Annotated in this window: 49 protein-coding genes (1 of these 49 running past the window's edge); 6 read left to right on the forward strand and 43 right to left on the reverse strand. The window is 40.4% G+C overall.

Going from position 1 to position 57,671, the window contains the following annotated elements; genetic code table 11:
- Positions 1 to 101: 101 nt before the first annotated feature.
- From ACYSNU_RS16975 to ACYSNU_RS17010, 8 genes are all read right to left on the reverse strand, one after another.
- Positions 102 to 1,007, reverse strand: a complete 906-nt coding sequence (locus ACYSNU_RS16975; protein ID WP_461738354.1) for a class C sortase — start codon at positions 1,005 to 1,007, stop codon at positions 102 to 104.
- A 324-nt stretch (positions 1,008 to 1,331) separates the two neighbouring features.
- Positions 1,332 to 2,957, reverse strand: a complete 1,626-nt coding sequence (locus tag ACYSNU_RS16980) for a SpaH/EbpB family LPXTG-anchored major pilin (protein WP_461738355.1) — start codon at positions 2,955 to 2,957, stop codon at positions 1,332 to 1,334.
- 106 nt (positions 2,958 to 3,063) lie between these two features.
- Entirely contained in the window at positions 3,064 to 4,338 is a 1,275-nt protein-coding gene (locus ACYSNU_RS16985) for a pilin N-terminal domain-containing protein (protein ID WP_461738356.1), read from the reverse strand.
- Positions 4,331 to 6,646 carry a SpaA isopeptide-forming pilin-related protein gene (locus ACYSNU_RS16990; RefSeq protein ID WP_461738401.1) on the reverse strand — a complete coding sequence of 772 codons (2,316 nt, stop codon included), beginning with the start codon at positions 6,644 to 6,646 and terminating at the stop codon, positions 4,331 to 4,333. The genes ACYSNU_RS16985 and ACYSNU_RS16990 overlap by 8 nt, the downstream gene beginning before the upstream one ends.
- Positions 6,589 to 8,700 carry a VWA domain-containing protein gene (locus ACYSNU_RS16995; RefSeq protein WP_461738357.1) on the reverse strand — a complete coding sequence of 704 codons (2,112 nt, stop codon included), beginning with the start codon at positions 8,698 to 8,700 and terminating at the stop codon, positions 6,589 to 6,591. Before ACYSNU_RS16995 ends, ACYSNU_RS16990 begins: the two co-directional genes overlap by 58 nt.
- A gap of 562 nt (positions 8,701 to 9,262) precedes the next feature.
- Complete coding sequence (locus ACYSNU_RS17000) at positions 9,263 to 10,402, reverse strand: class C sortase (RefSeq protein ID WP_461738358.1); 1,140 nt, start codon at positions 10,400 to 10,402, stop codon at positions 9,263 to 9,265.
- Positions 10,403 to 10,595: 193 nt separating this feature from the next.
- Entirely contained in the window at positions 10,596 to 12,173 is a 1,578-nt protein-coding gene (locus ACYSNU_RS17005; protein ID WP_461738359.1) for a peptide chain release factor 3, read from the reverse strand.
- A 454-nt stretch (positions 12,174 to 12,627) separates the two neighbouring features.
- Positions 12,628 to 13,644 (reverse strand): lipoate--protein ligase, encoded by a 1,017-nt coding sequence (locus ACYSNU_RS17010; protein WP_461738360.1) that lies wholly within the window; start codon positions 13,642 to 13,644, stop codon positions 12,628 to 12,630.
- Between the two features lie 294 nt (positions 13,645 to 13,938).
- Between ACYSNU_RS17010 and sdaAB the strand changes: the two genes are divergently transcribed.
- The gene (gene sdaAB, locus ACYSNU_RS17015; RefSeq protein WP_461738361.1) at positions 13,939 to 14,604 is read left to right on the forward strand and encodes an L-serine ammonia-lyase, iron-sulfur-dependent subunit beta; all 666 of its coding nucleotides are present in this window, start codon (positions 13,939 to 13,941) and stop codon (positions 14,602 to 14,604) included.
- 11 nt (positions 14,605 to 14,615) lie between these two features.
- Positions 14,616 to 15,485, forward strand: a complete 870-nt coding sequence (gene sdaAA, locus ACYSNU_RS17020) for an L-serine ammonia-lyase, iron-sulfur-dependent, subunit alpha (protein WP_461738362.1) — start codon at positions 14,616 to 14,618, stop codon at positions 15,483 to 15,485.
- 230 nt (positions 15,486 to 15,715) lie between these two features.
- Here the strand turns inward: sdaAA and ACYSNU_RS17025 are convergent, their stop codons facing one another.
- Both ACYSNU_RS17025 and ACYSNU_RS17030 read right to left on the reverse strand, forming a co-directional pair.
- Positions 15,716 to 17,092, reverse strand: a complete 1,377-nt coding sequence (locus ACYSNU_RS17025; protein WP_461738363.1) for a hemolysin family protein — start codon at positions 17,090 to 17,092, stop codon at positions 15,716 to 15,718.
- Between the two features lie 87 nt (positions 17,093 to 17,179).
- On the reverse strand, positions 17,180 to 18,292 hold the full coding sequence (locus tag ACYSNU_RS17030) for an AI-2E family transporter (RefSeq protein WP_461738364.1): 1,113 nt from the start codon (positions 18,290 to 18,292) through the stop codon (positions 17,180 to 17,182).
- Positions 18,293 to 18,464: 172 nt separating this feature from the next.
- Between ACYSNU_RS17030 and ACYSNU_RS17035 the strand changes: the two genes are divergently transcribed.
- Positions 18,465 to 18,908, forward strand: a complete 444-nt coding sequence (locus tag ACYSNU_RS17035) for a GNAT family N-acetyltransferase (protein ID WP_461738365.1) — start codon at positions 18,465 to 18,467, stop codon at positions 18,906 to 18,908.
- Positions 18,909 to 19,120: 212 nt separating this feature from the next.
- Here ACYSNU_RS17035 and ACYSNU_RS17040 read toward each other — a convergent pair whose 3' ends face one another.
- The 4 genes from ACYSNU_RS17040 to recX all read right to left on the reverse strand — a co-directional run bounded on the left by ACYSNU_RS17040 (position 19,121) and on the right by recX (position 22,935).
- The gene (locus ACYSNU_RS17040) at positions 19,121 to 20,137 is read right to left on the reverse strand and encodes an N-acetylmuramoyl-L-alanine amidase (protein WP_461738366.1); all 1,017 of its coding nucleotides are present in this window, start codon (positions 20,135 to 20,137) and stop codon (positions 19,121 to 19,123) included.
- Between the two features lie 160 nt (positions 20,138 to 20,297).
- Positions 20,298 to 20,831 (reverse strand): nucleoside tri-diphosphate phosphatase, encoded by a 534-nt coding sequence (gene ntdP, locus ACYSNU_RS17045; protein WP_265458833.1) that lies wholly within the window; start codon positions 20,829 to 20,831, stop codon positions 20,298 to 20,300.
- Between the two features lie 141 nt (positions 20,832 to 20,972).
- Entirely contained in the window at positions 20,973 to 22,145 is a 1,173-nt protein-coding gene (gene mutY / locus ACYSNU_RS17050; RefSeq protein ID WP_461738367.1) for an A/G-specific adenine glycosylase, read from the reverse strand.
- On the reverse strand, positions 22,129 to 22,935 hold the full coding sequence (recX, locus tag ACYSNU_RS17055) for a recombination regulator RecX (protein WP_461738368.1): 807 nt from the start codon (positions 22,933 to 22,935) through the stop codon (positions 22,129 to 22,131). Before recX ends, mutY begins: the two co-directional genes overlap by 17 nt.
- A 154-nt stretch (positions 22,936 to 23,089) precedes the next feature.
- Between recX and rlmD the strand changes: the two genes are divergently transcribed.
- Positions 23,090 to 24,469 (forward strand): 23S rRNA (uracil(1939)-C(5))-methyltransferase RlmD, encoded by a 1,380-nt coding sequence (gene rlmD / locus ACYSNU_RS17060; RefSeq protein ID WP_461738369.1) that lies wholly within the window; start codon positions 23,090 to 23,092, stop codon positions 24,467 to 24,469.
- 400 nt (positions 24,470 to 24,869) lie between these two features.
- Here the strand turns inward: rlmD and ACYSNU_RS17065 are convergent, their stop codons facing one another.
- From ACYSNU_RS17065 to ACYSNU_RS17125, 13 genes are all read right to left on the reverse strand, one after another.
- Positions 24,870 to 25,976 (reverse strand): LCP family glycopolymer transferase, encoded by a 1,107-nt coding sequence (locus tag ACYSNU_RS17065; protein WP_461738370.1) that lies wholly within the window; start codon positions 25,974 to 25,976, stop codon positions 24,870 to 24,872.
- A gap of 420 nt (positions 25,977 to 26,396) precedes the next feature.
- Entirely contained in the window at positions 26,397 to 26,597 is a 201-nt protein-coding gene (cspD, locus tag ACYSNU_RS17070; protein ID WP_265458821.1) for a cold-shock protein CspD, read from the reverse strand.
- Between the two features lie 94 nt (positions 26,598 to 26,691).
- Positions 26,692 to 27,663 (reverse strand): diaminopimelate epimerase, encoded by a 972-nt coding sequence (gene dapF / locus ACYSNU_RS17075; protein WP_461738371.1) that lies wholly within the window; start codon positions 27,661 to 27,663, stop codon positions 26,692 to 26,694.
- Between the two features lie 244 nt (positions 27,664 to 27,907).
- Positions 27,908 to 28,417, reverse strand: coding sequence for a pyridoxamine 5'-phosphate oxidase family protein (locus tag ACYSNU_RS17080; RefSeq protein ID WP_461738372.1), 510 nt, complete (start codon positions 28,415 to 28,417; stop codon positions 27,908 to 27,910).
- A gap of 319 nt (positions 28,418 to 28,736) precedes the next feature.
- Positions 28,737 to 29,585, reverse strand: coding sequence for an arginase family protein (locus tag ACYSNU_RS17085; RefSeq protein WP_461738373.1), 849 nt, complete (start codon positions 29,583 to 29,585; stop codon positions 28,737 to 28,739).
- Positions 29,586 to 29,723: 138 nt separating this feature from the next.
- On the reverse strand, positions 29,724 to 30,614 hold the full coding sequence (locus tag ACYSNU_RS17090; protein ID WP_461738374.1) for a MurR/RpiR family transcriptional regulator: 891 nt from the start codon (positions 30,612 to 30,614) through the stop codon (positions 29,724 to 29,726).
- Between the two features lie 484 nt (positions 30,615 to 31,098).
- Positions 31,099 to 31,797, reverse strand: coding sequence for an O-methyltransferase (locus ACYSNU_RS17095; protein WP_265458813.1), 699 nt, complete (start codon positions 31,795 to 31,797; stop codon positions 31,099 to 31,101).
- Between the two features lie 201 nt (positions 31,798 to 31,998).
- Positions 31,999 to 33,003, reverse strand: coding sequence for a lipoate--protein ligase (locus ACYSNU_RS17100; protein ID WP_461738375.1), 1,005 nt, complete (start codon positions 33,001 to 33,003; stop codon positions 31,999 to 32,001).
- A gap of 93 nt (positions 33,004 to 33,096) precedes the next feature.
- Positions 33,097 to 33,837, reverse strand: coding sequence for an MBL fold metallo-hydrolase (locus ACYSNU_RS17105; protein ID WP_461738376.1), 741 nt, complete (start codon positions 33,835 to 33,837; stop codon positions 33,097 to 33,099).
- 95 nt (positions 33,838 to 33,932) lie between these two features.
- Positions 33,933 to 34,733: a DUF975 family protein gene (locus tag ACYSNU_RS17110; RefSeq protein WP_461738377.1), complete on the reverse strand. Its 801-nt coding sequence runs from the start codon at positions 34,731 to 34,733 to the stop codon at positions 33,933 to 33,935.
- A 90-nt stretch (positions 34,734 to 34,823) separates the two neighbouring features.
- The gene (locus tag ACYSNU_RS17115; RefSeq protein WP_265458806.1) at positions 34,824 to 35,906 is read right to left on the reverse strand and encodes a M42 family metallopeptidase; all 1,083 of its coding nucleotides are present in this window, start codon (positions 35,904 to 35,906) and stop codon (positions 34,824 to 34,826) included.
- Between the two features lie 78 nt (positions 35,907 to 35,984).
- On the reverse strand, positions 35,985 to 38,015 hold the full coding sequence (locus ACYSNU_RS17120) for an FtsX-like permease family protein (RefSeq protein ID WP_461738378.1): 2,031 nt from the start codon (positions 38,013 to 38,015) through the stop codon (positions 35,985 to 35,987).
- A complete protein-coding gene (locus ACYSNU_RS17125; RefSeq protein ID WP_461738379.1) occupies positions 37,993 to 38,772 on the reverse strand; it encodes an ABC transporter ATP-binding protein in 780 nt (259 codons plus the stop codon). Before ACYSNU_RS17125 ends, ACYSNU_RS17120 begins: the two co-directional genes overlap by 23 nt.
- Before the next feature lie 212 nt (positions 38,773 to 38,984).
- Between ACYSNU_RS17125 and nrdD the strand changes: the two genes are divergently transcribed.
- Together nrdD and nrdG are read left to right on the forward strand one after the other, a co-directional pair.
- Positions 38,985 to 41,174, forward strand: a complete 2,190-nt coding sequence (gene nrdD, locus ACYSNU_RS17130) for an anaerobic ribonucleoside-triphosphate reductase (protein ID WP_461738402.1) — start codon at positions 38,985 to 38,987, stop codon at positions 41,172 to 41,174.
- Between the two features lie 165 nt (positions 41,175 to 41,339).
- Positions 41,340 to 41,906: an anaerobic ribonucleoside-triphosphate reductase activating protein gene (gene nrdG / locus ACYSNU_RS17135; RefSeq protein WP_461738380.1), complete on the forward strand. Its 567-nt coding sequence runs from the start codon at positions 41,340 to 41,342 to the stop codon at positions 41,904 to 41,906.
- Between the two features lie 129 nt (positions 41,907 to 42,035).
- Here the strand turns inward: nrdG and ACYSNU_RS17140 are convergent, their stop codons facing one another.
- From ACYSNU_RS17140 to recR, 16 genes are all read right to left on the reverse strand, one after another.
- Positions 42,036 to 44,735 (reverse strand): hypothetical protein, encoded by a 2,700-nt coding sequence (locus tag ACYSNU_RS17140; protein WP_461738381.1) that lies wholly within the window; start codon positions 44,733 to 44,735, stop codon positions 42,036 to 42,038.
- A 63-nt stretch (positions 44,736 to 44,798) separates the two neighbouring features.
- Complete coding sequence (locus tag ACYSNU_RS17145) at positions 44,799 to 45,932, reverse strand: DUF916 and DUF3324 domain-containing protein (RefSeq protein ID WP_461738382.1); 1,134 nt, start codon at positions 45,930 to 45,932, stop codon at positions 44,799 to 44,801.
- A gap of 23 nt (positions 45,933 to 45,955) precedes the next feature.
- A complete protein-coding gene (locus tag ACYSNU_RS17150; RefSeq protein WP_461738383.1) occupies positions 45,956 to 46,681 on the reverse strand; it encodes a WxL domain-containing protein in 726 nt (241 codons plus the stop codon).
- 44 nt (positions 46,682 to 46,725) lie between these two features.
- Positions 46,726 to 47,433, reverse strand: a complete 708-nt coding sequence (locus ACYSNU_RS17155) for a WxL domain-containing protein (protein ID WP_461738384.1) — start codon at positions 47,431 to 47,433, stop codon at positions 46,726 to 46,728.
- 630 nt (positions 47,434 to 48,063) lie between these two features.
- Positions 48,064 to 49,188 carry a DNA polymerase IV gene (dinB, locus tag ACYSNU_RS17160; protein WP_461738403.1) on the reverse strand — a complete coding sequence of 375 codons (1,125 nt, stop codon included), beginning with the start codon at positions 49,186 to 49,188 and terminating at the stop codon, positions 48,064 to 48,066.
- 193 nt (positions 49,189 to 49,381) lie between these two features.
- Positions 49,382 to 49,723 carry a P-II family nitrogen regulator gene (locus tag ACYSNU_RS17165; protein ID WP_461738385.1) on the reverse strand — a complete coding sequence of 114 codons (342 nt, stop codon included), beginning with the start codon at positions 49,721 to 49,723 and terminating at the stop codon, positions 49,382 to 49,384.
- Between the two features lie 18 nt (positions 49,724 to 49,741).
- Positions 49,742 to 50,956: an ammonium transporter gene (locus ACYSNU_RS17170; RefSeq protein WP_461738386.1), complete on the reverse strand. Its 1,215-nt coding sequence runs from the start codon at positions 50,954 to 50,956 to the stop codon at positions 49,742 to 49,744.
- A 166-nt stretch (positions 50,957 to 51,122) separates the two neighbouring features.
- A complete protein-coding gene (locus ACYSNU_RS17175; protein ID WP_461738387.1) occupies positions 51,123 to 51,233 on the reverse strand; it encodes a putative metal homeostasis protein in 111 nt (36 codons plus the stop codon).
- A gap of 36 nt (positions 51,234 to 51,269) precedes the next feature.
- A complete protein-coding gene (locus ACYSNU_RS17180; RefSeq protein ID WP_461738404.1) occupies positions 51,270 to 52,751 on the reverse strand; it encodes a zinc ABC transporter substrate-binding protein AdcA in 1,482 nt (493 codons plus the stop codon).
- 380 nt (positions 52,752 to 53,131) lie between these two features.
- Positions 53,132 to 54,001, reverse strand: a complete 870-nt coding sequence (gene rsmI, locus ACYSNU_RS17185) for a 16S rRNA (cytidine(1402)-2'-O)-methyltransferase (protein ID WP_461738388.1) — start codon at positions 53,999 to 54,001, stop codon at positions 53,132 to 53,134.
- 231 nt (positions 54,002 to 54,232) lie between these two features.
- On the reverse strand, positions 54,233 to 54,577 hold the full coding sequence (locus tag ACYSNU_RS17190) for a DNA replication initiation control protein YabA (protein ID WP_461738389.1): 345 nt from the start codon (positions 54,575 to 54,577) through the stop codon (positions 54,233 to 54,235).
- Positions 54,570 to 55,403 (reverse strand): PSP1 domain-containing protein, encoded by an 834-nt coding sequence (locus ACYSNU_RS17195; protein WP_461738390.1) that lies wholly within the window; start codon positions 55,401 to 55,403, stop codon positions 54,570 to 54,572. Before ACYSNU_RS17195 ends, ACYSNU_RS17190 begins: the two co-directional genes overlap by 8 nt.
- Before the next feature lie 17 nt (positions 55,404 to 55,420).
- Positions 55,421 to 56,380, reverse strand: coding sequence for a DNA polymerase III subunit delta' (gene holB / locus ACYSNU_RS17200; RefSeq protein ID WP_461738391.1), 960 nt, complete (start codon positions 56,378 to 56,380; stop codon positions 55,421 to 55,423).
- Positions 56,381 to 56,459: 79 nt separating this feature from the next.
- Entirely contained in the window at positions 56,460 to 56,789 is a 330-nt protein-coding gene (locus ACYSNU_RS17205; protein WP_265458790.1) for a cyclic-di-AMP receptor, read from the reverse strand.
- 17 nt (positions 56,790 to 56,806) lie between these two features.
- Positions 56,807 to 57,454, reverse strand: a complete 648-nt coding sequence (tmk, locus tag ACYSNU_RS17210) for a dTMP kinase (RefSeq protein ID WP_265458788.1) — start codon at positions 57,452 to 57,454, stop codon at positions 56,807 to 56,809.
- Between the two features lie 66 nt (positions 57,455 to 57,520).
- Positions 57,521 to 57,671, reverse strand: partial view of a recombination mediator RecR gene (gene recR, locus ACYSNU_RS17215; protein ID WP_265458787.1) — the 3' portion only. It continues 446 nt past the right edge of the window; 151 of the gene's 597 nt are visible here — the last part of the coding sequence; the start codon falls outside the window, past its right edge; it ends in the stop codon at positions 57,521 to 57,523.

The raw sequence follows: 57,671 nt of genomic DNA on the forward strand, positions 1-57,671 counted from the left end.
GAAATTAGCCACCTGGCTAAGTTAAAGGCAGAAGGCCTTTATTTTTTTGCCCAAATTTGAATGAGTAAAACAAAAAATAGGCTTTTAGAAGAATTTTACTTCTAAAAGTCTATTTGTCTACAGTCTGAATCCTGCTGGTTGACAGCAGGATTTTTTTGCTGCTGACGATATTTTTTAATTTTTCGAGACAACCAATAAGCAAAAATCACTAGAAAAATAGCCAAGCCCACAAGCAAACCAATCAAACGTTTGCTATGATAACTGCCGGCTTGTTTAATTTCTTGACTCATCGCCGCCTGATAAGGGATTCGTTTGCCCGTCACCAAAAGGCGATGACTGTTGATGCTATATGGCGTGCAGGTCAATAAAGTGACAATTTCTGCCCCTTCTCTGATTGCAAGCGATTCGATTTCTTCTGGCAACACCACCTGAATTTCAAAAATCTGATAGGCAAAGCGTTCCCCTAAAACGTCGATGTAAAATTTATCCTCTTTGTTCAGTTTATCTAAATCTGTAAAGAGCATTTTTTCAGGAATGCCGGTGTGCCCAGTAATTACCGCATGAGTATTGTTTCCTCCGACTGGAAAAGAAGTTCCCTGAAAATGAGTCGCGCCTTTTTCTAATAGCGCCTCGTTCGTTTCATCGAACAGCGGCAGACTTACATTAATCGCCGGTATATAAATTGCGCCAATCGTATGACTTTCAAAATATTCTCTAGTGGGATCAATCGTGTTGCTGACTGCCGCCTCAAAGGGGTCGACCACTTCGCCCATCCCCGGCACGTAACTTTTTTTTCCGCTGTCAGCATTTTGCTGCTTCATCTCAGCTAGCTTTTGCTGCTGCTTTTCATCAGTAGCAATCTCTTTTTGATAACTAGCGATGCGATATTGGTCGATCACATTATTGATTCCATCCACCACAAAAGGATAAGAAAAAACGGCTGCTCCTGCTAAAAACAAAAAAGCCATCAAGAGTTTTAAAATAAATTCAATTTTAAACCAGCGCATTTTCTCACCTTCTTTATGTATAAGATTCCCCTCGTTAGCTTGATATCAGCATGGCAATCTATTAGAAAAACTGCGGCAGCGGCTTTGGCAAAAGATAAACAACAAACCCGTCATCAAATGATTGCTCACTCTAGAAATTCCTAGAGATAAAATCATCAGGTCTATTTTTCTTGCAGGAAAAAGTGTAAGGACCAAAAACATTTCTCCTGAAAGCTTGCTTCTCAATTACTTTTATACCGCTGCCGCAGTTTCTTTCATCCTGTTTTAATTTAAAAGGATTGTTGCTGCAAGTCGAGCTATCTAAACTCTCTCAGCTGTTAAGTATTAAACCTCCAACTGATTTTTAGACTTGCGATACCAAACATATGCCCCAGACATCATGGCTGAGCCGGCTGCTAAGAAGAGGAGGATACCCATGCCGCCGGTTGCTGGTAAGAAACCTCTCTTGACGTTGAGGATTTCTTTGCTACCTTTTGTTTTAGTACTGGTGAAGGTCATATACCGCACTTCGAAGCTTGGCTTGGCTTGCTCCTCCGCAGGTAGTGCATAACCTGTTGGCGCTTCAAATTCGACTAGTTTGTATTCACCATAAGCTAAGCCACTGATGCCGAATACTTCATCTGTCGAGACGATAGCGGTTGCGTCAGCATCATCTTGGATCCAGTTTATATCCGCCGCATCGTTAGCATTATACTCTGTTAAAGAATTATTTTTTTTATCCATGAATTGAGCATATTTCCCTTTCTCATTCATCAGATAGAATTTTGCTCCTTTCAACAGCATATCCCTAGTAGTAGCATCAACTTTTTTGAAGTTGTAGCCGCCAGTTGCCACAACTTCAGCTGGGGAAACATCTTGTTCATAAGGTTTGCTATCTTTACCAGTGCCTTTAATCTCAATGCTGGCAGTATTCTCATAAAGATGATCAATCACGGTTTTTTCAGTTAGTTTCATAGAATAAGTAACCATCAGAGTTTTCGATGCAGCACCTTCTAGCTTATTGATTAATGTTAAGTTTGGCCTAACTGGACGACTCCCCTTCGTTAATTTAAGTTTTACTGTCCAACTATTAGCCCAATCGTTTTGTTCAATATCATAGTCGTCATCTATTACAAGAGAAGTTTCTCCCGCCTTCACCGTAATTGATTTTAAATCAAGCTCCAAACCAGTTTTGTTCATCGTATCAGTGATTTTATATTCATCAATTCTCAGTCTGTTATTCTTGTAAATATTCATCGGGATAGGAGAAGTGATTTGATACTCGACCTTTTCACCGATTTCAAAATCTAAAACCTGATATCCATCTACAGTATGTGGATTCTGATTGTTGAGAATCTTTTTTGTTGGTGTGTACTTCAAATTTTTCGGAAAGAGTTGAATATCTGTATCAATGTCATTTGTGTCACCCTTGTAAACCGGGAAGCCGACAATCATCGGTACAGCACCATCGATAATGTCATATGGCGAATCAGTTTCGACAAACATCAAAACTCGGTATTTGTTATTGTTAATCATATCTATATTGCTAAACTTTGCTTTCCCATCCTTATCTGTTGTTATCGAAGTCCCTTTGTTACCATCAATATAAGCTGACCAATTTTCTTGCATTTCTTTAATAGTAGCTTCCGCATCATTCTTTTTAGCAGCAAGCAATTTGTTGTACTCGGTAGTCACATCATACATGGTAAACTCAACGCCCGACAGTGCCGTACCGCCTTGATGCGGATTTGTATCCCCATCATTTTGCTCTTCTTCTGGTAATACATTGTCAAAAGCAAATTTATTCAAGGTGATGGTAACCTTGTTCGTGCCGCTACCTCCACCGCCGCCATGCCCACCATTTACAACATTATCCTCTGCCTGTCCCCGAATCGCCATGGCCCCGAATAACAATGGTATCAAAAGCATCAATGTAGCAACCCAACCGAAAATTTTTCGTGCTTTTCTCATTTTTTAGTCATCCTTTCTAGATGGTTTTCATTTTTTATTGACAAGAATCCTGTGCAAAATCAATTTCACTTGGAGGGAGTGGTCTGCACAGGAAACTGACACACACTTAGTCCCTTGCATTAGCTCGATTTTTTTTCCATAAAAACCAAGCTAACACTATTAAAAGCAATCCTAGAAACATGCAGGAACTCTGTACTTCCCCTGTCTGTAAAATTTTTCGCCGATTAAGCGACGTTTTTGTGGTATTCGTCGGCGTTGGTGTCGCAGTGGCTTTTTCGGAAGTCCGGTAATTGTAAACTCGCGGCTCTAATTTCTGATAGGCCGAGTCCGGCACCAATCCAGAAATTAATTCCTCCATCCGATACCCATTCACCGTCACATATTGCGGATTTCCTGCTTCATCCTCCCAAGATTCTGGAATAACGACCTCAATTCCCCGATCTTCATCTTCGATTGTGTATCCTTCAGCGGCCTGTAATTCTTCAAAATAGTAGGTGCCAGAGGGTAGAAAACGATTATTAGTAGTCACTAAGCCATCACTTCCTGAAGTAAATTTAGTAACATGCTCATCATTTAGCGGGTCGGTAGATTCCGACCAACCATTTTGCAAAGAATTCACTTCGCTTTGATCGAGATACAATTTTTTCCCATTGCTGTCATAGCGGTACAAAGCGAAAGTCACCCCTTGAATAGGTTCTCCTAATTCTTGACTACCAGCCTTTTTACCATACTTAAAGAAATACGGATCCCGCACATAGCCGATATTTTTGGTATACAGATGAATTTGCTGCAACTCATTGTTTTCCCTTAAAGGATTCATGATGGGTAAAAAGAGAATCATCGGTACAGAGCGCCGTTCGATATCTACGTTTAAACGCACATCCGGGTCCGGTGTTGTTTCGACAATCAGATAGACAGCATCCCTTTGCTGGCTATAGCGGGCTAAAGTCGTACGGCCAATGCCACCGCCAAAGACAGCATCTTCATCGGTATTGACCGGTCCCGCCACCAAAGAAAGATTTTTTTCTTTGATTAGTTCTGCTACCTGACTCATTGAAAACTGATTAAATTCTTCTAAAAAATCTTCTTGATTCTGCTTCGATTCAGCATAATAATCTGTTAAGTCATAGATTAAAAAATTGGCACCGTTAAAAGGCATAGCCATCTCAATGATGTCTTCCTGCCAATTTTCTTTGGGAACTTCAATACCGGTATTTTGGTAGTCCTCAATATCGGGCATCATCACATCTCGATAAATGCGCTTATGCAAAATCAATTCCACATTGTCAGCTGCTGCTGTGGCAGACTGCGGCAGACCAATGCCAATTGCTAATAGAAACACTAGGAGTGCCGAAACTAGATGAATGATTTTTTTAATCATGGAGTCCAGCCTCCCTTCCTTTGAGCCGCTTTGTCAGCCAGCCGACAAATAAAGATGCTGTTAGAAGTCCAGCCGCAATCAGAAACTGTCCTAATCGACCAATACCTCCTGTTGCTGGCAGTGGATTATATGGATTATTGCTGACAGTAAATTCTATTTGCAGCTTGCCTTTTTCTTCTTTTAGGCTGACTGTTTCTTTCTCACCAGATGGCTGGCTGTCAAGATAATATTGGACTTCTGCCATCAGAGAGCCCTTTTCAATCAGCTTTCCAGACGCATCGATAAAGTTTGCGTCAGCTTGACGAATTTCTAGTTCAAAATACCCTGATAGTCTTTGATATCCTGATGGCGCTGTAGTTTCTTCAATTTTGTAGGTCCCTAGTTCAAGCTTAGCCAGTTGATAGTTGCCTGAATCTTCAACTTCAATTAAGTTATCTGGCTCCAGCCATTTTCCATTCTCTTTTTTGGTTGCGGTGAACTCCGCACCAGAAAGCATTTTTTCTGAGTTGTATCTGTCATTTTTTTTGACAGTCAAATCAATTGGCAGCAATTGGTTTTCAACTGACACAACCCATGTCAATTTCCCAGAAATTTCTGTTTTTTCAATTTTGGCTCCTGAAGAATCTTCAGCAAGTATGACTTCACCTGATTCCTCGACTTCAATTTGCCAATCCTTCTGATTTTTTAGATAGCCTACCAGTGTTTCTTCTTCGGTCAGGGTGTACTGACCTTTTTCCAAGACAAAGGGTGCACTAAAATCTAAATCTTGATATTTGTCACCATTTAGCGCTTGAAAGAAATTTCCAGCTCCTGCTTCACTCCAGCTAAGGCCGCTTGATTCTTTAACACCTTGTAAACCACTGTATGCTTTGTAAGTAGATTTATTTGAAGTAAACCCAGTTTCATTCCTTGAAAGCTCAAAGCTGACCCCATTTAGAATCTGCTCACCTTGCTTTTTGACGATAACCAAGTCGGCAGCTTGTTGCTGATTTTCAATTTTCAACTGCAGAGGTAAAGTTTGACCTGCTTCAGTCGCAATCTTTTCAAACTGTGTTTCAACTTGACTTTGCTCTTCGCCATTTCTGTGATAGGTGATGTTTTGAGTCGCTGGATTAACTTCGATTTCCCAATAATCATCTTCACTAGGATCTTCGTAGTTTTCCGGTGCCTGTGTTTCATAAATCCGATATTTTTTTGATTCAGTTGAAATCTCAAGGGTTAATGGTTTTTTTTCACCAGTACTTGACCGATAGAAAGTCACCACACCAGCATCGTTAGAAACACCTTCGCCTAAGACTCTGGTAAATTTTCCATCTTTTCCTGCCTCCCGCAGCTGGAATTTTGCATTAGGTAAAGGCTTGTCGCCATCAACCTTAAGGACAGAAATTTCCAAAGGCTTAAACTGATTTTTCACCGTCAAATGGACAGTCGGTGGATTATTATTTTTTTTGGTTTGAGTAATAGAAAATACATGATTGGACCCTGAATATCCGAAGGGCCATGTGTCAGTTTTACTACCTGCTTTATTCCACCAATTAGGAAGGTCATTGTATAAAGTTTTGCTCCCGCTCGTTTCATTAGTCAATGAAAATTTACCGGAAGATTTACTCACTTGAAACGTCAAACTACCAGAGAGTTTTTGATATTGATTCGGTGCTTTGGTTTCTTGAATTTGATATTTCGGGCTAGATTTTCCATTGCTTGGAAAATCAAAGGCAAAACCAGCCTCGCCATTGGCACTAGTCTGAGAACTTCCTTCTACTTGTCTCTTTACTTTGGATAGTTCGAAGGTCACTCCCGGAATTGGGTTTCCAAAAATATCTTGCTTTTTAACAACAATATCCCGCTCCTGATTTAGATAGCGAATCGACGGCACCGGTAAATACATTTTTTTATTTGTATCTGTCGTTGGCCCATTCATCAGATAGGTTTCTTGACTGACAGTCTGAAATTCCCCATTTTGCGCATCCGACTTCAGTTTGATTTGATATTTCAGACGAACCATTTCTCCTTGACCTAAGGTGATATTTGAAAACTGAAAACCGCCTTCCTCCAGTGGTTGCGTTTGGACACTCGGTGTTTGATTGGTCCAACGTTGAGGTGTGCCATAATCACTCAAATTAGTTTGGACTTCAGGCAGCTTGTAATAAGAAGTTTCTACATCGTTGCTTGTTAGAGAAACATTGCTGCTTAATTTATCAATCAAACTGGCATTATTAAGCGTTTTTCCACCAGCACTAGTAATATCGATTAGTGCTGCCAGTAAGTCCTCCGTTGAATTTGCATCATAGTATTTTTCAGCGGAAATATTTTTAAAACGGTTTTTCCGGTGTTGTTAATGCCGATGCCGACACTATAGACAGAGGCGCTATTATATTTTGCTGCCAGCCAGCGATGATAGGCAACCGTGTTGATGGCATTATTCTTATCTTGCTTTGTGCTGCTAGTACCATCGCCATAGAAATAAGCACTTGTATTGCCAGACGCTATTTCTCCAAAATCAAAATAGCGATAGTTTGTGTCCTTTCCTTTCTCATATTTACCATCAGTTAACTCATTGCCTTTGCGAAATTCAGTCGGAACTTCATCATTCGCATCAAAGATAGCAGCATCGTAATTTTTTAAATATTGAAAATTGGTATTTTTTGACCAATAGTTTGATAAGTCAGAAAAATTGTTACTCCACTTACTAGAGCTAGCTGATGGTTTAGGTTCAGGATCATCGTTTTTACCATACTCAACTAATGCCCCTTTAATTCCGCTATATGATATGGTCGGCTGACCATCCCCAACGACAATTAAAATTTTTTCCCGCGAAGCATCACTGGTATCACCATACAAAACTTGATACCCTTTTTGCAGTCCAAGAGCCAGAGGAGTTCCCTGGTCCTGTCTAGCACTAGAATTTAAAACACTACTATTTAGGACCTCATTCAGCTTACTGCTTAGAGGAAAAATATTAGCAGTCATTCCTTCTTCTGTGTGCCCGTAAAAATCAACTAAGCCGACTTTCACATCTAGAGAATGATTGTTAAATAGCATCTTAACAGTTCTACTCACAGCGTCTTTTAAAGACTCATCTTTTTTTTCACCATGGATTGAGCCTCCCATACTGCCAGACTTATCTAAAACAAAAACAATATCTAGTTTTTGTTTGACAATTTCTTGATCAGCAGTTCCAACGACTTCCAGATAGACATTATAGGTAGCAGTTGAGTCAGTTGCGCTGCTTTCCTTAACGGGCTCCACCCATTTCTTAACATAGGCTCCGTTATAAGAGGTATAGCTATTGGCAAAATCCCGATCATTCCCCCATAATTGCATGGTTGGGCCGTGACCCGAAGCTCCTACCGCTACTGAATCGTCATCATTTTCAGCATAATTGTAATTGTGCCAATTTGCTTCTTGACTGCCATCAGTCACCGTTTGAAAATCAGTTGTATAATCACTGGTACTGTGCAGGAGTAATTTTTGTTCATCATAAAGAAATGGGTCGCTTTGAGCGAAAGGACCTAAAGCAATGCCGCTGCCGATCAAAGGGTTTCGCTGAATTTGTGCGTATAGAGGTAATGAGCCGGTAAAGGCATTGACCTCCTCTATGATTTCTTCGGAGTCTGAAATCGCTTCTGACGATTCGTTTGAAGCCTCAGCGTCTGAATTGTCAGTCGGATTTTCTGTAGGGTTTTCTGTCTCTTCGACAACGTTATTATCTTCAGTTGCAGCTGAAATCTCTTCTGAATTTTCTGGTTGCTCTGATTCTGACGTTTCAGGTTCTTGAGGGGTCCCAGCTGCTTCAGTATTTTCTGTCTCGCCATCTGATTCCTTAACAGGCTCTTCTGCTTCTGGCGGGACTGTCTCGTTTACTTCTGTTTCAGATACTTCTTCTAAAGTGTCCAAACTGACTACAACGGGAACCTGTCCAGCTGTCTCGCTTTTATCAGTTGAAAAATCAAGCGAGCCGCTTTGGACAGCTTCGGAATAATCCGGTGTGTAATACCAGTCATAATTATTTCCGTCATCTGTAACCTTCATTGTTGCAATGGCTCCATCACCAGACTGGCCTAAGCCTTGACCGCGAATATTATAGATTGTGCCAAAGCCGATGCTGCTGCGATCAATGGCAATGCGTAGTCGTTGTTTATCCGGCGTGGCTTTTTTTTGAAACTCAAGATGCCAATCATAAGTAGTTTCAGTTTCTGTATAGCTAGCCTCAACATAAACAGTCTGATCATTGACCAGCACTTGCGGTGCATCTGGACCAACCGCCTCAACCATAATTGGAAAAAGCCCAACTATTCCCCGAATAAGAGGCACTAAAATCACAAGCAACATCAGTGCTGATAGCCAACGTTTATTCTTCATCTAATCACCCACTTTCAATCTGAAAAAACCAGTGCTTGGCCAGAGCACTTTTCTTTTTCCAATACCTTGCAACCCCACGCTTTTTTAGCAAACCTGTGTCTGGTTTAAAAGCTTGCTTTTTTTGCAACGCATCCTGATTGCCCTCCCAACTTGCATAAAACCTTACCTCCACTCGGTTTCACAAAATCGATTTGTTCCACAAGCTAATAGTAAAATGAGAGCGCTAACTATACCATCTCCAAGAAAACGTAATATAATCGCTTTTTTTGACTTCCTCTGATGTTTATTGGTCAAAAAACTTAAAATATAACGACTTTTACAGTAACTCAGATTTGTCTAATTTAATTAACAAAAACGAGATTCATTACAATAACAAACACACAAAAATCAGAATAACTATTGATAAATATGTAATTATCAAATAATTAAACAACAAAAAAATACCTTCATATTTTTCATTAACAAAGAAAAATATGAAGGTATAATTTTGACAAAAATTACGATTTCAACTTTATATAAAAACAATTTCCAAAATTTTTCGTAGGTGTATGCCAGACAACTTTTATAAAATTAAAGCTGTCTGACCGTTGTCTTGGCGCACTATTTTACCTTTGGAGCGCTTACCCAGCTGCAATAAATAGTCAGCTTTCGTTTTGTTCTTTGGTTTAATCTTTATAAGGATTTGCGGGTCTTCTTCACTCTTTATTTGATAGAAATCTTTAGGTAGACCAATAAATGCAAGTTCGCCTTTTTGATTAGTTTTGCTGACGATTGGCTGGCCTTTTCGTTGCAGATGACGGCGGCCTTTTTTATCCCAGACACTAAAGCTGCGGTTTTCCAGCGGTTGACCGGAGGCATCCTCCAATGAAAAACTGATGAAGACTTCCTCTTTGCGTCGACGCCAAGCCCGAATAATTTTGAATAACAAAATCAAAATTCCCGCAACTAAACTAACCGATCCGCCGATAATCAACCATTGTCGCAGTAATCGGTTTTGGTTGCCGCTTGTCACAGTGGCGGCGACGGCTTCAGTATAAGGAACACGATGACCACGGACTAATAGCCGATGGGAGTTAACCATATAAGGTGTGCAGGTTAGCAGGGTAACCAAATCTTCTCCCGGCTGAGCCGCCAAAACTTCGATTTGATCCGGCAACACGACAGTAATTTGATCGACTTGATAGGCGAGCTTTTCACCGAAAATAGTCAGCACAAAAAGATCCCCCGCTTTTAAATCTGGTAAATCGGTAAATAGTTTTTTTTGCGGTAATCCTCGATGGGCCGCTAAAACAGAATGCGTGCCCTCACCACCGACCGGCATATCCGTTCCGCCGACAACTGTCGCCCCCATTTCTAAAAGTGTCTCGGCCGTCTGATCAAAAATTGGCATCTCCACCGATAGGGCAGGAATATTTAAGGTCCCCAGCAAATGATCTTCATAGACAGTTCCTTCAAGCTCATTGCTTAGCTGAGCGAAGGGGTCACTGGCTGTCTGCTGCTCCTTCGCCGCTTCTTTTAAGCGGGCGAGACGTTGGGCGGTTTCTTCTTTTGTGATTGCTTTTTGGTATTGGGAAATGCGGACCTGATCTAGCATATTGCTCAAGGCATCGCTATAAAAAGGATAGAGCATTACCAAGGCACCCACAAAAAATAGCAAGAGAATCGTAAACTGCTGGATAAATTTTCGTGTTGTTTTTTTCAAATTAATCCCCCATTTCGATTGGGATGAGCGGCGGGCTTTGTGAGAAATAAGAAGTATTATTGCGGCTGAGAGTGGTTATTTTACAGAAATTGATATCACCTATATTATACAAGCTTCCTCAAGGCAAAAAAAGAGTCCAAAGCTGTCGTGAAAAAAGCAGCTTTAGACTCTGTTATTTAATTTGAAAAAGTGATTACATCAAGCTTTTCAGTTCAACCTCGGGATATTTATCAGCAAACCAGCGTTCAGCAAATTGGTTTTCAAATAAAAATAGCGGTTGGTCGAAACGATCTTTTGCTAAAATATTACGACTGGAGCTCATTTTTTCATCTAAATCTTTTGGATCAATCCAGCGGGCGATTTTATTGCCCATCGGTGTCATAATAACTTCGGCATTGTATTCATTTAGCATCCGGTGTTGGAATACTTCAAATTGCAATTGGCCGACTGCCCCGATAATATATTCATCAGAAAGATAGGTTTTGTATAACTGAATCGCCCCTTCTTGTACCAACTGATTAATACCTTTATGGAAGGATTTTTGCTTCATAACATTTTTAGCTGTGACCTTCATGAAAAGCTCCGGCGTAAATGAAGGCAATTCTTCGTAGGCAACTTTCAATTTGCCTTCATACAGGGTATCACCGATTTGATAATTTCCGGTATCATAAATCCCGATAATATCACCAGCTACCGCCTCTTCAACATTTTCTCTAGCATCTGCCATAAATTGGGTGACGTTGCTGAGTTTTAATTTTTTGTTAGTTCTTTCCAAATTGACATCCATGCCCCGTTCAAAGGTGCCTGAACAAATTCGCAAAAAGGCAATCCGATCTCGGTGGGCTGGATTCATATTGGCTTGAATTTTAAAGACAAAGCCGGAAAATTCTTCTTCAAAGGGACTGACCTCTTCACCTTCCACCGTTTTATGGGCGTGGGGTTCTGGAGCGAATTGTAAAAAGGTTTCTAAAAAGGTCTGCACACCAAAATTGGTTAAGGCTGAGCCGAAGAAGACGGGTGTCTGGTCGCCTTTTGCAATTTTTTCCGGCGAGAATTCATCGCCCGCTTCCTGCAATAGTTCGATTTCTTCTAGAACCTGCTGATAAACACTGTCGGCGTGTAATGGATTGTCAGCGGGAATATCGCCGTCAACTAAAGGAATCAAGCGTTCGCCGCCATAATTTTCTGGGCGGTATAATTCAACGCGTTTGTTATACACATCATATAAACCAGCTAAACCTTTTCCCATGCCGATGGGCCAGTTCATTGGATACGATTCAATGTTTAACAATTCTTCTAGCTCTTCCAATAAATCCAACGGTTCACGGCCATCTCGGTCCAATTTATTTATAAAAGTAAAAATCGGAATGCCCCGACGTTTAACAACTTGAAAGAGTTTTTTCGTTTGGGCTTCAATCCCTTTGGCGCTATCAATCACCATCACGGCACTATCGACGGCCATTAAAGTCCGATAAGTATCCTCAGAAAAATCCTCGTGTCCTGGGGTGTCCAAAATATTAATCCGTTTGCCTTCGTAATCGAATTGCATCACCGAACTCGTTACGGAAATCCCCCGTTGTTTTTCGATATCCATCCAGTCAGATTTAGCAAAATTACCGGTCTTTTTTCCTTTGACGGTCCCTGCTTGGCGGATAGCCCCGCCAAAAAGCAGCAGCTGCTCAGTAATTGTTGTTTTCCCGGCATCCGGGTGAGAAATAATTGCAAAGGTCCGGCGGCGCTTGACCTCAGAAACTAAATTAGGGTTGTTCATTTTGTTCTCCTTTAAAATCGTAAATTTATCTTTTACCACAGGAAAATCCCTGTCAGTCAGTCTTTTTCAACTCACCTAGTATAGCATGATAGCAGGCGCAATTCAAAAAAATCCCCGTTAAATTTTACCAGCAGAAAACTTTTGGGAAAATTTAGGGAGATTTTGAATAACTCGTTAATTTGTGATAGAAATTTTTTGTCTGCATCTTAGCTAATTTTTGTGGAAGTGCTTTGTCTGTGCCAGAATAATTTGCAAATACGTGATGTGATGTACCGCTTTACTTTGCTAAAAAATCATGTTCACCGTAATTTGGCTTTACTGATAAATTATCAATTGCCGAGCTTACCTTCAGCTGATAGCTTTCCAATTTTTTTCTACCAAAATTTCTCAGTCTAGACAAATAAAATATTAGTTACCTCACTTAGCTAGTATTAATGCGAGCTTTCAACTAAGCTCACTGAAATAGTAAATTCAAAAAATCTTGATTGCTGAAATTAAAAATATATTCAGACACGGAATTTTTCTGTAAAAATTCCTTTAAGGTTGCTTCATTAAATTCCTGACCAATTAAGGCGCTGGTCAGCTCATGAATATCTTTTTCACCAAAGAAATCTCCCAGAATTTCAAAGGCGCTGATTTTGCCAGCTGCAATTGAAAAATGCAGCTCGACAATGCCAACTCCGGCTAAGCGGATTCTGCGGCTGACTTGGTAATCTGGAGCGGCTCCGTATACCCATTGGTCATTGGCATAGCGTTCAGCAAAAAGTTTTTCAATCGCTGCCTCATCTTTTGTTGTTAAGACGATTTGCTGCTGAGCAATCTCTGCTAAATCCCTGACTGAAAAAATTTGCCGCAATAATTCATCGCGAAAATCAGCCGTATCGGCAAATTGGAATTCGGGATTCAGATATGGTTTGATATTAGTGACATTTTTACGAACAGATTTGGTAGCTTTCGAGGCGATTTTTTCCGGATCAACTTTTAAAACATGGTCCAGCACTGATAAATCTACATCATACATTAAAGTGCCGTGGGAATAAGTTCGCTCCCCTTTTGAATACATGGCATTACCAGAGAATTTTAGGCCCTCAATATACAAGTCATTGCGTCCGCCAACTTCAGCTAGCTCAGCCCCCATCTGTTGCAAGGCCTGAATAATCGGTGCGGTTGCTCCGGCATAGTCACCGAAGTCGCGGCGATTTTTGGCGGTCACAAAGCTAAAGCTCAGGTTGCCCAAATCATCATAGACCGCACCGCCGCCAGAAGTTCTTCTAGTCAGAGTTATTCCCTGTTCCTTTAAATACTGAAAATCAATTTCAGCGTAAGCATTTTGATTGCGCCCAATGATAACACAGGGCTTTTGGATATATAATAGTAAGGTCGGCTCAGTAATCGGCAAGGTCTTCATCAAATATTCTTCTGTCGCCAAATTGTAGCGAATATCTTGGTGGGGCATTATAAAGTAACGCATTCTTGTATCAACCCTTTGAGTAAATTTTAGTTTCGTTAGTCATTTTATGATGGAGGAAAGCCTGAAAAAAATCAAGCATTCTGTCCGTCTTTTCGCCGACAAAATAAAAAAAGAATTCGCCTTTTTTTCTATGAACGAAACAAAGAAACCCAGCCTGTTTCCTTTATTTTGTGAGAAATTCTAAACAAATCAATAAAGGAACTTTCATAATGGCGAATGATTTGTTCTGGCGTGTTATAATAACTAACTGAATAACAATCCAATTTTTATTAAACTAAAAAGAGGTTAAGTCTAATGGAACAATTAAAATATAATAGTGTTTTTGATATCATTGGGCCAATTATGATTGGGCCCAGTAGCTCCCATACTGCCGGTGCTGCCCGCATCGGAAAAGTCGTCCGCAAAATTTTCGGGGAACAGCCGGATTCTGTTGATATTTACTTATATGAATCTTTTGCTAAAACCTATCGGGGGCATGGCACTGACATTGCTTTAGTGGGTGGGCTTTTAGGTATGGAGCCAGATGATCCTCAGCTGAGCGATTCGTTAAAGCTGGCCTTTGAAGCGGGGATGGAGGTTCTCTTTGTTCCAAAACAGGAGCAGGCCGAACATCCCAATATGGTGCAGATAAAGTTGACCAAAGGCAGTCATGTTTTGACTGTCACAGGCATTTCGATTGGCGGCGGCAATATTCAAATTTCTGAAGTCAATGGCTTTAAGCTGTCACTGTCTTTAGGTGTGCCGACGTTTATCATTGTACATCAGGATTTGCCGGGGATGATTGCTCATGTCAGTCAATTTTTCTGTGATGCCAACGTCAATATCGGGACGATGACCGTTACCAGAGAAGCGGTTGGCGAGCGAGCCATCATGGTGATTGAAACCGATGAGCGTAATGAAGAAGTCCTAAGCAAAATTCAAAATCTCGAGCATGTTTTTAGTGCCTCGTATTTCGGTTAAGGAGGAGTCGCATGTTTTATAGTATTGAAGATTTAGTCGAGCAAAGTCAAAATTATCCTAGCATCAGTGAGCTGATGATTGAAACTGAAATCAAGTTAAGCGGCCGCAGCCGAGAAGAAATTATTGAATTGATGGAAAGAAATCTTGTCGTGATGGAACAATCGATTGACGAAGGAGTTGCCGGCGTGACCTCGGTAACGGGTTTAACTGGTGGCGATGCAACTAAGATGAATAATTATCTCGCTGAAGGCAATTTCCTCAGCGGTGAAACTATTTTGACTGCTGTTAGAAATGCAATTGCGGTGAACGAAGTCAATGCTAAGATGGGCTTGATTTGTGCAACACCAACTGCCGGCAGCGCTGGCGTTGTCCCGGGTGTCTTAATGGCGTGCCGGGAGCGCCTTAACTTATCCCGCAGCCAGCAAATTGATTTTCTTTTTACAGCAGGCGCTTTTGGTTTAGTCATCGCCAACAATGCCTCCATCTCCGGGGCTGAAGGCGGCTGCCAAGCCGAGGTCGGTTCCGCCAGTGCCATGGCGGCAGCGGCACTCGTGCAGGCCAATGGTGGCACACCTCACCAAGCAGCCCAAGCGGTGGCGATTACTTTGAAAAATATGATGGGCTTAATCTGTGATCCCGTTGCCGGACTAGTTGAGGTTCCCTGCGTTAAACGAAACGCCTTGGGCTCCTCGCAGGCCTTTATCTCCGCTGATATGGCTTTAGCTGGCATCGAAAGTGTTATTCCGCCTGACGAAGTCGTTGAAGCGATGTATCGCGTTGGCCGGCAGATGCCAAGCATCTTTAAAGAAACTGCTGAAGGCGGTCTGGCAATGACGCCGACAGCCCAACGACTGACAAAAGAATTATTAGCAAAAGAATAAGACAAATTAACTAAAACTCCAGTAGGGCTTTTTGAAATTTAGACTCAGTTCTAAAGATTTGAATTGACTCCCTGGAGTTTTTTTCGAACAAGCATTAACTAACTCACCGGCAAAAAGAAGCGGCAGCCTTGGTAAACTTGGCTCGTTACTTCTGATATTTTATAATCCCTTAGAAATTAAAAAAACATCCCAGCAACTAGCTGAGATGTCTAAAATTGAAAATTGTTAAATTAACGACGAGGTTCATCCTCTTCAAATTCTTTACGGAACAAGCGGCGTTCTTCCTCCGGTTCCGTTGGTTGTTCCTCTTCATCGTGGAAGATGACCCGCAATTTGCGAATTCGAGAGCCGTCCATTTCCTCGCTGATTAAAGTCAGGTTGTCAATGTCAAAGGATAATTTTTCGCCGGCATCGGGAATTGTTCCAAGAGCCGTAATCAAATAACCGGCCATCGTATCTACATCGCTCATATGCAAATCAGTTTCAAATTCTTCATTGAATTCGTCAATCAGCATACGGCCCTGAACCAAATATTCTTTTTCGCCGACTTTTTCGTAGAGTTTTTCAACTTCATCAGATTCATCGTCGATTTCGCCGACGATTTCTTCTAATAAGTCTTCTAGAGTAGCCAAACCAACGACACCGCCATATTCATCTAAGAGTACGGCCATTTGATTTTGCGTTTTCTTCAATTCATACAGTAAATCATCGATAAAGATTGTTTCCGGTACAAACAAAGGTTCCTGCATGACTTTGCGCAAATCAAGATTATCAAAGCCCAGTCTATAACCAGCCTTTAATAAGTTTTTCGTGTGCAAAATACCGATGACCTTATCCTTATCCTCTTGGTAAAGAGGAATACGGGAAAAGTTTTCATTTAAAGCTTTTTCAATATTTTCTTTGACATCGTCTTCAATGTCTAACATAAAGGCATCGGTCCGGGGCACCATAACTTCCCGCGCCACTTTGGTATCCAAAGAGAACACACCCTGCAGCATTTCCAATTCGTCGTTGTCTAAAACGCCTTCTGTTTCCAGCATGTAGCGCATTTCATCCCGGGTCATCTTGGAATCTTCATCATCGAAGTCCATCGGAGTGATGCGGGCTAGCAAACTAGTGGAGGCTGAAAGCAACCACACGAAGGGTTTAGCGATAATTCCCACCACGCGAATCACGCCAGAGGTAAATTGCGCCACCTCTTCTGATTTGTTTAAAGCAATTCGTTTTGGATATAATTCCCCAAAAACGATTGAGACGTAAGTCAAAATTGCCAAAACAATGATGTTTGCGATGCTGCGGGCCGCTGTGCCGCCGCCTAAAATTGGTGCTAAACGTGACGTCAAATTATCTGCCAGAGAGGCCCCTGACAAGATGTTGACCAGTGTAATACCGACTTGGATGGTGGATAAGAAATTTGTCGGATTATCTAGGATTTTTAATAATTTCTGGGATTTTTTATTGCCTTCTTCAGCCTTTTGTTCCACCCGATTTTTATTAATCGATACCACGGCAATTTCAGAAGCCGCTAAAAAGGCATTTATCAAGGTTAAGACAATTAATAAAAGGATTTGAAAAACAATCGACTGACTATCAGGGTCAGCATTCATAATACATTTCTCCTATTCAAAAAAAATCGTGGGTTATACCCACGATAAAACTTTATCATAAAGCGATTTTTTTGGCAATATCTGAAACTATAATTGTATTTGGTCAGCAGCCTGCTTGGTCTTGCTGTCTCTAAACATTCGAATCACAAAAATAACAATCGTCCGGCAGATAGCGTAAAAAGGAACCCCCAAGAAAATACCAAGTAATCCCGCTAGATTTCCGGCCACCAATAAAATCAAAATAATTGTCAAGGGATGGATGGCTAAAGATTTACCAATCACATTTGGATAAATTACATTACCGTCCACCTGCTGAACAATTAAAACAACAACACAGCATAGTAACGCACGAATTGGTGAATCAAACACTGTGACCACTACGGCCGGTGCTAAACCGATGTATGGACCTAAGTATGGAATCAAATTCGTTAAGCCGGCAATGACACCGAATAAAAAGGCGTAATCGACACCAATTAGCCAATAGCCTAAAAAGGTAAAAGTCCCAACAAAGAGACACTCAATTGCTTGTCCGCTAATATAATTGGACAAAGTTTTATTCAATTGGCCTAATAATTCCATAATTTGCGTTTGGCGCTTTTCTGGAAAAACCTTCTGGATGCTTGGCGCAAAACGTTTGCCATCTTTTAACATATAGAACAAAACAAAAGGCACGGTGATAATCAGCACCGTCGCTGAAGCGATTGCCGACACTAATGAGCCTAAACTGCTAGATAGACTGCTGACAAACTGTTGGATAATTGAACCATAAGATAAATTCAACTGATCCAAATAGCTGCTTAAATCTAGGTTTTGCATCAGTGGTGTACTCGCAAAATCATTGACCCAAGTCTCCAATTGGCGAATAAAGCTCGGCAGACTCGCCGACAATTGAGCCAGCTGATTAATCAAGCTCGGAATCACACTGAATAAGATTAAAATAATCGCCCCTAAAAGAACTAACAGCATAATCACCACTGCTAAAGTCCGCTTGATGTGGAATTTTTCCAAAAGTTCCACGACGGGATTTAGTAGGTAATAGAGAAAACCTGCCGTCAATAATGGCGCAAATAACGTTGAGAAGAAAGTCCCAATAGGTCCGTAGAGAAAGTTTAGATTCGCTAAAACAAAAATTAATGTTGCCACTACGAGCATTTCCACTGACCAAAAAAATAGTTTCGACTGGCGAAATTTATCAAACAAATTTCCATCCTCCTTATATAAATGATATCTTAATAAACTGCTGATAAAAATCAGGTATCTTTTCGATTATAGCTGAAATCTTAAAAAAAAGCTTCTCAAAAAGTAATCCAACGAGCAGAATTCGCAAAGATTTGCTAAAATAGAAAAAAATTGAATTGAATCGAGGCTTACCATGAAAATTCTCCACTCCAAAGATACCATGAGTCCCATCTATTTAGACGCTTTAAAAATTCGCAACGAAGTTTTTATGAAGGAACAGGGCGTGCCTTTTGAAAGGGAAATCGATAAAGACGAAGCTTTAGCAGTCCATTTCGTCATGTACAATGACGAAAATCAAGCGATGGCCACCCTGCGCTTACTACCAATTTCACCAACAACTTTGAAACTACAGCGCATGGCGGTTTCAAAACCATATCGCCAATTAGGCTTGGGTAAAGCTTTAATTGCTGAAGCTGAAAGATTCTCTCAAGAGCAAGGCTTCAAAGAAATTGAATTAGGCGCACAAAAAACGGCCATCTCATTTTACGAAAACTTAGGTTATCACAGTTTCGGCGAAGAATTTATCGACGCTGACATGCCCCATCTGGCAATGAAAAAATTCTTTTCTGAAGAATAATTCTTGTTAGCCCATAAATTAGAATTCAGCATAGCATGAACTCTATTGAAAAAAATCCTGCTTAAGTAGGATTTTTTTATTTGGATGAACTGCTTGTCATAGCAAATAATTTCTGCCAATACTTTATCTTTTTAAAATCTATAGCAGCTGGGAGTTTTTCTGCAGACAAGCAAAAAAGCCTAGTAACTTTAAAAAGTTTCTAGGCTTTTGAATTAACCTTGAAAATATTTCTCCAAACCAGAGACAATACCGCTGGCGACTTGATCATAATATTCTTCATTCGTAATCGATAATAAGTCTGCATACGTATTGATATAACCCAACTCCAATAATAAAGATGGATAAGGCGTTTCGCGAATAACCTCAAAGTTTTCAGTCCGCACCCCGATATTGCTTAAGGCATTGATGCTGCTGGTCAAACCAGAATTAACATCTTTGGCTAAAGCTTCTTCGTTTTCATAGTAGTAATAAGAAGTATAGCCGGACATGGTATTGGCCGTATCAAAACTGTCATAGTGGAGGCTGATAAAAATATCTGCATTTTCATCAATTCCCTTTTGTACTCGATCATCCAAGCTCACGTAAGTATCATCAGAGCGGGTCAAATACACCGTCGCACCTTTTTCTTCCAATGCGGCTTTAATGACTTCAGCTGTTGCTAGCGTTAAATCTTTTTCATAAAATTGTTCATTGGTGCTCACAGCCCCGGCATCATTGCCCCCGTGACCTGGATCAAGAACAATTACGGCACCTGCCAAAGAAATATTAGAAGACTTATCAGAGACAGTCTGTACAGCACCGTTTTCAGCTAAGATGTAGCCTTCATTGCCGGCATTGGTTTTAATATGAATAAAACCATCCGCTTGGCCAATATAATCCGCCCATTCTCCTGTGAAAACTTGTTCGACGATAACACTGGCCGTATCCGCTTCAGTATAAACAGAAATATAGCTGGCTGTGTCGTCTGTATTGTCAACGCCGCTATCTGAACTAGCGGCTGTACTATCTTCCGTTGCCGTCACTTGTAATTTTACCATTTCTTTAGTGGCGACCGGCTCAGCCTCAGCTGTTCCTTCTTCATCATTGGTCTTCGCTTGAGTCACCAATAATGATTCGGCATTGGCCGTAAAAACTCGGTCAAAGCCGTAACCTAATAAAATTGTCGCAGCACAAAGAATCGTCACAAATAAATTGAATTTTAATCGCAGCAAACGTGTGTTTTTTTTCATAGGCTTTATCCTCGGTGTTATTATGTATAATAAATAGCAATTATTCGGCTAAATAATTTATTAGCATTGTTATCTATTATTATACACGGTTTGCCTATAAAAACTATAAAAAAACTTTTAAAAAACTAAAAAAAGTTGACTCAAGGTCAACTTTTTTCGCTCATTTTTTCGACAATTGCTTGTAACGGTCATACCAAACATCAATATAGCCTTCGCTAAAGGGGCCACGTTCATTATTAATCCAATCCACTAAAATTTTGACGTTCTCTTTTAAAATGAAGTCAATATCTTGCGGATAATGCATTTTTTTACGATGCATTTCATATTCATCTACATCTAAAAGACGTTTTTCACCATCAGGAAATACTTTGATATCTAAATCATAATCAATATATTTCAAGGCTTCTTCATCTAATAGAAAAGGTGAGGCCAGATTACAATAATACGACACTCCTTTTTCACGAATCATTGCTATTACATTGAACCAGTATTTGCGATGGAAATAAACAATCGCTGGTTCTCGAGTAACCCAGCGGCGGCCGTCAGACTCTGTCACCAAAGTATGATCGTTGACGCCGATGATTGAATACTCGCTTGTTTTTAAGACCATGGTATCCCGCCACGTTCGATGCAAATTGCCGTCATGCTTGTAACTTTGAATCGTTACAAACTCGCCCTCTTTAGGAACTCGCATTATAACCCTTCCCTCGGCAGACTTAACTGCTTGTGTTGGGTGTGCATTACACCGATATCAGAATTATTATATCAATAATTCTCGGCTTTGCCTACTAATGATTGTTGTGATTCCGCTTACTAGCTAGACTTTCCTAAAAAACTACGACTTTTTCCAACTTTCAATCATTTTATGTTGAACTTTTGGAAATACAAAATCGGGAAAAGCTGCTTGATTGACCCACATTTCATTGCCCTCTATTGGAAAGTTTTTCAAAGCTCGACCATAAAAGGGCAACACATGCCATTTTAAATGTGAATAGACATGGGTGACCTCTCTAAAGTGCCGTTTTTGCCAGACCACCGGCAAATCAGGAAAAATTGCCGGGCTTGCTTCTGCCACTAAATCCAAGGTCAGTTGATTCTCATTCGCTTTGGGCCCTTGCCATTTTTCCTGCAACTCTTTAAAAAATTCTTGACTCACTTCAATCATTGGAAAAGTCCACATGTTGGCAATTAAACCTTCTGCGGGCCGTTGGGCTAACAGGTACTCTCCTACTTGATTTTCGATAATCCCAGCGACTAAATACACGTCTTTTGGCTTAATTTTTTTACTCTTCACCGGGAAATTTTCCTGCTGCTGAGTTGCATAAGCCAAACAATATTGCTGAAGCGGACAGCTCTGACAATCAGGTTTTTTAGGCGTGCAAATAGCCGAACCCAAATCCATCAAGGCTTGATTAAAATCACCAGGGGCCTCATGACTGATAATCAACCGCATCTTTTCATCAAAAACTTTACGGCTGCTGGGCTTGCTGATATCCTCTGACAAACAAAACAGACGGCTGACCACCCGCATGACATTGCCATCAATTGCCGGTTCCGGTAAATTGAAAGCAATGCTAGCAATTGCGCCGGTTGTATACGGACCAATTCCTTTTAAAGTTGCGATCTCAGCAGCTGTTTGCGGCATCTCTCCAGCAAACTCAGCCATAATTTGTTGAGCAGCACTTTGAAGATTACGGGCTCTTGAATAATAGCCCAAGCCCTCCCAAGTTTTTAGTAGTTCAGCTTGATCAGCTTCTGCTAAGGCTTGAATCGTCGGAAACTTTTCCATAAACCGATAATAATAGTCAATCACGGTATCGACCCGAGTCTGCTGCAGCATAATTTCAGAAATCCAAACCCGATAAGGATCAGTATTTATTCGCCAGGGCAAATTTCTTTTTTCCTGTTGGTACCATGATAAAAAGTCTTTTTGAAACTGCTGGATTTTTGAAGAACTCCATTCAGAGTCTTTAGGAAGTTCGGGACCTTTATTAAAAGTTTTCTTCATCACTAGCTTCCTTTTCATCTAAAAATATTTGAATCGTATCTAACGCAAAGCCTTTTTGATAGAGGCTTTGTTTGATTTTCATATTGCGCTTTTTAGGCTCCAAACGCTGATGACGCCGCCAAAGTTTTTCTCCCTGACTGACTAAAGCCTGATACTCGCTTTCTTCATCCGGCTCAGTTTCCAAGAGACTGAGCACCTCGTTAACAATCTCTTTGGAAAAACCTTTTTGCATTAGTTGCAGCCGAAGCTTTTGTTGACTTTCCCTCAGACTTTTATTCCGTTGCACTTTAAAAAACTTTTCACCGCTTCTCAGAGCAATGGCCAATTGCTCTTTTTGAGGATAAAAGGTCAGCGCATTTTCAATCACTTCTGGCACCAAACCTTTTTTCTTTAATTGCTGACTTAAATAGCCGGGGCCCTTATCACTCAGACGTACTTGGGTGCGAATGTAGCTGTCCCCAAAGTTTTGATCGTTGACTACGTCTAGCTCTTTTAAAGTCTCAACAATTTGATTCCGGTCGGCAGTTTCGATTTCTTTTTCCTTTAAGTATTTGCGGACTTCCATCTCAGAATGCATCTGGTAGCTGAGATAATTCATCGCCATTTGTAAGCCCATATCATAGCCGATTTTCTTTTTGATTTCATTAAATTCGACTTCATCGAGTTCCTGACCTTTTAATAATCGATAACGGACTAGCAAGTCTTCACTAATCCGTAGCTCCTCGCCATTTGAAAAAGCTGCTTTATAAAAATTACCCTTGACCTTCCGCAGGCTGACAACAGTAATCATCTGCATTCCTCCTTCTGCTGATAAGGTTTTTTTACAAAATTTCCACTACTGGCCTATTCTAACATAGGCAAATTAAAAATGAGAAAACTTTTTAATTATGGTAAAATGCTGACTGAAGCATCTGTTTTAGATTTCAGAATTTATGGGGGAAATTATGGCAGTAGTAAAAGAAGCCCAACAAATAAAACTTAAAATTAAACGCCTGGGTATCAACGGCGAGGGGATCGGCTATTTCAACCGGTTGATTGTTTTTGTACCCAAGGCTTTACCGACTGAGGAAGTCACAGTAAAAATTACTAAAGCAACGGAAAAATTCGCTGAAGGCGAGCTGCTGACAATTCATAAAGCCAGCAAGGAACGAGTTACACCTCCTTGTAAAGTTTACGAGACTTGCGGCGGCTGTCAGCTTCAGCATTTGAGCTATCAGGGGCAGCTGGATTTCAAAGTAGACTTATTGAAACAAGCCTTGGCAAAATTCAAACCAGCCGGCTACCAAAACTATTCATTACGCAAAACAATTGGCATGGATGACCCTTGGCATTACCGCAACAAAGCGCAATTCCAATTGCGCTATAACGGCAAACAACACAAGGCAGAAGCTGGTCTTTATCAGCCGAACAGCCATCAGCTAGTGGCTATCGACGATTGTTTGGTGCAGGAGCAACCAACCCAAGATGTGATGAACACGGTTGTTCAGTTAATCAACAAGTATCAAATTCCAATTTACGATGAGCGGAAAAACAGTGGTATTTTGAAAACCATCATGGTACGGCTAGCGATTGAAACCGGCGAAGTCCAAGTGGTCTTGATTTCTCATTCGAAAAAAATTCCTAGTGTTAATCCGTTAATTAGAGAGTTGACGCAACGCCAAAGCAAAGTCGTTTCTGTGATGCAAAATATCCAAAACAAAAAAACATCGTTGATTTTTGGTGAGGAAACACTGCTGCTTTTTGGCAAGCCAGCTATTCATGAAAAAATCAATGAGGTCAGCTTTGAATTATCAGCTCGTTCCTTCTTCCAGTTAAATCCCCAACAGACAAATCGTTTGTATCAAGAAGGAATTAAGGCGCTAGACCCGCAAGCGACAGATACCATCGTCGATGCTTATTGCGGTGTCGGCACCATCGGTTTAAGCTTTGCCAAGCAGGTTAAAGAAGTGCGAGGGATGGACACGATTCCTCAAGCCATTGCGGATGCCAAAGAAAACGCTCAAAAATTAGGTGTTACCAATACCCATTATGAACCAGGTACGGCTGAAGATTTACTACCAAAATGGTTGGCGAATGGCTTTAAACCAACGGGAATTGTCGTGGACCCACCCCGCACTGGTTTAGATGAAAAACTGCGGCAGGCTATTTTGCAGGCCGCACCAGAAAAGCTGGTTTATATTTCCTGCAATGTGTCAACCTTGGCGCGGGATTTAGTTATGCTCAGCAAAAAATATCAAGTGGAATATTTGCAATCAGTCGATATGTTTCCTCAAACTGCCCGCTGTGAAGTCGTGGTCAATCTAAGATTGAAATCCACCAAATAAGTTAGAAAAATTCCGTCACAAGACACAGCATGTTGGTGATGGATAGAGCAAAAAATATCCGCAAAGAGACTTTCGGACAACTGAGGGCCTTTGCGGATTTTTTTGTCGGTTTTTTTAAACTGCTAAACTTTGGTTCCATTTTTTATACTGTTAAACTTGAGCTGCATTTTTGAAACTGCTGATTATTATAGAAATTTCTACAGCGTCTCGCGAATATCAGCAACGATTTTTTTGTGAAGTCTCAGATGCTGCTGACAAATAACACCATACAAAATTTCGATAAAAGAACTCCTTCGTTTCTCGAAAACTTCATTATGCAAAACTACTACAAAAACAAAAAAATTCCCTCTCTTCTCGACAAGCAATTGCTTTTTGAGAAGAGAGGGAAAGAATTTAAAATTTAATAACCATAGCTCGTGCTATCATCATAGGTGGTGTCGTTACCATAAGTGTAGGTATCAGAACTTGTAGTCCCATAGGTGGAGGTTGTGTAGCTATCCGCCAAAACTTCTAAATCAGGATAATTAGAAGCCAGTTCCGTAATGGTCGCTTCATTCAGTTGTTCCTTCAATAGGTTTTGAACTCGGATAATTTCTTCTTCGGTCACTTGTTGGAAGGAAATACCACTTTCGCCGATATAACCATCACCAGTGTAATCCACACCTTGTAGCTGATCCGTCACAAAATTGCTTAAAGCCGGTGTATAATTTTGAACCAGTGAGCTAATGGTTGACCAGTCTAAGTCAGTTTTGCCATTTTCACCTAATACATCCAGCAGATTTTGATAATTGCTTAATGTACCAACAGAAGTAATTTGGTTAAACAATTGCTCCAAGACTTCCCGCTGTCTTTCTTGACGGCCGTAGTCGCCATTAGGATCTTCGTAACGCATGCGGGCGTATTCAACCGCACGCTTACCAGTCAATTGCAATTCACCCTCATCAAAGTGTTCACCATTTAAATCAAAGGCAAAATCATTGTTGACAGTCACACCGCCAACAGCGTCAATTAAATCGGCCATGCCATCCATGTTGACTGTTGCATAATGATCAATTGGAATATCTAATAAATCTTCGACAGTCTTCATGGCTAAAGCTGCTCCGCCATAAGCATAGGCTGCATTAATTTTATCGTACTGAATATAAACATTGCCGTATTGGTAATCCATTTCCACCAATGTATCCCGGGGAATGCTGACCATTGTTGTTTGACCAGTTCCTGGATTAATCGTGACTACCATCATGGAGTCGGTCCGGCCGGTGTCGCCTTCTTCAGTTCGTTCCACGTCGGTATCGACACCCATCAATAGAATTGAGATAGGTTCCAAGGAGGAGTAATCGACTTCCTCAGAGCGCTTCGTTTCAGAGATTCGTTCTACTGATTCATATGTTTGGGATGCTGTTGCTTTCAAATCATAATACGCCTTCGTACCATAGGCCACGCCGCCGATGACAACTAAAAGGACTGCAAAGACAAATCCCAACACGATCTTTTGCCAAACTCGCATTTGTTCGCTCCTCTTGTGACTGTGAATCACATTTCTTTTTTCATTAAAGGAATATTTTTCCTTGTAAATTACATACGTCTAACAAACGATACCAAAAAACAGGCCCGATTTCAATCAACTACAGGAAATCCGGCCTGATTACAAACTTTATTTAACTCTTTTGTAATCTATGAAATATTTTCGTAAAATAAATGCGATATAAATTCTTTCAATGAAATTTCATGAATTTCACGAAAAAAATGAAAATAAAGAAAGTGGTTGGACATAAGTTCAAACAGATGAAATTATCTGAACCCCATCAGTATAGGTACAAAACAGGTTCGTTTGTCCGAGCCCCATCGGACCGCCAAGACAAAAAATAAATTCAGATAATTCAACTGTAAAAAACTTGTGTCACAACCACTTATAAAATATCAAAGATTATAATTTAACAACGTCAGCGGCTTGCGGTCCCCGTGCGCCTTCAACGATTGAAAACTCAACTTCTTGGCCTTCTTCTAAAGACTTGAAGCCATCCCCTTGAATAGCTGAGAAATGTACGAATACATCATCGCTGCCGTCAGTTTCGATAAAGCCGAAACCTTTTTCATTGTTAAACCATTTCACTTTTCCTTGATTCATAATAATAATTGCCTCCAAATTTTCATTTGAGATAGTTAGTCTCTGAGGATTATTATAACGAAAATAGAAAACGTTAACAAGAACAAAATTTTAATTATTTTTCAATATTATTGAGAAATTTTTGGTAGTCTGCCTGTTCATCCGTTTCAACAATCGTCAGCTGATCAAAATTTTGCTGCATAAAATCGTCCAGCTCCCCTTCAATTAAATGGGTGTTGGTAGCATTACCAACTAGCTCCATCCAATAGCCGCCATCAGGATTTTCATGGACGACTGTTTGCACCATCCCGCCAGGGTTTTTAACATTAATCGGCTGCATAAAACGACCTTCATTTAATAACACATGCATCAGACTGCTAGCGCTCATCGCTGTCCCGCAGGCGTTTGTTAAACCGACACCTCGCTCAAAAGTTCTGACAAAAATGTCGTTTGGCCCTAAGACTTGGACAAAACTAACATTGACGCCATCAGGAAATAAGTTATTTTCACCATTTACCTTTTGCGCAATTTCTTCCAGCAATGGACCTTTTAATGTCGCTTCATCGACAAAAGTGATCAGATGAGGATTGGGAACAGCCACCACTGAAAAAAGCAGCTCGTCAGATAGCTCAGGAATCTTTTGATTGATGACGCGGCCACCTTCGAGATTAGCCGGAACAGCCGCCAAATCAAAACTAACCGGTGAAATTTCGACTTGATAGGTCTCGATTTTTTCACCGAGGGCTGGTGCCTTACGCACTTTTAAATCCGCAAACATCGTTTCAACATTAAACGAATCCTGCTGATTCTTTTCCGCTAAATATCGGGCCACTGTCCGCAGACCATTGCCGCACATGCTGGCTTCACTGCCGTCATTATTAATCACCCGCATCTGCCCTAAACTCAGACTGTTTTTAGCATCGTCGACTAACAAAATGCCATCTGCACCACCAACTAATCCACCCTCACGAGGTGTAATCGCCTTGGTCAGCTGATTGACTTGGCTGTCAGTTAATTTTTGTTGAAACTGGGTCTGATCCAAAATAAAAAAATCATTCTCTGAACCGTGCACTTTAATTAATTTCATCGTTTTTCCTTTCTTAATGACCTTGACTAAATCCTGAACTTATTATAGTCAATTTTTGTCAAAAAAAAAAGAGTCCTGTCTTTTACTGACCTAAGAACTCTCTAAATCTATTTTGCTACCAAAATTTGAGGCTTTCTGCTGTCAGAATTTTTCTTTGCTTTTAATCTAAAATCTTTTTTAATCACTGTAAATTCTGCATTTTTAATCCTCAGCAATTTTTGTTACGACTAAGCTGCATGGTTTTCTACGCTTCTGATTTCTCCAGCAGCTGATGATGCTTGCCACTGAACTCAGAGATAACAATTTTGATAATCCCTGTCCGCTCCACCATTTTTTCAGGTATCGGGTCAAACTCAGTCAGAGCTTTTCCCGTTTCATGTTGCATCAGTAAAGCCAAGCCATGAAGTTTTTCGGTTGCATCCGTCACAATTTCTGCCTTGCCATAGCCGATAAAGCTCTCATAGGCAAAGGAATAGCCCTCGGCACGCATTCCCGTTTCAATTAGAGCATGCTTTCCATCAATTTCCACACAAACATGAGGATTTTTTTCAATCAAGCGAACTTTTTTGCCAACGACTGCACCATGAATATAAAAAATAAGCTGATCTCCTTGCCACGCATAACCATAATTTACTGGGACAACATAAGGAAAGGTTTCATCAATCAGGCCAATTCTTAGCACATGTTGGGCCTCAATTAATTCTTTGATAGCCCCCTGCTCCATTTGCCGTTTACTGCGGCGCATTTCTTCCATCTAAATTTCCTCCTTTTTTCCAACAACTAAAAATGCAATGACTTGTAGTTTTAGCCATTATAAAGAAGTCTTTGCCACTGTGCAAGCGAAAATCAGCTCTTTTAACAGAAAGCTGATTGCATTTTTTCTACTATTATAAAAGCTACGCTCTACATACAAGAATATCCAAACTCTAAAAACCAAATTTAGAACAGGTTAAATACTTTTTTTGTAGTCGGAACTTTTTGAATACTTACCGCGGTGGAAATCAACTAAAGCCATTACAAAACAACCTGCCCTCAATAAAGAGAACAGGTTGTTGCTGTCTATTAAATTTCATTTACTGAAAGATGCTGATTCCTGAGAGCAATTGCTGCAGATTTTCAGCATCCCAAGGCAGATATTCCGCAATGGTTAAGCCCACAATCTCACTGACTTCATTGATTGCTGCAAAAGTTGCCTGCACTTCCTTTAGACTCATTTGACCAGATTCTGACGGAAATTCGGTCACCCCTGGTTCTGTAAAATAAAGGGAACGAAACTCATGGGGGGTTAAGACATCCAAATCAAAATGAACCGCTACTTTGGAAAAATGATTTTCCTTGAGCCATTTTTGAATGGCATCTGGCGAAAGTCGCTCGTTTTTTTGTACCTGATAGTTCAAATCTAAATCCACTAATATTTTTTTCTCATCACTGGTCGGTTCCTGCAATCCGACATAAAGCACATCAGCTGCCTTGAAAGGCGCTTTAACCTTGGCAGCAAGCACCGGGTCGCCTCCCGCTAGCAAATTGCCCAACACCATCGCATGTTCATGGTAGAACACGTCTGGTGTGGAAATATCTGGATGGGCATCAATCCAAATGATGCCCAAGTCCTCGCCGTATTTTCCATGGAGATAATCAAAAGGCGCTTGAGAAACCAGACAATCACCGCCAAGCGCAATAATTTTATCCGGTAGCTCCTCTTGAATCTTTTCATTGACTAAGTCGATATTGGCTGCGACAACACTTTGGCCAACCACACCATTTTCCTTTTCTAAAGGTCCACTATATTGAGGGATTGCCACATCAATTTCGACATGGTTGGCATTTTTTGGTGCTAACCAAGTCAATAGCTCTGAACCAAAAGCATAATTGGGCTTGTTGCCTCCCTGCCATTGGGGAATTTTTAACCGAATTGTTTTCAAATTTTAAACACTCCTTTTTTTGCTAAGCTGTTCCATCTCAAAATATTCAAATGCAACTAAACTGGTGAAGCTAGCTTCACTATATCATCCAGGCTTGAAGAGAACAGTAGTAAAATCAAAAGTTGAAACATTGTCTCATTATTTGTCAGTTTCCCCTTGAATTTTTGAAACTTGAGTATCATTCAGTTGATTATTTGCCAGTTCCTGTTTGATAACCATCAGGGAATTCTGAGTATTCTGCTGATAATCGCCAACCAGCTGAGAGACAAATAGAATATCTAAAACATAATTGACCGCCGTTATCGAGGTCATCACCTCCATACTTAAAATCGATTGTTTCTGTCTTAAAGCAATGTATTCATCCACCTGCTGCGCCAGTGCGCCTTCAGGATGATCGCCGATGCCAATCACAAAGACCCCCGCCTGCTTAAGATATTTGGCAGTCGTCGCCATCAAAGGATTGTTTCCAGAAAATGATAATAAAATAGCCAATCGGTTTTTCTTTTGTCGCGTTGCAATCACATAATGTTCATTCAAGCCACTAAAGGCCTCCACCGGAACACCCAAAGTTGCAAACTTAAATGCCGCCATACTGGCAATCGAATAGGTAATGCCAGTCCCGTATATATCCAATTTTTCGATATGCTTGAAACGATTAATAATTCGTTTCAGCTGATTTTTATTTAATGATAGGCGGGCATTGGTCAAAGCATTCTCATAAATTGCCGGAACCAGCCCCATGACCTCTTCACTAGTTGTTTCTTGATTAACCGGCTCGTCATCGATAATTTTTGCTAAATGCTTTCCAGCCACAAGTTCTTTGGCAATTTCCTTTTGCAAATCAATAAAACCCTTTAGCTTGAGCTTTTTACAAAAGCGAATAATGGTCGCCTTACTGGTAAAGGTAGCTTTTGCCAGCTCATCAATCGTCAAGTTTCCCAGTTCTTCAAGATGCAACAGTAAATACTCAGCTAATTGTTTTTCTGCTGGTGTGAAGTTTTTTCTTTTCTGTAAATGCTCAATTATCATGGTTTCCCTCCTTAATTTTGCTTCATAAGCAAAATATAATCCGTATTCAACGAAAATAAGCATCAAAATCCAGCTTCAAAATTTTGAAGATTTTATTGGGATTAACTATTTATCTCATGCGTGTTATTAAAAATATTAAAATGACTAAGCTGCTAGCTCTAACAAACTGAGTGTTCAGTAAATATTAAATGCTCTAGAAAATAAAACAGATGAAAAATCCAATCGAAATTAATTGTCATTTTCATCTGTTTGCTATTTATTTTTTAGCTGTACTAGCATAACAGAACCTAATGTTAACACAGCTTTCTCTAAAAATATTAAAAAAATTAATCATTACTGTTGAATTGTCAAGAGGAACTACTGGAACTCAGGAGCACACGATTTTAAGTCTCACTGATTTACTAGGCTACAGAAACTAATATTTAATTATCATTATGTTGACTTCAAGAAAAAATTTCGTGTCACAGCCAGTTCCCACATCCTTCTATTCAACTTCTGACGGCAGTTCAACCTGCTCAGCTTCTTTTGTAATCAGCACCACGCCATCACCCAAAGGTAGTAAAGTCGAGGTTAAATCCGGATGCTGCATAATCACCTTTAAAAACTGATTTAGCTTACGGTGAATCGCCCGCTGACCGCGAGGAATTTCTTCAATCGGTTGCAAAATTGTTCCAGCTTGAAAGACATCATCCACCATTAGGACGCCGCCCTTTTTTAAAAGTCGCAAACAGTCTGGTAAAAACTCAATATATTTTGATTTCGCACTGTCCATAAATATAAAATCGTATGGACCACTTAACGTTGGCAAAATATCAGCAGCTTGGCCTTCTAGCAAATTGATCTTAGCGGCATTTCCTAGCCGCTCATAAGTTTTTTTGGCCCTGCGAATCATCACATCGAAACGATCAATCGTTGTGACATGACCGCCATCTTGCAGTGATTCTGCCATTAAACTGGAGGAAAACCCGATAGCTGTGCCAATTTCCAAAATCTCTTTAGGCTTTAGCTGACCTAATAAAAATTGTAAAAAGACCACCGTCTCATGAGGGATGACTGGAATCTCCTCTTCATGGGCTTCCGCTTCAATTTTTCCCAGTTCTCCGGGTAATTGTTTTTGTTGGTTTCTCATAAAATCCAGTAAATCCTTTTTGACCACTGGCCGATGCATCATTTCATTGCGCACAAGACCGCTCCATTCTTCCTTTTGATATTTTCTTTAATATTATAGTGGTCTCCATCCCCGCTGGCAATAAAAAAGCAGCCTCAGTGTTGGGGATGGAACTCTAGCCTGAATATCTTCCACCAAAGAAAAAGCTTTGGAGTCGATTAAACTCCAAAGCCATAAAATTTTTATGATACAGATTATCTAAAAGTTGCCATTAGCTTAATAAATTAACTCAACTAATTCCTCGGCTTCGATATTCCCAAAATATTTTTTGACATCAATACTGTCAATAATTTCTTTAATCGCCGCTTTTTCATATTTTTGACCAATTAATTTATCTTCTACATCGGAGATTTCTCCTAAGCCAAAGAAATCACCATAAATTTTGGCATCTTTAATCAAGCCGCTTTCCACATCTAAGCGCACTTCGACAGAACCGATTGGAAAACGATGACGTTTTTCAATATTGAAAGCCGGTGAATTGCCATAATTCCAGTCCCAGTTGCGATACATGCTATTAGAAATCTCTTCAATTTTTTTCCAGTCATCTGCCGTTAAATCATAGGTTTTAACATCGGCAATGTCATTTACGCCAAAAATTTTCAATAAAATTTCTTGCCGGAACTCTTTAGTTGTCATCCCTTGTTTATCCGCTGGTAAAAATGGTTTAATATTGGTCACCCGTGAGCGAATCGATTTGATGCCTTTAGATTCAATTTTGTCTTGGCGAACTTTTAAGGCATTCACCACTTCATTAATATCCGAATCAAACATAATCGTACCATGGGCAAACATCCGGCCATTGGTTGCATACATCGCATTGCCGGAGAATTTTTGGTCGTCAATCACTAAATCATTGCGACCTTTCAATTGTGCTCCTTCAACACCTAAATCGTGGAGAGCTTGGACAATCGGCTGCGTTAATTTAGCAAAGTCTCTAAAGGAATTTCCGTCATCTGGCATAATAAAACTAAAATTCAAATTACCTAAATCATGATAGACGGCCCCGCCGCCGCTCAATCGACGAACAACATGAATACCGTGTTCTTCAACATATTCTTTATTGATTTCTTCTATCGTATTTTGATTGCGGCCGATAATAATCGACGGTTCATTAATATAAAATAACAAAATTGGTTCATCCAATGGCATTTCCCGCAATAAATAAGTTTCAATAGCCAAGTTAATCCGCGGATCGATGTTTTCATTTGGTACAAAAATCATGTTTGATTCCTCCAATTTTAATTGTTTGTCATTATTCTCTATTGTAAAAATCGGCCTTCATAAAAGGCAGATGCAATAGCTCAACATACTGGCTTAGATATCAAAAATTTTTCCAGTGGCTGCCAACTCGACTGGAATTTGTGGCCCAGCAGCTGCTTGAGCCTCCGCTTGTAAAAGCTTTAAATCACCGAATTGCGGCAAATGGGTCAAGACTAAGCGTTTCACTTGAGCCGCTTTGGCAATTTCCCCGGCTTCAAGGGACGTAAAGTGGGCCTTGTGCCTTTCATTGCCTTTAAATAAATACGTGTCTGCCAAAAATAAATCGGCATCCTTGGCAAAATCATTAAATTTTTCCAAGTAACCGGAATCGCCGGTAAAGACCAAAACCTTGCCGCTGCTTTTTTCAACAAAGCGCATAGCATAACAAGGTACTGGATGAATCGTCTTCATAAATGTAACCAAAAACGGTCCTAAATTCAACTCATCTGTCTCGTAATACGGCTGTCCTTGGCTGACGCCCGCTAGCGTCAAGTCATTGAAGTGAAATGAATCCTCTGTATGTCCGTGAATTGGCAAAATTTTCTCCTGATTGCGCTGCGGATTTAATTGCCAATCGTATTGTAGCACTCCTAAATCAGCAATATGGTCGTGATGATAATGGCTTAAAATGACTACATCCAGTGCCAACGGGTCTAAATATTTTTGCAATTGTAAAAGTGTGCCACTACCTGCATCCAATAATAAATTAAACTCCCCTGATTGCAATAAAAATCCTGTCGTTCCATCCCCATCATAAGGATACGCTCCTAAATAACCTAAAACTGTTAATTTCATTCGACAGCCTCCAAACAATTTTTGTTACTTCTATCCTAACACAAAAAGACGTCTCCAAAGGCTTTAACCCCCTGAAGACGCTGCTTAAAAATCAATTATACATTCATAAAGTCCCGTTCGTTTTTAGCATTCAAGTAAAATTCAGCTAAGCTAGTATTGATGTACGGCACTACCCATAAAACTGGAATAATGAAAATGCAGAAAATCCACCAGCCGATGAAGGAAAGATTCATCAAAATGTATTTGCCAATCCGGTCCTTAATTAAATACCAAGCATAGGATAAAGCCTTTAATGTCGGCATTTCCGGATTTTCCAACTTCGCCCAAGCAGCAAATTTGAAGACACCGGCAATGATATAAGAAACAATAAAGAATAACACAAGCACTGCTAAGATTAACACCACAAAAATAATTGCTGTTGACGTGCTGATTTCGCCGTCATTCAAGAGGCGAGTCAGCCCGTTCGTACTGCCACCAATGGCAAAGGACATATAGGCGGTGAAACCAAAAATCAGCATAATTGGAACAAAAATAATCAAGCTGATTAAGAAATTCAGCACCTCGCTAATTAAATTAAAGATCATCATAGGCACATAATATTTTTTATTGAAGATGGAAAAGACATCACCGATTTCAGCTTTTTGCCCCTTCGCTACTTCTAATGCAATATAATTTTGCCCATAAGAGAATGCAAATAAAATAAAAATCGATAACGCATACGTAACTAATAGATAAAGCGGCCCATCCGAATTAGTGGCATTGAAGCCAAATAATCTAGTGACAGCCCCATTAATCACCGTCGTAATAATGTAGACAAATAACGTAATAATTGCATTAATTCCCCATTGGCCTGCCAATGCTTCCCGGGCTTTTGCCCGCAGTTCATAATTTTCCATTTTTCTCTCCTTTTCTCACTTACCTTTTTTATAAAAATCAGAAAGACTTTCTACAGCCGCAGAAAATCTTTCCTGATCATTCACCTGTGTTTAATAACTACGAATCTCTTTGACTTTATCACTGTCCAGGCGTTTTACCACCTCAGTGACTAGCTTCACCGTGTTAAGATAATCATCCTCATGAATAACAGAGGTATGGGAATGCAAGTAGCGCACTGGTACAGTAATCGCTAATGACGGAATCCCGTCTCTAGTCAAATGCATTTGTCCGGCATCCGTTCCACCGCCAGTAATCACCGTATATTGGAAGGGAATTTCTAATTCCTCAGCCGTATCAATCACAAATTTTAATAATTTTTTGTGGGGCACCATCGAAGCATCAAAAATCAAAACTTGCGGACCTTTGCCTAAAATTGAATCGGCTTCCTTAGGCGTCATGCCCGGAGTATCGCCAGCGGTTCCAGTATCCAAAGCAAAGGCAATATCTGGATTGACCAAATGGGTGCTGGTGCGGGCGCCTCTTAAGCCCACTTCCTCCATAACATCACTGCCGGCAAATAAAACGTTAGGATGGTCTGCTTCAGCTAGATTTTCTAAAACTTTTAACGAAACAGCCGTGCCAATCCGATTGTCCCAAGCTTTAGCGAGTAAAAATTTGGTATCGTTCAAGCGTTTGTATTCGATATAAGGTGTAATCATATCCCCAGGGCGAACTCCCCAGCCCTTCACTTCCTCAGCACTGCTGGCGCCGACATCGATAAACATCTCTTTGACATCGTAGGGTTTTTGGCGAGCTTCTGGTGATAGCACATGCGGTGGTTTTGAACCAATCACTCCATGAATCACTTTGCCGTCGTCTGTAGTGATTTCAACTTGTTGTGCCAGCATAACCTGACCCCACCAGCCGCCTAAAGTTTGAAACTCAATAAAACCTTTATCCGTGATTTTCGTCACCATAAAGCCAACTTCATCCATATGACCGGAAATAAAAATCTTTGGGCCGCCCTTTGAACCGGAATGCTTGGCAATCACACTGCCCAATCCATCAAAGAAAACATCTTCGGCATAGTCTTTCGCATAATTTTTAAAAATTTCCCGGACTTGACCCTCATTTCCCGGAACACCTCTGGCACTCGTTAAATCAATTAATAATTGTTCTTCTTTTGAATCCATCGTTTCCCGCCTTTCTTTTCATAAAATTATAGCATAACGAACCGCCGATAAAAGCTTTTTTGCCCTTTTTCTGAAAATCTATAAATCCACCACTCGGCGATAAAAACTCGCCGTCAAGATGTAAAACATCAGATAGACCACCACAGTAAAAATAATAAAAATATTCGGCAGCCAAAAATTAGTAAAGGTTAAGTACCGGGACAACAGGTAAATCCCAAAAAAGGAATTTAAGACAATCACAGAAGTAATCGGAATAAAAACGAGGGCATTTTCCCAATACATGACCCGCAAGATTTTTCTTTTGGGAATACCTAAAAGATGCAGCAACTGGTAATTTTCTTTGCCATGCTCGGCTTCGGCAATCTGGCGTAAAGCAATAATACTGCCCGTTGTAATTAAAGCAATTAATCCGATAAAAACCGTCACATAAATCACTAAGCCTGATTGCCGACGGGTCAGCCGCCAATTAGGATACTGACTAGAATAATTTAATCTTTGTATCGTCGACGGGCCTTGGTTACCACTGGCAATTTCGCCGACCACTGCTGAGCCATTCCAAGTAAGGTCATAACTGAGGGCGTAATCGTAGGCCACCGGCAAATTTTCCGAAACAGCTTGCGCTAAAGCCTCCAAATTTTGATTATTGGTGTTAAAGGCTGCTATTTGATAACTATAACCCTCCAGTTGGTCAAACAGCTCATCTGAAACAACAAAAGTCACATAGCCATAACGTAAAAGCGTCAATCCCAGGCGGTCCGCTATCGCCCGTTGAATCGTCACCGCCTGATTACCCAAATATGCTCTGGAATCATATTCAAAAATATAGCTGAAAAGATTTTGAACGGTATCTAATAAAACCACCTGCTGATTATTTTGCAAATTAATATTCGGCAGCCCCTGATTTACTTTTCGATATTCTTGATAATTTGACAGTGAAATTACATCCACCAGTTCCACCGCCGAGCTGCCTTGATTATTCACCAAATTCCCTGTCAGGTAGCCGCCAACTGTTTTAAAGTTCAACGTTTCCTCAGCTGTTATCGCTCCATCATTTTCCTCAACAATGCCTTTGAGACGAGAATATTGATCATCTGCTACTTGAAAGTCGGTTGGGTCGGTATAATAAACCTCCCTCAGAGAAATCATAAAAGTTGAAAAGGCCAAACTGATTAAAATAATCGCTATGCTCATGGTGGCCGTGATGCCGGCAGTCGTGCGGCGGTTGCGGGTTAGACGGGCCCGCAAATTGCCAATCAAAAGCCCCGTTAAATTCTGTTCTGTAATTCTGCGGCTGCGCCCGACAAGCCACAGCAGCCAGCGTAAACCCCAGATAAAGAAAAAAATGGTGCCAACACTCGCTAAGAGCAGTGTAATCAAAATGCCGAGAAAATTCGCATAAAAGCCTGAGCCATCAAAAAAGTTGGCCAACCATCTTCCCAGAGCCAATGTCTGAAAAGCTCCTAAATAGGAAAGTAGTAGGAACAAAACACTAATTGCCCCCAGCATCTTTTGCCAGCCCCTCATTTCAAGTTGTTGGCTGGTCAGCTGATCCATTTTAAACAATTGATGGGTTGAATAATCCTGCAAAATCCAAGCGGTGCGCATGGCCACAATCAATAAAATAAAAAACATGGTACCCGCCGTTAAACCGACTGAACGCCAAGAAATAAAAAAGCTGCTTTCAATGCTTAAGGCCATCGCCTTAACCAAAATCATGGAAAACATCTTAGAAAACACAATGCCAATCACAATCCCAATTCCTAGACTTAAGATCCCAAGAATAATAATTTCACTAATAAAAAGTCCGGTAATTTTCCAACGATTAAGGCCAAATAAATGATAGATGCCAATTTCCTCTGCCCGCCTTCTTAGAAAAAAGCGATTGGTACTCAGCATAAAAAATAATAAAATCCCAATCACAGCAATTTGTCCTAAAACCAAGACCTGTGACAGGTGAATATCCTGATTAGCCCGCACAATAATCGCATCATTATAAGTCAGCGCACTAAAGGTATAAAAAATCGTCACCGCTAAAATCATACTCAAAAAATAAATCAGATAGCTTCTAACCTGCCGGCGAAAACTTTTAAAGGCTAGCCGAAATAGCATTGCTGCGCCCTCCCCCGCCGATAGTCGCTTGCATATCAATCACCTTATTGAAAAATTCACGGCGGGAACCTCTGCGCACAATTTCAGAAAATATGGCGCCGTCTTTGATAAATAAAATCCGGTTGCAATAGCTCGCCGTATACGGATCGTGGGTCACCATTAAAATCGTGGTGTCCTTATGTAAAGAGATATCATGAAGGTAATTCAATAGTTCAGTGGCAGAAGTCGAATCCAACGCCCCGGTCGGCTCATCAGCAAAAATAATTTTGGGCTCTTCGATTAAAGCCCGAGCTGCGGCCACTCGTTGTTTTTGTCCCACCGATAATTCATCGGGATATTGATTCAAAATCCCTTTGATTCCCAACATTTCACTAGCCATTGCGATTTTTTGGTCGATTTCAGCCAGTGATTTTTTTTCAACCGCCAGTGGCAATAAAATATTGTCTCGGGCCGTTAAAGTATTCATTAAATGAAAATCCTGCAAAATAAACCCCAAATTTTTTCTGCGGAACTCGCTGAGATTATCACCTTTAAGACTGGTTAAATCGGCACCATTAATCACAATGCTGCCGAGGGTTGGAAAACTGATGGTCGATAAGATATTTAACAAAGTTGTCTTACCGGCACCACTTGGCCCCATAATGCCGACAAATTCCCCCTCCTCTACAGAAAAAGAAATATTCTCCAGCACATTGACTTTATTTTTTCGACTGCCAAAGGTTTTGGTCAGATTTTTTACATCAATAATTGTTTTCATCTCATCACTTCCTCCCCTCTATCATAGCATATTCAGCCAAAAATCCCGTCAAACAAGCTTAAACAACGGACCCACTATATCTGGTGGCTATCTTTTAAAATATTCTCTATAAAATACCAGATGTTGATAAATATCTTCCGGAAAACTATTGCTCTATCTTGTGAAATGTTTTATTATAGAAAGCGAGATTAAAGGAAATGAGTGTGAAGAAAATGATGAAAATCCAACGGGAAAATACGGAAATTCTACTGCATCCAAGACTTGCAAAATTCAAAGTTGTCAAACGGGATGGTCGCTTAGTGGACTTTGACGACCAAAAAATTTACGATGCTTTAGTTAAAGCGGAAGCCAAAATTAACGGTTCCATCGACCCTTTAGCCCACGAACGAATTCAAGAAATTGTCAACCGGATTGACCAAGAAATCAGCGAACGCTTCGCCCATAACGTAAAAATTTATGAAGTCCAAAATGTGGTTGAACACATTTTACTTGAGAAAAACGAATACGACTTGGCTCAAGAATATATCAATTACCGGACGCAACGGGACTTTGAACGCTCAAAAGCAACTGATATTAATTTTACCATTGGCAAGCTGATTAACAAAGACCAAACTGTTGTCAACGAAAACGCTAACAAAGATAGTGATGTTTTTAACACACAGAGAGATTTGACCGCTGGGATTGTTGGAAAATCCATCGGCTTAAAAATGTTGCCGCCCCATGTGGCCAATGCTCATCAAAAAGGTGATATTCATTATCACGATTTGGACTATCATCCTTACACACCGATGACCAATTGTTGCTTGATTGACTTTAAAACCATGCTGACTGAGGGCTTCAAGATTGGCAATGCCGAAGTTGAATCGCCTAAATCAATTCAAACAGCAACGGCTCAAATTTCACAAATTATCGCCAATGTCGCTTCTAGCCAATACGGTGGTTGTTCAGCAGACCGGGTGGATGAACTATTAGCCCCTTTTGCAAAATTAAATTACCAAAAACATTTAAAAGATGCGGAAGAATGGATTGAAATTGCTGATAAACGTAAAGCCTATGCCTTAGCTAAAACTCAAAAAGATATTTATGATGCTATGCAGAGTTTGGAATATGAAATCAATACCCTGTTCACCTCCAATGGGCAAACACCTTTTACTTCCCTTGGCTTTGGCCTTGGCACAAATTGGTTTGAACGGGAAATCCAACGGGCCATTTTACAAATTCGCATTAACGGACTTGGCAGTGAGCATCGGACAGCCATCTTCCCGAAATTAATTTTCACATTAAAACGTGGCGTCAATTTATCTGAAAACGACCCTAATTACGATGTTAAGCAGTTAGCCTTAGAATGTGCTACTAAACGGATGTATCCTGATATTTTAAGTTATGACAAAATTGTTGAATTAACCGGTAGTTTTAAAGTACCAATGGGCTGCCGCTCATTTTTACAAGGCTGGCAGGATGAAAATGGTCAAGAAATCAATGTCGGCCGGATGAATCTTGGGGTAGTCACCTTGAATTTACCGCGGATTGCGTTAGAATCCGCCGGCAACCTCGATCGCTTCTGGCAAATTTTAGAGGAACGCTTAGGTATTATGAAAGATGCCCTTGTATATCGAGTTGAACGCTGTAAAGAAGCTTCACCTGCTAATGCGCCAATTTTGTATATGTATGGCGCCTTTGGTAAACGATTAAACCGCAAAGATGCCGTTAACGAATTGTTCAAAAATAAACGGGCGACTATTTCCCTTGGCTACATCGGCTTGTACGAAGTAGCATCCGCCTTTTTCGGAGGCGAATGGGAGCAAGATGCTGAAGCTAAAGAATTTACTTTGAGCATCTTAAAAGAATTGAAGGCTCATGCTGATGATTGGGGTAACGAGTACGGCTATCACTTCAGCGTCTATTCTACTCCAAGTGAAAGCTTAACAGATCGTTTCTGCCGCTTAGACACTGAAAAATTTGGCGTTGTAGCTAATATTACCGATAAGGAATACTATACCAATAGTTTCCATTATGATGTCCGCAAGAACCCAACACCTTTTGAAAAATTGGACTTTGAAAAAGATTATCCAAAATATTGTTCCGGCGGGTTCATTCATTATTGTGAGTATCCTGTGCTACAACAAAATCCCAAAGCTTTAGAAGCCGTTTGGGATTACGCCTATGACCGGGTCGGCTATCTAGGTACCAATACACCAATTGACCACTGTTATGAATGTGGATTTGAAGGTGACTTTAATCCAACTGCCCGCGGCTTTGAATGTCCCGAATGTGGCAATCACGATCCAAAGTCATGTGACGTTGTCAAAAGAACCTGTGGCTACCTCGGAAATCCCCAAGCTCGTCCGATGGTCCATGGCCGCCATAAAGAAATTTCATCACGAGTTAAACATATGAAATAAAACAACTGACGAACTTTTTAATAAAATCGAGCCAAATAAAATTAAAAAATTGCACCCTGACCTTGTCTTGGCGCAATTTTATCTGTAGTAAATTGTTTGGTGGTATCTATTTTTATTGTTTTCTCTCACTTATTAAATAAAAGAATTTTGCAAGGAGGTCTTTTCTTGAATAATCCTCAACCAAAGGAATGGTTGGCAAGCCAATATAGTAAAAATTATTATGCTGATTATAAACCCTTAAATTTTGTCGATGGCGAAGGCGTCAGAAATAGTCTTTACGTCAGTGGCTGTCTATTTAACTGTGAGGGCTGCTTTAATAAAGCTGTCCAAAATTTCCAATATGGTCAACCCTTCACTGATGAACTGGAGGATCAAATAATGGCGGACTTACAACCAGACTATGTTCAAGGTCTGACCTTATTAGGCGGAGAACCTTTTTTAAATACAGAAGTCTGTTTGAAAGTGGTCACACGCTTACGAAAGGAATACGGAAGTAGTAAAGATATCTGGAGCTGGACTGGCTATACTTTTGAAGAATTACTACAAGAATCCTCAGATAAACTGGAGTTGTTATCCTATGTAGATATCTTGGTGGATGGCCGTTTTGAGTTGGCTAAAAAAAATCTCAAGCTGCAATTTCGTGGCAGCAGCAATCAGCGGATTATCGACGTCCCAAAATCTTTAACTGAAAATCAAGTTGTCATTTGGGAAAAGTTGCAAGCAGGAAAGTAATTACAGTTTTCTTTCCTAAGTTAAAAAACTTTCTTAACACAAAAAACTAATTGTATTTGAAACGTTCTGAAAATCCAGACCACTTCAGATACAATTAGTTTTTTTCTTCCATATTTAATGAACCAAGCTTTAATAGTCAATTTCTCCAACTACAGTCCAATTGATGGTGGCCTCATAAGCCCCAGCTTCAGGGGAACCTTTTACAAATAAGGAAAACCCATTTTTCTGGTTTTCTGCAGTCGCTCCCAAGTCTTTAGCATAGGTCCAGTTTTGTGAAATTTCATAACCTTCCTCTGTGCTGGCATCAGGGTCTACTTGCGGATCAAAAATTTTAAAAGAATTATTTACAAGATTAACTGATTGTCCATCTTTATAATACCTCAAAATCCCTTCCAAGGCTTTTCCTTCACCGCTGCCTTCCACTTTCTTTTTCAAAGGTTCACCAGTGACATATAGTTGCCAATGTTGTAGGTTAGAGCGATTTAGTACATGGAGCTTGCCGTCAATTTTTTCAGGAAAAAACTCTGCTTCAGCAAAACCTGCAACCTGATCCCCAAAGTCAATAATATTGGGTACCTCAAAACCAGGATTTACAGGAATCAAATATGAGGTTAACTCAATAGCTCCGCCTTGTAAGTCTGATAAAGTTAAGTTAAGGTATTCTCCTTCTTGAAAATGCTGACTATCTTCGCCAAGTCTACCATATTCAAATTTCCAACCTCTTTGATTATACTTATAATTCCTGAATTGGAAGGGATAACTTCCTTCGACCAATTGGGTATCATCAACGGTCGCCTGTACCGACTCAAGTAATTCATTCACCTCTAAATCCCAATAGTGAATGGTGAAGTGATACTCTCTAGGCAATACCTTTACCTTTTGTGAAATTATATTGGACTCCAAGCCAAATTTATCGACAGCTTTTAATCTAATTTCCTGTTCGCCACAACCGCTCACATCTGTAAAAGGAAGGCTTTGCTGCCATTCCCGTTCCCCAATAATAGGATTTCCTGTTATTGTATCGCCTAACTTAATCCATTCACCTTCACCGATTGAATAATATACATCGGCTGTGTTTGATTCAACAGAAGAAACTTTACCAGAAAGAGTGATAGATTCACCTAGAGTAACTTCTAAATCATTTTGAAGATTTACTGAAAAACTTGGTGGGTCAACAATATGCTGGACAGTCAGTTGATTAGGGAGTATCGGTCCAACAGTATTCCCTCTGGTGGGCATTGCACTGCCGCTAAAGATAACCTTCTGGGATTCATTAATAGCTGATAAGAAATAATCTAAAGGCTTTAGGCTACCAGCAGAATCTTCAATCTGCTGATTTACAGTAACCCTTCGCCCGCTATTATCAGTGATATCTTCTTTAGTAAAAAAATCAATTACCCGTACAAAACGATTATTTCTGCCCCCTTGTGCTGTCAATGCCGGGTTATTTAAATCAAGATACGTCATTAAAGAACCATGATGATCAAGTGTCAATGAGCGATTCCACAAATTTTCTCCTGGCAAAGTTTGAGTATAGCTGTCATTGATAACTTCCAAAAACTCATCCGGATAGTAATCCCCTTGAGTATCAAGTTGGCTTTGCAGATTGTAGCTTTTAGTTGAATCTAAGTTCAAGCCTTCCGGTGACAGCCTGCCAGTCGGATCACGGAGTATGTCGATTGGTGAAAAGTAACTGCTCCAACTATTCACCTGCAAGTTAGTTTTTGCCTTGTTAGCTCTTATCTTATCTAAAACAAACAAGGTGTCTTCCACCTCATGAAGCGTTGAACGTTCATTGATACCCATAACTTCTGGAGAGAGTGTCTGGTCATTTGGCAGAATATAAAAATCTAAAGGAAGGGAATTACTCGGATGAGGGGGTAAATTACCTCGTGTTAGAATTTTCCCGGGACTATTATCCGCAGCTTCAAAAGCCTGTGGATTTTTTTCAGGCGTAACTCCTAAAGCTAATAATTCTTCTGTGGATAGATTTCCTGTATAACGACTGATATCAAAAGCATAGTGGACAGTTCCTTCACCCGCTAAAAAGCCCAACCCTGTAACATTTACCAATCTTTCCATTTCCTCAGCAGAGGTTGTCATCTCTTCTTTTTGTTCATCAGTAAAATTTCGATAATCTACTCCTCTTATCAGCAAATAAATCGCTGAAGGATCTTCTTTGCTGTATTTTGTGTAGCGAGGTACAACAGTAATTGGAAAGTAAATATCAGAAAAAGTCGGAATTCCCATTGCCCTAATGTTGAACTTCGTACTAGCTCCCATACTGGACCAGTCAATACATTTGGCCATCGCCTGAGCATCTACTCCTGGAGGAAATTCCAACCGTAAATACAGACCATAATTGCCAGCTCTAAAATCATCTTTAGTTTTTTCCCAGCCACCATTCATATTATTACTCGCATAAATCGGTAAAAAATGCGAAACTTGGAATTTTCCGCCTTTAAGAGGCTCATTGGGAGAAGCGGGGGTATATTGGCCTTTTAGTTCACTTTTCTGCGACCACAGTATTGGCTCACGAATGGTAATTTTCGTATTGCTTAAGTGAGTGAAGTCATTATTTGTTGACCAAGCTCCACCGAGCCCGGTGCTATATGGTGTACCGTATTGTGCTTCCATCAAGGAAGTCAGAAAAATGCCATCCTCCACTACCTCCACTTCACCAGTCACACCAGTTTCACCTGTCAAATCTGCTGGGTACTCTTTGGCAAAAACCCACGGGTCAAAGTCATTCGCCTGTTGAATTTTAGGCAGAGTAAATAAACTAGCCGCAATTGTTGCCAGTAAAAAAAGCCAAAAAATTTTTTTCATTTATGCCACCTTCTTACTCTCTCCGATATCCTCGCTTAATTTCACAGAACGTTCCAAAAAATTCTATGGGTGACTGACCTTTCTGCTAACGTTTTTTTTTCTTTTGCTCTTTTTCTTTTCCTCTAATTTTATTCTCTTTGACCGTTCATACCGATATTTCAGCCAAATGATCAGCATCAATGCTAGCAAACCACCGATGATTAGATAAGGGGGCCAATTAAATTTACTTTCTTTCATAGGTGGATCGTTGATGGCTTCTGCCGCCAACGCCTGCACCTCATTTTCAGTAATAGTAAAATTCTCCCGCCAACGCCAAGTTTTCTCTGACCATTTAGGGTCATTTGTAGTGGCCGTCAATTCCATCGTATATTGGCCCGCTTCCATCGGTTGATTTTCAAAGAAGATGGGAAAACTATAATTTGAGTTTGGTGCCATCGTTATGTTTTCTAGGGAATTTTTGTAAAGCACTTGATATTCATCTTTGGGCATAATCTCAGCGGCTACTTTCAGCTGAGAAACCACAGTTGGCAAATCATTTTGAAGATTTGCGTGCACTACTTTGCGGTAGTTGTTCATGCCAGTCGTGATATCCAGCAAGTTTAAATTGGGTTCGGCAATCTCTTGATTGACCGTCAATTTAATTCCCAGTGCATAGCTGTATTTGTTAGAAATTGAGATACCTTCCTGGCTATTTTCTCCTTCGACAACCTGATCTGCTCTTTCGAAATACCAAGAGCCCACATAGGCTCCATCTGGAATATTGTCAGGCACTTGAATATCCACTGAAACAGTGTGGCTCTCTCCAGGAGCAACTTCAGCCTGAATATCAGAAGCAGCTACTGCAGCAAAGTCGCTGATTTTGAAGCGTAAACTTTTATCATAGGTTTCAGCGGCAGAAGTGTAGCTAATCTGCCCGTTTTCATTTGTATAGGTTGTAAATATCTCGGAATTTACCATAATTGGCTGATCATCACTACTAAAAATAGTCGCTTGAATCCTTCGTTTTTCCCCCGGTTGGACTAGTAAATCAAAAAATGAACTGTTATTTGAAACTAGTGCTCCCTCAGGTTGCATCTTTTGAACTGAATAATTAGCACTATTTTGCTGATTATCTTCGCCACTTGCTCGCACTTCGATAGGCAGAAAAAATAAACTCCACAGACCGAAAAATAAAAGGTAAGGTTTAATTTTTTTCATGATGACCTCCAATTATCCAAACATTAGGATGTGATTTCTGCAGTCAATATCCAGTTGATTACTGATGTGAAGTTGCCTTCTTTTGCCGTTTTAGCTGGAATCTTCAAACTAACGCTTGCCGCATCCCACTCAGATGTTGAAACACCTTTTCCAGCGGCTTTATCAGCAGCAATGGAAAAAATGCTCGTTTCTTGGTCCTCCCCAGCCGTCAAGTTCACTTGAGCTGTACTAAAATTACTATCAACGGCTGTCGGATCACTATTCAAACTATTTCTGGCTTCTCCTTTTGGCAAAACTATTGTGGAGCCAGTTAATTGATCTGTACCGTTAACAAACTCACTACGGGTTACTTTAACCACCCAGCCATCACTTTTAGTCCGGTTATCAGACACTTGTAAATAGTGCAATTTTCTTGTAGCCTCACTTGGGATATTGGGATAGATAACCTCGTTCATTTCAACTATCTGATCGCCAAAATCAAATAATGAAGGAACTAAATCTAGAAATAGAGGCCCTTTTTCTCCTGTCACATAATTATTTTTTAAAATATCTTCCAGTTCGGGATTAACTAGTTCGAGAGCTGGATTTTCAGGGTCTTTAGGTGTGGTTACTTTGTTATTCTCCTTAAAGTCAATGATCCCTTGAGTTTCGCCAACATTAACTGGATCATCAGTAGCCATGGCCGGAACAGCAGTCACAAGACAAAAAGCGCTTACAATTAATCCTGTTAAAATAATTTGTTTCTTCATAATATTCCCCTTCTCTTGTTATTATTAATTTGTACCAGTAAAAATTAAGCTGTCACAGTTGCCGTCAGGGTCCAAATAATCTCATTGCTGTATGCTCCCACAACTGATACACCATTTGGCACAGTCAGTTTTACATCTTTAGCTAACCAATTGGCAATTGAGACGGCTTTCCCATTATCAGTCCCAACCGGCAAGAAAAAATCTTTTTCTGCTGTTGTAATTTCGACTTCATCAATAAAAAAATCGGTCCCATTCAAATTTTCTTTGAGACTATTCAAGGCTGTCCGTTCTGGAATAGTCAAAAATGAGCCAGTCAGCTTATGTCCCTCAGCCGTCGCCAAATAATCGGCTTGTTTAACAGTAACTTTCCAACCAGAAACTTGACCACGATTATCGGTCACTTGAATATACTGTTTCTTTGTAGCATTTTCTGGATCATCTGCCTTTTGATTTACCCCTTGGTAAACAATCTGCTCTAAACTCATTTTCTGCTGTCCAAAGTCAAATTCTTTAGGAATAACGTCAAGGGACAGAGGACCTTTATTATCCGTGATAACGTGTTCATCATCAGGATCTTCTAATTCTTTTGTGGGATCATCTGGATCTCTTGGCGTCGTCACATCTTCATTTTCAAGTAATGACAAGCGCCCAGGTGTTGTTTCACCAGTATCAGCGGCATGAAGGCTAGTTGGAGCAGCAAACCCGATTAATAGACTGACCGAAAACAAACAACTCAATATTTTCTTATGCATTTTTTCCTCCTTTTAGTGAGAAACTAGTGTGACGATTGGGTTATAAAATGACAATAGCTAATGGCTTGAGACGACTGGCTGATTTTTTGAATCAGTTGGGCTATATTCCTGTAATTAAACTTGGAGAATAAAACTAACTTACCTGATTTATTGATGCAAAAAAGTTCCAGTGTCACTAGTGATTATTTTGCATATCATACTCGCATTCTTTGTTCTCTCTATTCTGAGAAACCAGAATTGCCAACAACAATCTAAAAAACTGGCAACATCCATGTTAAAATGAAAAACAGCAAAGACAAGATAAGTTATTTCCTCTAGAAAAGAAAGAACCCCTCACAAGAAAAATATACTATCTTCCGGTATTTTTGTCAATATAATTAATTATTATTATATATATTGAATAAAACATACTGTTTTATAGATTTGTACAACTTAATCTCTCCATTAATCAAATTAAAAAAACACATCCACAACTTCTCCACAGAATATAATTAACAATACCCATTGTTCTTCAACCAAAGTCTGCTATAGCAGTTAATCGATTTAAAGTCAATTGACAGCAAATCACATTCCTACTGTTTGACTGTATTTTAGGTAGTTTCAAATCCTGTTTTGTTGTGGACGCATTTTTTATTTTTTATGGGTCTCTGGCCATAATGGAAGCGTGATATTTTCATAAGTCATAGGATCTAGATTAGTAATTGTAACGCCTAGTAAACGAATGCCTTTTTCAAGGCCTTGGACCTCCTCCCAAATCAAACTGGCCTCAGCAAAAATCGCTTCTTTTTCATGCAAGTATTCCCGCAAAGTCGTTCTCTTAGTAATCGTCGTAAAATCAGCATAACGAACTTTCAGCACCACTGTTTTGCCATGTTTTTGCTCTTTTTTCAAAGCACCAGCAACTTTTTCTGAAAGTTGCCTTAGCTGAGTAAGGACTTCTGATTCAGTAGTCAGCAATTTTCCATAGGTGTGTTCTTTGCCGACTGATTTGCGATTACGAAGGATATTGACTGGGGAATCATGAATACCTCTGACTTTACGGTAGAGGGAATACCCCATCTTGCCAAAGCGACGAATCAATTCCATCTCGCTTTTTTCATATAAATCAGCACCCGTAAAGATACCCAGCTCCTGCATTTTAGGCACGGTTTTTTTACCTATACCGTGAAACTTTTCAATAGGCAATTCCTTTAAAAAGGTAATGGCCTCATCAGGCATGACAACCGTCATCCCCCTTGGTTTTCGATAATCAGAGGCTAATTTTGCTAAAAATTTGTTGTAACTAATACCAGCCGACGCCGTCAAATGGACTTCCTGCCAAATGTCTCGTTGAATCAGACTAGCAATCTTGATGGCTGATTTACTCTGTAGCTTGTTTTCAGTGACATCCAGATAAGCCTCGTCTATGGAAACTGCCTCGACAATATCCGTATAACGGTAAAAAATTTGACGAATCTGGCGCGAAATCTCTGAATATTTTTGATGATCCCCCGGTTTAAAAATCGCTTGTGGACACAGCTCAAAAGCCTTCTGGGCACTCATGGCAGAATGAATACCGTACTTTCGGGCTTCATAATTGGCAGTTGTCACCACTCCTCGACCGCCGGTATCACTGGGATGTCTGGCGATGACTAGGGGTTTTCCGACTAATTCAGGATGGTCCCGCTCTTCAACGGCCGCAAAAAAAGCATCCATATCAATATGAATAATCTTTCGCGAAGTATCATTTTTCAAAGGAAACTGTAGCTCCACCACGTCAATCACCTCCACTACATTATAAACCAAACGTTAGTTCCCTTTCAAGTAGGGGAGCCACGGCGTATATTCAAAAGATGCAAAATTCTCGAAAACTTTAGAATACTTCTTGATAGCATAAAAAGCATCTGCGGATTCGCAGATGCTTTTTATGGAAATGCTATTTTGAAAAATTCATAAGGCAGACAATTATTTAAATTGCCGCACGTCCTCTTTCCCCCGTGCGAATGCGAATCGCTTCTTCAACATTGGTGATAAAAATTTTGCCATCACCAACGCCCTCTGTGCCGCAAATACTCAAAATCATGTCGATTACTCGGTCCACGTCTTCATCTTGTACGACAAAGCTGATTGCCACCTTTGGTAGTAAGGTTGTGATGACTTCCTGACCTCTAACATACTCTTTAAAGCCCTTCTGCCGGCCAAAGCCTAAAACCTGAGCAACTGTCATCCCGGAGGTTTCTGTTCCTTGATCAATAGCCGCTTTTACTTCTTCTAGTTTTTCCTGTTGAATAACCGCATCTATTTTTTTCATTGATAACTTCCTCCATTATTAAGAATCTAAGCCCATAAACGTTGGGTAAGCTGATTCGTCATGTTCGCTGTGATCTAAGCCCAGCGCTTCTTCTTGAGCAGAAACACGAATCGGCATAAACAATTTGATAATTCGGATGATGATAAATGTTGCTAAACCGGCAAAAATTGCTGTGAAGACAATTGAAGCGACTTGAGCGATAAATAAGTTTGCTTCACCATAGATTAAACCTGTGTGACCTAATGCTGGATCGGCAAAGATACCTGTCATGATTCCACCGAAAATTCCGCCAATACCGTGGCAACCAAAAGCATCTAATGCATCATCATAGCCAAGTTTATGCTTGATAACTGAAATAAAGTAATAACAGAAAGGACTAACTAAAGCACCGATAATCAATGAAGACCAAAGGCTGACAAAACCGGCACCTGGTGTAATAGCAACCAGACCGACAACCGCCCCAGTACAGGCGCCGACAACTGTTGGTTTACCAATTGTTAATTTTTCAATCAGCATCCAAGAAAGCATTGCTGCGGCTGCAGAAGTATTGGTTGTTAATAATGCATGGACTGCCAAGCCATCTGCTGCTAAAGCTGAACCGGCATTGAATCCAAACCAACCGAACCATAAAAGCCCTGTTCCTAACACGATGAAAGGAATGTTATGGGGACGGTATTCCGTTTGCTTGAAGCCACGGCGCTGACCAACAACTAAAGCTAATACCAAACCAGAAATTCCTGAACTGATGTGAACAACATTCCCGCCGGCGAAATCGATTGAGCCGATTGCATCTAAGAAGCCGCCACCCCAAACCATGTGGGCCAATGGTGAATACACGATAACCAACCAAGCGGCAATAAATAAGAAAATTGCTGAGAAACGCATCCGACCAACAACAGAACCGGTAATAATTGCTGTGGTAATGAGAGCGAACATCATTTGGAATCCAGCAAATAATCCATCTGGAATTCCTTCGCCTTTACTCATCGAAACACCGTTTAAGAAAAGATTGTCTAAGTTCCCGATAAATAGACCGTCTCCACTAAAGGATAACGTGTAGCCAATGCCAATCCAAATTACTGAAGCTAAGCCCATAACGCAGATAACCATCATCATGGTATTTAAAATATTTTTGCGTCGTTCTAAGCCCCCATAAAAAAATGCTAGTGCCGGCGTCATCAAGAAAACCATCGCCGAACAGATAATAATAAATGCAATATTTGCTGCTTCCATAATTCCAACTCCCTTTTAAGTAAATTAATCAACCTTCAATTGATTATGTTAGATATAGTAACATCAAATTCCGGATAAAACTAGATTATTTTTGAAAATTATCAGAAAAAATGAAAAAAGCTCTCTTTTCGTGTTAAGTTTTCTAACACTAAAAGAGAGCTCAACTTTATTTATTTTTCTTTTTAAGAGCCCTCAGCATTTTCAACGCCCGTTTTCGAGTTCTAATATTCGGGCTCTTTAAATTGCGATAAGCTGTTGATAAATTTTGTTTTTCCATCCTACTTCACCTATTCTTTCTGTAAATTAATGTTGCTTAGTGGGCCATCATCTCTTGGGCAATTTCAAAGCCGGATAAATCTTCAGGATAATAAGTCGGCCAGTGATCCATCTCTGCTAATAAAGCTTCTTGACTGTCATTGCCAAAATAAATATGGAAATGAGCCGCTTTCGTTGAAGTAATATCATGATCACTAAATTGAACATATTTGAAGGCGCCACTGCTGTCATCAAGTGCCTCAAATAAGTAGCGCACACCACGATTGCCGGCAGCATAATTTAAAATTTGATAGCCGGTATATTGATACTCACTGGAAACAGTTTGACCGTCTTCATCTGTAAAGCTCATCGTATCTTCCGTGATCTCAATTTCATTGATGGTTGTCTGGTAGCCTGTTTGATAGTAGGCAAAATACTCGTCTAGTGTTTTACTCGAGTCTAGCTTGGCTTTATAGGCCATCACCTGATCTAATGAGCCATCTTCTAAATACGGATAGACAGATTGCCAGTTACCTTGCCAGTCTGATAGAGGGCGATTGCTTACATCACTATCAGCGAAATAACCGTTGTAGACAGTTTGTTCTTTTTCGACAGTCGGTAATGTCGAAGTCCGTTCATTATTAATGGTTCTAGTTAAGGCCGTCAGATTCTCCTCCATCACTGAAATATAATCTTCACCTGCTGCCTGCTGCTCCTTTGTTAGTCCTTCTAAGGGATTTAAAACTAATAACTCCACACCGGTTTCCTCTGCTAAGGTGCGGGCTACAGCTTCTGTGGCATTTTCCTCAAAATAGATATACTGCAAATCCTGCTCCAAAACAAATTCCTTTAATTCAGCTAAACGACTGGCAGAAGGCTCTTCATTTGCTGATAACCCAGTAATCGGCACTTGCTTCAAGCCATATTCTAAAGCTAAATAACCAAAGGCTGAATGCTGTGTGACAAAGGTTTTCTGAGTGGCGTTGCTAAGTTGATCTTGGTAAGCCTCATCCAATGCTGTCAATTTTTCAAGATAGGCTGCTGCATTCTCTTCAAAGGCCTGAGCTTTTTCAGGATAAGCCATCATCAGTTGATCACGAATCGCCGCAACTTCTTTGATCGCCAAACTTGGTGCTAACCACACGTGGGGATCTAATTCATGGCTGTGACCTTCATGACCGGCCTCATCATGGCTATGCTCGTGTCCAGCCTCATCTCCAGGCAGTAAAATCATGCCTTCTGTTGCTTTCACCACATGAACATCGCCATCGGCTAGCGTACCTTCAATCTCTGGTACCCAAGTCTCCATATTTTCATTGTTGTAGACAAAGACATCGGCATCCTGGATATCTGCCAAATTTCTGGCACTTGGTTCATAATCATGGGCCTCTGTGCCAGCTGGTATCATCAGCTCGACTGTTCCCTCATCACCAACAATATTTTTAGTAAAATCATACATGGGATAAAAAGAAGCAATCACCTTGATTTCTCCTGTTTCGGTTTGCCCTTCTGTTTCCCCACAGCCACTCAAGCCAATCATTCCTAATAAAACGAATAGTCCCGCTAAATACTTTTTCACTGATATCTCCTTTTGAATCCCGAATTTTTTTGTTCAATCAATTACGATTTGCTCAACCCAAAGCGTAATGTTTTCGATTTGAACAGAAGGAGTTTACCAGAGGCTTTTTGACTTGTCAAATTTTTTACAAAAAAAACTGTGACACAAGTTTATTCAAATATAATTTCTCCGAAAACTATTCAGTATGAGCTACTAAATATTGTTCTTTTGTCATTTATAATCTTCAAATGACAAGTCACTCATACTATTTGTCTAGTAAATCTGATGATTCACAGGAGACAAATGGCAGCATTCGGATAATATATTTGTATAAAACTTCTGTCACAGTCATGCTTGACTAGTTAATTTTCATTTAATTCATGGTATGCATTATAAACGATTTGTTTTTTTAAATCATTGCGGCGGGCGGTTTCTTTAATGGCATCTTTTGTGGTCAGACCATTTTCGATCAAGGCCGCCACCTGCTCTTTTAAAGTGCCTTCAGGTAGAGCAATTGTTTTTTCACCAGTAAATCCGGCCACCAAAAGACAAATCTCACCTTTTAACTCCGTTTCTGCTAGATATGTCTGCAGCTCTGCTAAACTCCCCCGCAGATATTCTTCATGAATTTTAGTGAGCTCCCGACAAATTACAGCTTCCCGTTCCCCAAAGACCTCCAGTAAGATATCAATTGTAGCTTTGATTCGGTGGGGGGATTCATAAAAGATACTAGTGGTTGATTCTTCTAAAATTTCTTCAAGAAAAGCCACCTGGTCTTTTTTCTTACGGGTTAAAAATCCATAAAAGGTAAAGGGCTGTGGGTTTAAACCAGATGCGATTAAAGCTGTCACTCCAGCAGTCGGCCCCGGCAAAGCGACAACGGAAATATTTTCCGCTAGACAGCTTTTGACCAGTTCATGACCGGGATCGCTGATTGACGGCATGCCGGCATCACTCACCTGAGCAACATCTTTGCCGCTCTTTAAAAACTCAAGCAAATAAGGAATTCGCTCGCGATAGTTATGCTCATGTAAACTTTTTTGCGGTGTTTGCAAATCAAAATGATTCAGCAATTTTTGCGTGTTGCGGGTATCTTCACTGGCAATCAGGTCAGCATTGCCTAAAGTTTTGACGGCTCTAAAAGTCATATCCTCTAAGTTGCCGATTGGCGTCGGCACTAAATAAAGAGTGCCCGCTACCTGCCCCTGCTGAAAGCTTTTTTGTTTGTTCATTGGTCGTTCCCTTCTAGACGAAATAAAGGCTGTGCTTTAGTTTGCCAGACAACTATCCGAAATCACCACTACTCAGTCTTATTCACTGAGTAGTTTTCGGAAATATTTGTCAGGTTCACAACTAAAGTCACAGCCTCTTTTGTTCAATTTTTTTTACATTGGTTCATTCACCGGCGACTAATCTTATCGCCGTTTTTTTTAGCCAGCTAACTAAGCAGTTAAACTTTATCGCTATTTGGTACTCTCGCGATAGATAACTCCTGAACAAAGCAGACAAGGTTCATCATTTTCCCGTCTGGAACCATAGAATTCATTGCAGACATGAAAGCCGTCTTCGTAAATTTTCTCCAGGTTCATCCGGGATTGCGACAGTCCAGCCGTCTTTTTAGCGCTGGCTTCTTTGACTTGATCCAACTCCTGTAAATGCTGCCGTAGACGCTGATTCTCCATCTCCAAGGTTGCATTTTTTTCTACCAATTGTAATAAAGATTCCTTCATGCGAATCAATTCAGCCAAGGAATTGCTTAATTCAGTTTCCAATTCGTTCAATCCGTCATATAGGGATCGTTTATCCAATTGTTTCACCTGCTTTGGCTAAGGCTGTAGCTTCTTTGATTTCTTCATTGGTGAACTCGACTGCTGCTTCATGGCCTGCTAAGCGGACTTTGACAATCCGACTAAGCATATTTAGCCCAACAACCCGACCTTTGCCATCTGGCGTGATAACTTCTTTGCCATAATCCGGCATTTCTTTTTTGGCAACTTTGTACTCGTCATTTTCATATTTCAAACAGCACATCAAGCGACCACAGAGACCGGAAATTTTGGCAGGGTTTAAAGATAGCCCTTGATCTTTTGCCATCTTAATTGAAACCGGAATAAAATCCCCTAAAAAGGTTGAACAGCAGAGCTGGCGGCCACAAGGACCAATCCCGCCTAAAGCCTTGGCTTCATCTCTGACCCCTACTTGTCGCAGCTCAATCCGCGTGCGAAAAACCGCAGCTAAATCTTTGACTAATTCCCGGAAATCGACCCGACCATCAGCGGTAAAGGAAAAAATAATTTTACTACGGTCAAAGGTGTATTCCACCTGAATTAGCTTCATTTCTAAGCCATGTTCTTTGATTTTTTTCTTAGCAATCCGAAATGCTTCTTTGGCATCCTGCTGATTTTCTTCAGCTTTTGCCAATTCTTTCGACGAAGCCTTATGTAAAATCGGCTTCAATTCCTCCGGTAAATCCTCCGGCGCAAATTCCTTTTTAGGAATCGCCACGGTCGCCATAAATTTGGCCTGTTGAGATTCGACAATTACTTTTTCATCGTATTGATACTCGGCTTTACCAGGGGAAAAATAATAAATGTGTCCAGCTGGACGATAACGAACTCCGACAACTTCTACCACCTAAAAGCCTCCTTAGATTAGAGATTTTTTTTAAGAGTCTCGGCTGTGATTTTCAAAGCCAATTGCTCACAGACATTTTGAAAAGAAACATTGGCACCAAGTTTTTGCTCAGCTGTCAAAATCAGCTGAATCTGTTGATTAATGTCGGCAATTTTTTGCGGCAGACCTTGCTTGACTGCCTCCTTTAAATAACCTTGGTAAAAATGCAGCAAAATACTCAAGCCCTGCTGCTGCTGATTTTTTTCTTTAAAAATCGTCAACAATTTCTTTTGGACATAGATAAAACTTTGCAAATCACGGTTTTTCAAATAATTAAACCATTGCGTCATAGATTCTTTAGCTTCATTAAACCATTCATCTTGGGAGATTTCAACTGCTTTATCATAACTATTTGTCAAATCGGTTAAGAGGGCAGCCGACTGTTTACCGATACCTTGCGCCTGTAATTTTTCCTGCAAAATTTTTTTTGAGAGACTCTGAAAATGCAAAATCTGACAGCGGGATTGAATCGTCGGTAAAATCCGTGCCAGAGCCGTTGTCTCCAAAATTGCCAAGAAACCACCAGCCGGTTCTTCTAAAAATTTCAGCAGGCTGTTGGCGGCGCTGAGATTCATTTTCTCTGCATCCTTTAAAATGAAGACCTTGTGCTGGCCTTCAAAGCCACTCTTAGAAAATTCCGTCTGCAGCTCGCGAATTTGATCGACTTTAATCGTCTGACCGTCAGGCTCCACCACTAACACATCTGGATGAATTCCTTCATCAATTCGGGTGCAGTTATTGCAGACATTGCAGGGCTGGTCATTGATTTTTTGCTGGCAGAAAATTTCTTTTGCCAGCCACAACGCCGCCTGATCTTTGCCGGTCCCCCGGTCCCCTTCAAAAAGATAAGCATGGGCTAATCGCCCATGCTTCACACTTTTTAATAATAGAGCGGAAACTAGCGGCTGTGTTTTAAAAAAAGCCGGTGTTTGTTCCATGTTAGCTGCTCCTTATTTCTTCAAAAATTTAGTGACTGTTTGACTGCTAAAAATGGCAGCCAGCTAATCGTGATGCTTCTTAATACTGATGGAAGCCTTCAACTGGCAAGACGAAAACTGTCGCGCCGCCAACTTCCACTTCCACTGGATAAGGAATTTGTCCATCCATTGAAATATCTAACGTCACAGGTGTCGAAACATATTGTTTTCTCGATTGGCAAGTTCTTTCGATTAACTCTAACGTTTCCGGGACCCGCTCGTCTTCAATTCCGACGATAAACGTGCTGTTGCCGGCTTTTAAAAAGCCGCCGGTTGAAGATAATTTTGTTGCCCGAATGTTGGCATCAATAAATTCATTGGCTAAACGGTTGCTGTCTTTATCTTGAACAATAGCTAAAACAATTTTCATAGTTCTACACCTTCCTTTTAGTTGATTGAAAAATACTCAGGATAACGGGTTAAAATGGCATCAAGGCATTCATTGACAACGGCTGGCAAACTCTGGGTTGCATTGACTTTAGTAATTCGTTGGGGATTTTCTTCTGCCAAACGCAGATAAGCGTGGCGTACCCGCTGATGAAACTCCAAGCCTTCTGAATCCAAGCGATCCACCTGATGGCGGCGATTAGCCCGAATCCGGCGCAGGCCAGTATCAGAATCAACATCCAAATAAAGCGTAAAATCAGGCGTTGTCCCTTCAGTCGCAAATTCATTGATTGAAGCAATAGCCGCTAAACCAATTCTGCGGCCAGCTCCTTGATAAGCCATGGAGCTATCGACGAAACGATCACAGAGGACAATTTTGCCATCGGCTAAAGCCGGGAAAACTTTTTCAACTAGATGCTGGCGCCGAGCTGCTGCATACAAGAGAGCTTCCGTTCTTTCATCCATCGTTTCATGACGTGGATCTAAGATGATATTGCGAATTTTTTCAGCAATTGGAATGCCCCCTGGTTCGCGTGTTTTCAATAAGGGCCGTTTCGCTCTTAATTGTAATTTAGGATAAAGCTCTTCTAAGACACTCGTCTTGCCAGCTCCATCTGGTCCTTCAATCGTGATAAATAATCCGTTCACGTTTTTGCCTCCATTTTTTCTAACCTGTTAAATTTATTGTAAAGGAAAACTGTAAAAAAAGATATACTAGAGCTCACGCCGGCCTTCCACAGCCTTTAATAACGTGACTTCATCGGCATATTCAATATCGCTGCCGACTGATAAGCCATGGGCCAAACGAGTCACTTTAATCCCCGCTGGTTTAATCAAGCGGGAAAGATAAATCGCCGTAGCCTCG

Source organism: Enterococcus sp. LJL120, from assembly GCF_054871765.1.

Excerpts from the sequence above, each read along its gene's own strand:
- ACYSNU_RS16975 (WP_461738354.1), bottom strand. The coding sequence starts at position 1,007 with ATGCGCTGGTTTAAAATTGAATTTATTTTAAAACTCTTGATGGCTTTT.
- ACYSNU_RS16980 (WP_461738355.1), bottom strand. The coding sequence starts at position 2,957 with ATGAGAAAAGCACGAAAAATTTTCGGTTGGGTTGCTACATTGATGCTT.
- ACYSNU_RS16985 (WP_461738356.1), bottom strand. The coding sequence starts at position 4,338 with ATGATTAAAAAAATCATTCATCTAGTTTCGGCACTCCTAGTGTTTCTA.
- ACYSNU_RS16995 (WP_461738357.1), bottom strand. The coding sequence starts at position 8,700 with ATGAAGAATAAACGTTGGCTATCAGCACTGATGTTGCTTGTGATTTTA.
- ACYSNU_RS17005 (WP_461738359.1), bottom strand. The coding sequence starts at position 12,173 with ATGAACAACCCTAATTTAGTTTCTGAGGTCAAGCGCCGCCGGACCTTT.
- ACYSNU_RS17010 (WP_461738360.1), bottom strand. The coding sequence starts at position 13,644 with ATGCGTTACTTTATAATGCCCCACCAAGATATTCGCTACAATTTGGCG.
- sdaAB (WP_461738361.1), top strand. The coding sequence starts at position 13,939 with ATGGAACAATTAAAATATAATAGTGTTTTTGATATCATTGGGCCAATT.
- sdaAA (WP_461738362.1), top strand. The coding sequence starts at position 14,616 with ATGTTTTATAGTATTGAAGATTTAGTCGAGCAAAGTCAAAATTATCCT.
- ACYSNU_RS17025 (WP_461738363.1), bottom strand. The coding sequence starts at position 17,092 with ATGAATGCTGACCCTGATAGTCAGTCGATTGTTTTTCAAATCCTTTTA.
- ACYSNU_RS17035 (WP_461738365.1), top strand. The coding sequence starts at position 18,465 with ATGAAAATTCTCCACTCCAAAGATACCATGAGTCCCATCTATTTAGAC.
- ACYSNU_RS17040 (WP_461738366.1), bottom strand. The coding sequence starts at position 20,137 with ATGAAAAAAAACACACGTTTGCTGCGATTAAAATTCAATTTATTTGTG.
- ntdP (WP_265458833.1), bottom strand. The coding sequence starts at position 20,831 with ATGCGAGTTCCTAAAGAGGGCGAGTTTGTAACGATTCAAAGTTACAAG.
- mutY (WP_461738367.1), bottom strand. The coding sequence starts at position 22,145 with ATGAAGAAAACTTTTAATAAAGGTCCCGAACTTCCTAAAGACTCTGAA.
- recX (WP_461738368.1), bottom strand. The coding sequence starts at position 22,935 with ATGATTACTGTTGTCAGCCTGCGGAAGGTCAAGGGTAATTTTTATAAA.
- rlmD (WP_461738369.1), top strand. The coding sequence starts at position 23,090 with ATGGCAGTAGTAAAAGAAGCCCAACAAATAAAACTTAAAATTAAACGC.
- ACYSNU_RS17065 (WP_461738370.1), bottom strand. The coding sequence starts at position 25,976 with ATGCGAGTTTGGCAAAAGATCGTGTTGGGATTTGTCTTTGCAGTCCTT.
- cspD (WP_265458821.1), bottom strand. The coding sequence starts at position 26,597 with ATGAATCAAGGAAAAGTGAAATGGTTTAACAATGAAAAAGGTTTCGGC.
- dapF (WP_461738371.1), bottom strand. The coding sequence starts at position 27,663 with ATGAAATTAATTAAAGTGCACGGTTCAGAGAATGATTTTTTTATTTTG.
- ACYSNU_RS17080 (WP_461738372.1), bottom strand. The coding sequence starts at position 28,417 with ATGGAAGAAATGCGCCGCAGTAAACGGCAAATGGAGCAGGGGGCTATC.
- ACYSNU_RS17090 (WP_461738374.1), bottom strand. The coding sequence starts at position 30,614 with ATGATAATTGAGCATTTACAGAAAAGAAAAAACTTCACACCAGCAGAA.
- ACYSNU_RS17100 (WP_461738375.1), bottom strand. The coding sequence starts at position 33,003 with ATGATTTTTGTACCAAATGAAAACATCGATCCGCGGATTAACTTGGCT.
- ACYSNU_RS17105 (WP_461738376.1), bottom strand. The coding sequence starts at position 33,837 with ATGAAATTAACAGTTTTAGGTTATTTAGGAGCGTATCCTTATGATGGG.
- ACYSNU_RS17110 (WP_461738377.1), bottom strand. The coding sequence starts at position 34,733 with ATGGAAAATTATGAACTGCGGGCAAAAGCCCGGGAAGCATTGGCAGGC.
- ACYSNU_RS17115 (WP_265458806.1), bottom strand. The coding sequence starts at position 35,906 with ATGGATTCAAAAGAAGAACAATTATTAATTGATTTAACGAGTGCCAGA.
- ACYSNU_RS17120 (WP_461738378.1), bottom strand. The coding sequence starts at position 38,015 with ATGCTATTTCGGCTAGCCTTTAAAAGTTTTCGCCGGCAGGTTAGAAGC.
- ACYSNU_RS17125 (WP_461738379.1), bottom strand. The coding sequence starts at position 38,772 with ATGAAAACAATTATTGATGTAAAAAATCTGACCAAAACCTTTGGCAGT.
- nrdD (WP_461738402.1), top strand. The coding sequence starts at position 38,985 with ATGATGAAAATCCAACGGGAAAATACGGAAATTCTACTGCATCCAAGA.
- ACYSNU_RS17140 (WP_461738381.1), bottom strand. The coding sequence starts at position 44,735 with ATGAAAAAAATTTTTTGGCTTTTTTTACTGGCAACAATTGCGGCTAGT.
- ACYSNU_RS17145 (WP_461738382.1), bottom strand. The coding sequence starts at position 45,932 with ATGAAAAAAATTAAACCTTACCTTTTATTTTTCGGTCTGTGGAGTTTA.
- ACYSNU_RS17150 (WP_461738383.1), bottom strand. The coding sequence starts at position 46,681 with ATGAAGAAACAAATTATTTTAACAGGATTAATTGTAAGCGCTTTTTGT.
- ACYSNU_RS17155 (WP_461738384.1), bottom strand. The coding sequence starts at position 47,433 with ATGCATAAGAAAATATTGAGTTGTTTGTTTTCGGTCAGTCTATTAATC.
- ACYSNU_RS17165 (WP_461738385.1), bottom strand. The coding sequence starts at position 49,723 with ATGAAAAAAATAGATGCGGTTATTCAACAGGAAAAACTAGAAGAAGTA.
- ACYSNU_RS17170 (WP_461738386.1), bottom strand. The coding sequence starts at position 50,956 with ATGGAAGCAGCAAATATTGCATTTATTATTATCTGTTCGGCGATGGTT.
- ACYSNU_RS17175 (WP_461738387.1), bottom strand. The coding sequence starts at position 51,233 with ATGGAAAAACAAAATTTATCAACAGCTTATCGCAATTTAAAGAGCCCG.
- ACYSNU_RS17180 (WP_461738404.1), bottom strand. The coding sequence starts at position 52,751 with ATGATTGGCTTGAGTGGCTGTGGGGAAACAGAAGGGCAAACCGAAACA.
- rsmI (WP_461738388.1), bottom strand. The coding sequence starts at position 54,001 with ATGAACAAACAAAAAAGCTTTCAGCAGGGGCAGGTAGCGGGCACTCTT.
- holB (WP_461738391.1), bottom strand. The coding sequence starts at position 56,380 with ATGGAACAAACACCGGCTTTTTTTAAAACACAGCCGCTAGTTTCCGCT.
- ACYSNU_RS17205 (WP_265458790.1), bottom strand. The coding sequence starts at position 56,789 with ATGAAAATTGTTTTAGCTATTGTTCAAGATAAAGACAGCAACCGTTTA.